Origin of the sequence: Polaromonas sp. (assembly GCF_029945895.1) — a bacterium.
GTDB lineage: Bacteria > Pseudomonadota > Gammaproteobacteria > Burkholderiales > Burkholderiaceae_C > Polaromonas.
Map to the genome: position 1 here is coordinate 1 of NZ_JAQSDL010000037.1, position 50035 is coordinate 50035.

Here is a 50035-nt window from a genome sequence, read left to right on the forward strand (position 1 = left end):
ACCAGGCGGTCCCAGTAGTAGTGGCCGACCTCGTGGCGGAAGTGGCCCAGCAAGGTGCGGTAAGGCTCATGCATGGCCTTGCGTGTGGCCTCGCGCGTGGCGTCGTCGGCTTCGTTGAGGTTGAGGGTGATCAAGCCGGTGTCGTGCCCGGTCATGATGTGCGGGCCGAAATCGGGTGAACGCAGAAAGTCGAACATCAGGCCGTGCTCGGGGTCTTCACTCGTGCGCGAGGCCACCGGCAGGCCCAGCACCAGCAGGGCTGACACCAGGCGCCGCTTGGCCAGCTCGATGTTGCCCCACAGTTCGCCGTTGTCCGGGTGCGCCGGGTCATTCAGGTCGGGAATCGTGCGGTTGAGGCGGCAGGCCTGGCACAGGAGCAGCTGCGTATCGTTCGGGCTGACCGGCACCAGCCAGTTGCAGGCCGCCGGGGTCTGCAGATTGGCGCAGCGCAGGTAAACCGCCGCAGGCGTGTCTGGCTGCCCGGCGCTGTCCGCCGCGGCCTCGCCGCCACTCTCGGGCCGCCAGGCAACCCAGGTGTCGGGTTGCTCGCCCGGCATCAGGGGAAGCAGGCTGGCCTGGGCCGGGTCATAACCCAGCGCCGTGCCGCAGGCCAGGCAGGTGCTGTTCCTGAAAAAAACCGGGCTGCCGCACTGGCAGTGGTAGGCACGGCCGGCCAGACGCGGCAAATGGGCGGGGGCAGAGGAAGGGCTGTCGTTCAACAAGGGGTTTCTCAAAGCGCCTGGCGCGGTGGACAAGGGCGAAAGGCCGGGCGGGCCGGTTGGGGCCGCGGGGGCCATCTCCCCTGGAGTTTCCCACGTTCGCCGGATGGCCGGGCGCCCGCCCGCCTTGTCCTTCTGTCAGTCTTTGCCGACAAAAACCGCATGCACGCGCCGGCCTTTTATCATCAGGGGGCCGGTTCAAATCAATTCAAAGGAAAACCATGCCCACCTACCACGTCGAAATGATGGAAGGCCGCACCATCGAGCAGAAGAAAAAGCTGGTCGCCGAGATCACCCGTGTCAGTGTAGAGATCCTGGGCGGCGTGCCCGATTCGGTGGACGTGATCATCACCGACATCAAGCGCGAGAACTGGTCCACCGGCGGCAAGCTCTGGTCCGAACCGCGCGACTGATGACCTTTCGCTCCGCCGCAACAGAACAAAGCCGGCCTTGAGCAGTCCTTCCACGCTGGACGAGATGCAGGCGCGTTACGGCGCGCGTTACCGCTGGCTGCTGCTGCTCTCGGTGATGACGGGCACGATGGCCTCCATCATGTCCTCGACCATCGTCAACGTGGCGATTCCCGACATGAGCCAGCATTTCACCCTGGGCCAGGAACGGGCGCAGTGGGTCACCTCTGGCTTCATGGTGGCGATGACGGTCTCCATGCTGACCACCCCCTGGCTGCTGGCACGCTACGGCTACCGCCGCACCTATGTGGGCACCATGCTGCTGCTGCTGGCCGGCGGCATCGTCGGCGGCTTTGCCAACAGCTTTGCGCTGGTGCTGGGCGCGCGCGTGGCCGAGGGCCTGGCGGCCGGCGTGGTGCAGCCGATTCCGGCCATCATCATCATGCGGGCGTTTGCGCCGCACGAACAGGGGCGCGCCTCCGGCATCTTCGGCATGGGTGTGGTGCTGGCGCCGGCCATCGGTCCCAGCCTGGGCGGCGTGCTGGTCGACCTGTTCGGCTGGCGCTCGATTTTTTTCATGGTGATCCCGTTTTGCCTGGCCTCGTTGTGGATGGCTTACCGCTATGTGCCGGTCACCTCCCCCGGCGGCGTGGCGCCGAACCGCAAGGGCGCCACCCTGGACTGGCGCGGCCTGCTGCTGGGCGGCGCCGGTACCCTGTGCCTGCTCAACGGCATGGTGGCGCTGCATGGCGGTTCGGTGCTGGAAGCTGCCCTGCTGCTGGGCGGGGCGGCGCTGGCGCTGGTGGTCTTTCTGGCCTGGCAGCGACGCATGTCCGCCACCGGGCGCGAGCCGCTGATGAACCTGGCGCTGTTCGACTACCGGACTTTTGCGATGGGCAGCATCGTGGCCTTCATTTACGGCACGGCGCTGTTCGGCTCCACCTACCTGCTGCCGGTCTACATGCAGCTCGGGCTGGGCCTGTCGGCCTCTTATGTCGGCACCATTTTGCTGCCCGCCGGTTTTGTGCTGGCCGTCACGATTGCGCTGGTGGGCCGGCTGGCCGACCGCCAACCCACCTACCTGCTGGTGAGCATCGGGCTGGCACTGCTGGCGCTGTCGTTTGCACTGATGCTGACCGTGACGCTGACCAGCGCCATCTGGGTGCTGGTGCTCTGGGCCATCCTGGGCCGCATCGGGCTGGGCTTCATCCTTCCTTCGCTCAATCTCGGCTCATTGCGGGCGCTGGACCACAGCCTGATTTCCCAGGGCTCGAGCGCCATCAACTTCGTGCGCATGCTGGGCGGCGCCATCGGGGTGAGCCTGTGCGGCATCGTCCTGGAATGGCGGCTGGCGGTGCATGGCGATTCGCTGACGCAGGCCGCGACCAGCCCTGCGCGGCTGGCCGCCTTCAACGAGGCCTTCATGATGCTGGCGGCACTGTGCGCGCTGGCGCTGGTGGCCGCATGGCGGCTGCGTGAAGTTCCCACCCCTCAAAACACTGCCTGAACCATGTGCCAACTTCTTGGAATGAACTGCAACACGCCGACCGACGTGACCTTCAGCTTCAGCGGTTTTGCGCAACGCGGCGGCAACACCGGCGAACACACCGACGGCTGGGGCATCGCTTTTTTTGAAGGCCATGGTGACCCGGGCAAGGACGGCTGCGACAAGGGCCTGCGCCATTTTGTCGATCACCAGTCCGCCTGCGAATCACCCGTGGCCGAGCTGATACGGCGCTACCCGATCAAGAGCCGCAACGTCATTGCGCACATCCGCAAGGCTACGCAGGGCCGGGTGGCACTGGAAAACTGCCACCCCTTCGTGCGTGAGCTCTGGGGCCGCTACTGGGTCTTCGCGCACAACGGCGACCTCAAGGATTTTTCACCGCGCCTGCACGGCAGCTTCCGGCCGGTGGGTTCGACCGACAGTGAACGCGCCTTTTGCTGGATCATGCAGGAGCTGGCCAAATCGCACGCGGGTGTGCCCAGCGTGGGTGAGCTGACCCTGACCCTGCGCGAACTGGCCGCGCAGATAGCCCCCCATGGCACCTTCAACTTTTTACTCGGCAACGGCCAGGCCTTGTGGGCCCATGCCTCAACCAGCCTGTATTACGTGGAGCGCAAGCACCCGTTTGCGCACGCCACGCTCAGCGACGAAGACCTCAGCGTGAACTTCGCCGAACACACGCAGCCGACCGACCGCGTTGCGGTGGTGGTGACGGCGCCCCTGACCACCAATGAACACTGGGTTGCCTTTGCGCCGGGCGAACTCAAGGTGTTTGTCGGCGGCGCCCTGCACACCTGATTTGCCACAAAAACAGGAGCTGCTGGCGCAGACAGGACAAGGGCTAGAGCCTGTTTTTATGCTCAGATGGCGGCTTCAAGGGCATCGACGAACATCGCCGCCACGTCGAAGCCGGTCTGGTCGAAAATTTCCTGGAAGCAGGTCGGGCTGGTCACGTTGATTTCGGTCACGCAGTCGCCGATCACGTCCACACCGGCCAGCAGCAGGCCGCGGCTGTGCAGGATGGGACCCAGCGCTTCGGCGATCTCGCAGTCACGCGCCGACAGGGGCAGCGCCACCCCTTTGCCGCCGGCCGCCAGGTTGCCGCGCACCTCGCTGCCCTGCGGGATACGCGCCAGGCTGAAAGGCACATAGCGGCCGCCGATGATGAGCACACGTTTGTCGCCCTTGACGATCTCGGGCAGGAACTTCTGCACCATCAGGCTTTGCGCGCCGTGGCGGTTCAGCGTTTCGGTGATGGAGCCCAGGTTCAGGCCGTCCGGTCCAACGCGGAAGATGCCCATGCCGCCCATCCCGTCGAGCGGCTTGAGGATGATGTCCTGGTGTTCGGCATGGAAACGCTTGATGTCCTCGGGGTCGCGCGTCACCAGCGTGGGGCCGATGAACTGCGGGAACTCCATGATGGCGAGTTTCTCGGGATGGTCGCGCAGCGCGCGCGGCTTGTTGAAAACCCGGGCACCGTCGCGCTCGGCCTGCTCGAGCAGGTGGGTGGCGTAGAAGTACTCGCTGTCAAAAGGCGGGTCCTTGCGCATCAGGATGGCGTCGAACTCTTTCAGCGCGACCTGGCGCGTGCCGCGCTCGGTGAACCAGTCCTGCGCGTCACCCGTGAGCGTGATGTCGCGCACATGGGCCATCACGGGGGCACCGCGCTGCCACATCAGGTCCTGCTGCTCGCAGGCGCTGATCTGGTGGCCGCGCCGCTGCGCCTCGCGCATCATCGCAAAGGTGGTGTCCTTGTAGATCTTGAAAGAGGCCAGCGGATCGGCAATGAAGAGAATGTTCATGAACGGGGTCCATCAGTAAAGGGGGGGGTGACTGCTCAGGCAGTGCGCTGCCGGTATTGTTGTACAAATAGCGCCATCGCGCCGGCCGCCACGCCCCAGAAGGCCGAGCCAATGCCGGCAATGGCCACGCCCGACAGCGTGACCAGAAAAGTGATAAGCGCCGCTTCCCGGTGCGACTCGTCGCGCACGGCCTGCGCCAGGCCGCTGCCTATCGTGCCCAGCAAGGCCAGCCCGGCAATCGCGACCACCAGTTCCCTGGGGAAAGCCGTCAGCAGCCCGGTGACCGCCGCGCCAAAGATACCGATCACGACATAAATGGCGCCACAGGCCACCGCCGCGGTGTAACGCTTGCGCGGGTCCTCGTGCGCTTCGGGGCCCATGCAGATGGCGGCGGTGATGGCGCTGAGGTTCAGCGCAAACGCGCCAAACGGCGCGAGCACCAGCGACGCCAGACCCGTGAGCGTGATGACCTTGGACACCGGGATGCCGCCGTCCGGTGCATCCGGCCCGTACCCCGCCGCACGAATGGCCGCCACACCGGGAAGGTTTTGCGAGGCCATGGTCACCACAAACAGCGGCAGCGCCAGACTCACCACCGCAGCCAGCGTGAACTGCGGCGCGACAAACACGGGCCGGGCAAAAGAGAAGTTCATGGCCGTCCAGGCCATCTCGCCACGCGCGGCGACGAACACAATGGCGCCGAACAGCGTCAACACCACCGCGTAGCGCGGCATGAAACGTCTACCCAGCAGATAGACCGACAGCATCAGCAGCACCAGCGGCAAGGCCGTCTGCGCCGCGGCAAAAGCCTGCAGACCGAAGCGCGCCAGCACGCCGGCCAGCAAGGCCGAGGCAATCGCCATCGGGATGCGGTTCATGAGCTTCTCAAACCAGCCGGTCACGCCAAACAGCGTGATCAGCGCCGCACTCACCATGAAAGCCGCCACCGCCTCACCCATCGAAAACCCGCCGGCCAGCCCCGCCGTCGCCAGCACCGCCGCGCCCGGTGTGGACCAGGCCACCATGACCGGCTTTTTCAGCCACAACGAAGGAATCGCGGAACACAGCCCCATACCCCAGCCCAGCGCCCACATCCAGGAGCTGATCTGCTCCGGCGTGGCGTTGAAGGCCTGCGCCGCCTGGAAAACAATGGCCACCGAACTCGTGAAGCCGACCAGGACGGCGACAAAGCCGGCGGTGAAGGCGGAGAGGTTGAGGTCTTTGAAGAATTGCATGTGGAGATTTTGGCAGGCCTGAGATTGGGCGAAGGGTGGAAGCCATGCCTGCTTCGATTGCCCCCGGATTGCCAGCAAGCCGGGTCTCGCCCCGGCGGGCGAGGTACTTTTCTTTGCGTCGCCAAAGAAAAGTACCCAAAAGAAAGGCGACCCGATGGTCTGGGTCCCCTGCGCTACGCTCCGGGGCAACCTGCGGTGCTCGACAAAAGCGGGGTCTCGCTCGAACTCGGCTTCGCCTCAGACAATCGCGAGCCCTGACCCGCTTTTGCCTGCGCTCCTCGGCCCAGCCCGACGGGTTGGGGGGGAAGAATACGGATGCGGGGAGGCGAGGATGCGCAAAGCGCGTCCTCGCCGGAGCCCGACTGCGTACCCGAATCCGAACCCGCTCCCGACCCCCCCACCCTTCTGGCTGCGCCGAGGAGCGCAGGTCCAGCCGGATCAGGGCGAGCGATTGTTTGAGCGTAGCGAGTTCGAGCTCGACCCCGGCTGGACCGAGCACCGGAGGTTGCCCGTAGCGAAGCGCAGGGACGCAGACAGCAGGGGCGCCTTTTTCTTTGCTTACTTTCTTTTTGGCGACGCAAAAAGAAAGTGAGTTGCCGCCGGGCAACCCCCGGCTTGCTGGCAGACCACGATACCCAGAGCAACACCAGGAGTCAGCAAACATGGCCCCCGGATCGGAGTCCGGGGCAGGCTCTTCAAGTCCGGGATGACAGGCGCGGGGGTGAATTTAGCTATAAATTCAATAGCAGCTTGCGATTACAAGGCAAGGGCTGCAGCCCTAAAACACCAGGATCAGATCTCGATCTTGCTGCCCAGCTCCACCACCGAGTTGTTCGGCAGGTTGAGGAAGTCCGCCGCGCCGCTGGCGTTGTGGTGCATCTGCGCAAACAGCTTCTCGCGCCACTGTGCCATGCCGCTGCCAATGGTGGGCACCACCACATCGCGCGAGAGGAAATAGCTGGTGGTCATGACTTCCAGTTCGCAGCCGCGTGTGCGCATCTGCTCGAGCGCCTTGGGCAGGTCCGGGTCGTTCTTGAAACCGTAGTGGATCACCACCTGCCAGCAGTTGTGGCCCAGCGACTCGATGGACAGGCGTTTGTCCAGGCCGATCCAGGGCACCTCGTGGCTGCGCACGGTGACAAACAGGTTCTGCGCGTGCAGCACCTTGTTGTGCTTGAGGTTGTGCAGCAGCGCATTGGGCACAGCGCCCGGCTCGGCGGTCAGGAACACGGCCGTCCCTTCAACGCGCGCCGGCGGGCTGACAAACACCGCTTCCAGAAAACTCGGCAGGTCGATGGCATCGGCCCGGAGCTTCTGATTGAGCAGCGCACGGCCCTGCTTCCACGTCATCATGATGGTGAACATGACCACGCCGATCAGCACCGGGAACCAGCCGCCGGCGACAAACTTCAGCGCGTTGGAAGTGAAGAACATCAGGTCCACGACGAAGAAGATGCCTGTTGCGCCGACACACAGGGCCAGCGGCAGCTTCCATCTGTAGCGGATCACGAAGAAGGTCAGCACGGTCGTGATCAGCATGTCGGTGGTCACCGCGATGCCGTAGGCGGACGCCAGGTTGGTCGAGTTCTTGAACAGCGCCACCGCCACCACGATGGCCGCAAACAGCGACCAGTTCACCGCCGGAATGTAGACCTGGCCGGTTTCATGCACCGAGGTGTGGCGGATCTGCATGCGCGGCAGGTAGCCCAGCTGTATGGCCTGCTTGCTGACCGAAAAGGCAGCGGACAGCAGCGCCTGGGAAGCAATCACCGTGGCGGCGGTCGCCAGGATCACCAGCGGCACCAGCGCCCACTTGGGCGCCATCAGGTAAAACGGATTGGCGACCGATTCGGGGGTGTAGATCAGCATCGCACCCTGGCCGAAATAGTTGATCAGCAGCGCCGGCATGACGAGGGCAAACCAGGCCATGCGGATCGGCTTCTTGCCGAAGTGGCCGAGATCGGCATACAGCGCCTCCGCGCCCGTGACACACAGCACCAGCGCGCCGAGCAGGACAAACGTGATGCCCGGGTGCTGGAAGATGAAACGCAGCGCATGGTGCGGGCTGACGGCGCCCAGCACCTCGGGGTGGGCCCAGATGTGCGGGACGCCCAGTACCGCGATGGTGACAAACCAGACGGCGCAGATCGGACCGAAAAAGCGGCCTATGCCGGCGGTGCCGTTCTTCTGCACATAAAACAGGCCGAAGATCACCACCAGGGCGAGCGGCATGACGTAGGGCTTGAAAGCCGGCGAAAGCAGTTCCAGGCCCTCAACCGCGGAAAGCACCGAAATCGCCGGCGTGATGACACCGTCACCATAAAAAATCGCCGTGCCGAAGATGCCCACGCCCAGCAGCCAGCGCCGCAGCCGGGGCTTGTCATTGACCGCATTGGTGGCCAGCGCCAGCATGGCGATCAGCCCGCCCTCGCCGTTGTTGTCGGCGCGCAGGATCAGCGTGACGTATTTCAGGGAGACGATGACGGTGATGGTCCAGAACACCATCGACAGCAAGCCATAGATGTTGTCCGGCGTCAGGGGCACGTAACCGGATTCGAAGACGACCTTCAGGGCATACAGAACGCTGGTGCCAATGTCGCCGTAAACAATACCGATGGCGCCCAGGGTGAGCGCCGCAAGAGATGATTTTTTTCTGGACACAAAAAAAATTCTCGCGGCGGCCGGGGTCATGCTGGCCGCAACGACGAGAAAGGTTGTCTTGGGGAGTGCTATTTTGCGCCCGGTCCCGCCTTCGGCAAGTCAGCGCAAACCTCTAATCACCAGAATCCGGCATTTTGTTGCACTGCAACAACTTGTAACCGCGATGTGGCCTGCCCCGGCAAATACCGAAGCTGTCTGAAAGCGGGGCAGTCACTATGTTTTTGATAGCTGTTTGTGCCCGCAGGACAAGGGCCGGAGGCCAAAAACGCTGGCAAACCGTGATAACGCCGCGTGGCACGGTACGTCCCCATTCGCGGCCGCGGGCAGGCCGGCTTCGCCGGATGCCTCGCGGCGTCCCCTGGAAGGGGAAAAGGAACTACACGGAGCGCAGCGCAGTGAGGACGATAGGGGTGAGCCTAGTCATACACCTCGGCATCCGGATCGGTGGCTTCCAGCTCGTAACTGGCGGCCAGCATGGCCAGCCGGCCGATGACACCGTACATGTAGAAACGGTTGGGCCCGCTGGCGCCCGGCGGCACACCCGGCTGCGGCAGCCGCCCGCTGTCGGCAAAGGCCAGTGGCACAAAGCTGGCGCCGGGGGCGTTGAGGTTCTCGTCGATGCCGCGGTCGGCGTGCACGCGGTAGAAGCCGCCCACCACGTAGCGGTCCATCATGTAGACGACGGGTTCGGCCACCGCGTCGTTGATGCGCTCGTGGGTCTGCACCCCCTCCTGGATGATCACTTCGGACAGCTGCTGGCCGTCCTTGGTGGTACTCATCTTGTTTTTCGTCTTGCGGTTGAGCTCGTCGAGGTCTTTCACGTCGCGCACCGTCATGATGCCCATGCCGTAGGTGCCGTTGTCGGCCTTGACGATGACAAACGGCTTTTCGTTGATGCCGTATTCCTTGTACTTGCGCTTGATCTTCGTCAGCAGCGCATCGACGTTGGTGGTCAGGCAATCCATGCCCGTGCCTTCGGCGAAGTTGACCTCGCCGCACTTGGCAAACATCGGGTTGATCAGCCAGGGGTCCACACCCAGCAGCTTGCCGAAACGCTTGGACACCTCTTCATAGGCCTGGAAATGGCGCGACTTGCGCCGCACCGACCAGCCCGCATGCAGCGGCGGCAGCAGATACTGCTCGTGCAGGTCTTCCAGCATGCCGGGAATGCCGGCCGAGAGGTCGTTGTTGAGCAAAATGGTGCAGGGATCGAAGTTTTTCAGCCCCAGGCGCCGGTCGGTGCGCACCAGCGGCTCCAGCGTGATCTGCTCGCCGGTGGGCAGGGTCAGCGTGGTCGGCTCGGTGATGTCGGGGCTCAGCGAGCCGAATCGCACGTTCAGCCCGGCCTGGTGGAAGATCCGCTTGAGCTGCAGAACGTTGGACAGGTAGAAGGTGTTGCGCGTGTGGTTTTCTGGAATCACCAGCAGGTTGCGCGCCTCGGGGCAGATCTTTTCAATCGCCGCCATCGCCGCCTGCACGGCCAGCGGCAGCATCTCGGGCGTCAGGTTGTTCCAGCCGCCAGGGTAGAGATTGGTGTCCACCGGTGCCAGCTTGAAGCCGGCGTTGCGCACATCGACCGAGCTGTAAAAGGGCGGCGTGTGCTCCATCCACTCGAGGCGGAACCAGCGCTCGATCGCCGGCGTGGTGTCCAGGATGCGCTGCTCGAGTTCGTTGATGGGGCCGTTCAGGGCGGTAATCAGATGCGGAACCATGCGGCCCTCTTTTTTGTGAATTATGGGAAGCGAATTCTAGGAAATGGAGGCGATCATGCCGCCTTCAAGGCGAGCGCCTGGCCGTCACCCTCCGGGGGCGACCGCCAGACCCTGCCGGCGCTATTTTGCGCCCTCGACCAGCCAGTGAAACAGCACCCTGGCGGTTTCCGGGCTGACCCGCTCATGAGCATCGATGTGCTCCAGCCATTCTCCCTGGCGCCACTTGTCCACCCGCTTCTGCTCTGCAGACGCATCGCCCTTGAGCCCCGCGTACTTCCCGGCCAGCTGCTCGAAACCGGGGGCCTCGCCGCGGGGGTAGGCCCCGTGGCAGCTGTAGCAGCCCATGTCGACAGCCAGCGCGGAACCGGCATGGCCGGCCATCGGCAGGGCCAAGGCGGCAAAAAACAAGCCGGCCGATGCGAAACGGCCGTCAAAAATCCGGAAAAACATGACCAGGAGTCCTCTGAAGAATGGGAGGCAGGGAAAGAGCTTGGGCCGAAATAGGCCGCTTCAAGCTGGGCTGTTGCGTCCGGCCAGGGGGCGAGGTCCTCAGCCGAACTTGATGCGGGAAAGACAGGGATCACTGCGATGAATCGCAAGAAGGTTGATGCCGACCTGGTGTTGCTGATAGCCGCATTCTTCAAGCAGCTGCTTCAGTGCCGCCACATCGGTTTTGATGGTCTCGACCAGCATCATGGGCTTGTGGGCTTCGATGGAGCGGAGCGCGCCGGCCAGTCCCTCGAGTTCCATGCCTTCAATATCGAGCTTGAGAAAATCCAGCCGGGACAACCCCAGCCCATCCACAGTGATCATTTTCACCGCCTGCCCGCCAGCGGGGGAGTAATCGATGGTCTGGCCGATAAATTCATTGCTGGCGCTCTGGCGCAACTCCAGCGAGCCAAAGCTGGCCGGCTTCAGATAGTCGGGCCTGGGAATGGTGATGCTGCCCGCCTCTGCGCCCAGCGCGGCGTGGTGCACGGTGGCGTTGAAACAGTTGTTGAGCGCAACATTGCCCGCCAGGGCATAAAAGACGCGCTCCTGCGCCTCCACGGCAATCACCTCTCCCCAGCCGTGCATGTGCCTGGCCCACTCGATGGTGTGCACGCCGATGTTGGAGCCGCCGTCGATGGCCACCACGCCGTCGCCAAACACCTGCCGCCGCAACGTGAGCATGTCCAGCACCAGTTGCACTTCCTGGGGATCGAACCAGGAGGTTTCGAAAATCTGGTGCCCGACGCCATAACCCCGCTTCTCATCCACCATGCGATAGTCGTTGCGGTTGACGATCATGGTCCCATGTCCGGAGGACACCAGAACAAAAGGCAGGGGACGGAGAACGCGCGTCAAACCCGCACCTCGCCATTGCCCAGCACCACGTACTTCAGCGAGGTCAGGCCCTCGATGCCAACCGGGCCGCGGGCATGGAACTTGTCGGTGGAAATGCCGATTTCAGCGCCCAGGCCGAACTCGAAACCATCAGCGAAGCGGGTGCTCGCATTCACCATGACGCTGGCTGAATCGACCTCGCGCAGAAACTGCTGGGCGTGCATGTGGTCGCGCGTGAGGATGGCATCGGTGTGGTGGCTGGAGTACTGGTTGATGTGGGTGATCGCTTCGTCCACACCGGCCACCACCTTGATGCTGATGACGGGCGCCAGGTATTCCTCGTACCAGTCCTGCTCACTGGCCGGCTGGACGAGGGCACCCGGCACAGCGGACAACAGGGCCAGGGCTTCGGCATCACAACGCATCTCCACCCCCTTGGCGGCGTAGATGGCACCGATTTCCGGCAGAAAGTCAGCCGCGACGCCGCGCGCCACCAGCAGCCCTTCGCTGGCGTTGCAGGGGCTGTATTTGCTGGTTTTGGCGTTGTCGGCCACGGCCACGGCCATGGCCAGGTCGCAGGGGTCGTCCACATAGACATGGCAATTGCCGTCGAGGTGCTTGATGACGGGCACTTTCGCGTCGCGGCTGATGCGCTCGATCAGGCCCTTGCCGCCGCGCGGGATGATCACGTCCACGTACTGCGGCATGGTGATCAGGAGGCCCACCGCCGCACGGTCGGTGGTGGGCACCAGCTGCACGGCCTCGGCCGGCAAGCCGGCGTCCAGCAGCGCCTGGTGCACCAGGGCGGCCAGCGCCTTGTTCGACTCGATCGCCTCGGAGCCGCCGCGCAGGATGCAGGCGTTGCCGCTCTTGATGGCCAGCGACGCCGCTTCAATCGTGACGTTGGGCCGGCTTTCGTAAATCATGCCGAACACGCCGATGGGTACCCGCATCTGGCCGACGCGGATGCCGCTGGGCTGCTGCTTCATGCCGATGATCTCGCCGATCACGTCGGGCATGGCGGCGAGCTGCTCACAACCGGTGGCCACCGTGGCAATGTCCCTGGCCCCGAGCTTGAGGCGGTCCAGCAGGGGGCCGGTCAGGCCGGCCGCCGCTGCCCGGTCGAGGTCCCGCTGGTTGGCCACCTGCAGCGGCGCAATGTTCTGGCGCAGCAAGCCGGCCAGGGCCATCAACGCTCTGTTTTTGATAGCTGCCGGCGCACGTGCAGTCTGGGCCGAGGCCACTTTTGCCTTGGAACCCATGGTTGCCATCAGGCGGGCCAACTCGTCGTCGGGTGCGCCGGGTCGGGCCAGCGTGTTGGAAAGATCAGGCGCGTTCATCCCTCTATTTTGCCCGTATTCATGCGGCGGGGCACCGTCCCTACTTCCGGGCGGGCACGCCCCGGCGCTGCATCATGTCCTGGCTCATGGCCTGCAGGGCGTCGGCCGTCAGCACGGCCTGCGCCGCAGGGTAGGCCAGGTCGTCCTCGTCTGCCAGGTGGCGCACATACAGTGCGGCAAACCGGTTCAGCGCCTCGGTCCCGGCGGGCTCCAGCGGCATCCAGTCCGCGGCCGGGCTGTCGCTGATGGCCTGCAGCACGCTGCGCGCCAGGGGCCAGGCGGCCTCCATCTCGCGGTGGTCCTGCAGCAGGCGCTGCACCAGTGCGCGCAGGGCGGCGTCCGGCCCTGCCAGCAGCGGCGGGAACACGTGTATCTCCTCGTCCTGGTGGTGCAGCGGCGCGGCAAGGTCGAAGTAACGCATCACGTCGCGCGCGGCCTGCCGCGCGGCATCGTCGCAGCCTTGCGCCAGCAGGTGCTGCTGCAGGCGTGCCAGCAAGGCCAGCATGCGCTCAACCCGTTCGTGGCAGGCCCCCAGCATCTCGAACGGCGCTTCAAAACCGGCGCCGGGCGCACGAAAGCCCGGCGGGGCCTGCGTCGGCGCACTGCGGCGCACGATGCCCATGTCAGCCGAACTGAACCGGTTGGCCCTGCGGGTCAAACGGAATGAAAGCGCCAATCTGGCCCTGCTTGATGGACTCGACCATGCGCTGCAGCGGCTCCTCGGCATCTTCGGTGGTGGGCGCGCGGTTCACCGAGCCACCCAGCGCAGCCGCAAACACCAGGCCCCAGTTGTGGCCGAACTGGCTGGATTCCTGCACCAGCGCCGCAAACGAGCTCAGTTCTTCAGGCCGCTTGTCCACACACATCAGCGGCACCAGCGCACCGCCCTGGCCGGCCTCAAACCGTTCGCGCTGCACCGGCGTGCTGTCCTCCGGCAGCTCCACGCCGGTAAACACAAACAGCAGGCGCTGCGGCTCGGGCTGGGCCCGGGCCGCCTGCAGCAAATCGTCAAAACTCAGAATGTCCATGGGTCGATCCAGTCACAGGGAATAAAAGGAATCCGCCGGTTCGCACCCCGGTGCGCACCCGTCGGCAGAAAGACTGCTTGTAAAATCCGGCGGCGCGGGTCGCAGTCGCGCGGGCTTGCGCGACTGGGCCGTGCCGATGCTGACAAAACACAGCGCCTGTTCGTCGGCCGCCAGGCCAAACAGGGCGCGCAGGCCGACGGACTTCAGCGCCTTGCCGCTGGTCAATGCCGAACCATACCCCAATGCGGTGGCCAACAGCAGCATGTTCTGGATCGCGCAGCCGGCGGACACGGTGCGTTCGGCCAGGTCGATCTCCGCATCGCCGCACTGGCTATCGACCACCACCAGCATCAGCAAGGGGGCCCGGTGCGCTTTTTCGCGCGCTTGGGCCATTTGCTCCGGGGTGGCCTGGGCATCACGCGCCATCAGCGCGGCGCCGAACACCTCGGCCAGCCGCGCGCGCGCCGCCTGCGGCACGAGCACCAGGCGCCAGGGTTGCAGTTGCCCGTGGTCGGGCGCCGTGGCCGCCGCGTTCAGGATCATGCCGAGCTGCTTCGCGTCGGGACCGGGTGCCAGCAGGCGTTTGGGCAAAATGGTCTGGCGCGATTGCATCAGCGTCGCCGCCAGACTCGCCGGATCGCTGTCAGGCGTGCTGGAGACTGGCATGGAGGCCGGAACGGCAAGCAGGTTCATCACCACACCACTCATCCGGGCCGTGCGTCAGCACGAAGACGGCCATACCAGTTGCCCAGCCGCACACCCCACACCCCCATGACGCCGGTCCACACCAGGGCGGCCGCCAGCAGCAGCCAGCCCGCAAGTACTGTTTGCGCGGCAGCCATGATGCGCAGCAAGGTCGCGGCCTGCAGCAGCCAGAACAGCGTCCAGATCAGGTTGTCGGCCACCAGCGCGCGACCACTGTGGCCACAGGACACCCGGGTGACCATGGCCAGCATCAGCGAGGCCAGGCAACCCATGGTCAGCGCATGCAGCGATCCGAGGGCAAGCACCGGCGCATCCTGCAGAAGGCCCAGCCACTGCGAGAGCCCCCCGAGCACCAGCGCCAGGCCGAGCCAGAGAAAACCAATATGCAGCATGGCCAACAAACGGTTTTTGAGGCTTTGCAGCAGCCCCCAGACCACAGCGAGCCAGAGCAGCACGCCGCCCGCGGCCAGCTCGAAAGCACCGCGCGCCGCCATCCAGACCGTGCCCGCCGTGCCTTGCAGCGGACCGTCCAGCTCGACCCACACGGCCACGACCTCGGCCGCTGCGACGGCCAGCATCAGCCACAACACCCAGAACGGGCGCCAGGCGTCCATGCGCGGCAGGGCACTCGAGGTAAAAAACGGAATCATGCGGTGCGCCACTGAAACGTAAACCACCACCACAAACCCCCACAAGCCGGTGAGCACACAGGCGCGCGCCACGTCGGGCGCCCCCAGCAGCAGACTGAACGCCACGCCAGCCAGGCTCAGGCAGCCCACGATGCAGGCGACACCCACCGTGCGCGCATGCACCTGGTCCTCAGCCCGGCTGCGCCGGATCAGCCCCCAGAACAGCGCCGTGATCCACGCCAGACCTGCGCAGGCCAGCGCCAGCCCGGCCAGTGCCGTCAGGCCATGCAGGTGCGCACCAGCCAGGCACAACAGCCAGCCGGTTGCCTGCAGCAGCAATGGCACGCGAAGCTGGCGGGGCACCAGCGGCTCCACGCCCAGCCATTTGGGCCCGGCCGTGAACAGGAAGCCCGAGAAGAAAAGCGCAATGAAGCCAAAGGTCATGACCGCGCCATGGGCCAGCGAGGGTGACACCGCATACGGCAGGCTCAGCACGGGACTGACACGGTCCAGCTGCACCAGCGCCCACCAGCTGCCTGCCGCCACCAGCACCACCATGGCCAGGAAAAACCCCAGCCGGTGCGGCGCCAGTAGCAGATGGCGGGCGCGCCAGCGGCGGTCCACCCTGGCCCGCTCGCTGGCCGTGGGTTTGCCCGGCCGCGCCCGCAGGGCGATGACCGGGCGCTCACTCATCCGCAAACGCCCAGGTGGCCGCACTGGGTGCAGTAGTCGCAGCCGTCCTTGCGAATCACCGCGTGGGCGCCGCATTCGCTGCACTTCTTGCCCGCCATCACCGGCGGCGCCAGCGCCATGTCGATCTGGGGCTCCAGCACAGGTGCTGCGCCGGCAACGCCCTGGTGGGCGCGCCGCGCAATGATGTTCTGCACCGCATAGGCAATGGCCGCAACTTCCGAGTCGTGCCACAGCGGCACACGGGTGCCGTCGGCCTTCTCATAGGTGCCGAGCCGCACCGGGCCACGGTCCCAGGCCACCTTGCGCATGTCGCTGAGCGCACGTTCGAGGAAGCCGCCGCGCGCCGCCAGCGACAACATGCGCATGCTGGAGGTGATCCACTGCTGCGACTCACCGCTTTGGCCTACCGGCATGAAAAACTCGATGGCACGTTCAACCGTACCCTCGCCGCTGGCCGATGGCACGGGCAGGAAAGACACCACGATGTACAGCGTCTTGTGCCCCTCCTGGGTCCAGTAATCCACCTTTTCGGCAACGGCGGACAAGGCGCCCTTGGGACGGCTCTCGATCACCGTGCGCATGGGATCCATGGGCACCGCCGCGGCCGGCGCAGTGGCCGGAGCATGCGTTTCCAGCACCGAACCCAGAATCGCATTGGGCCGGTAGGTGGCCAGGCCCTTGAGCTTCGCACGCCAGGCCTGCTGGTACAGGCTCTTGAAGTCCTCGTAGGCGTAGTCGGCCGGCACGTTGACGGTTTTGGAGATCGCCGTGTCCACAAAGGGTTGCACCGCTTCCATCATGCCAATGTGGCTGTCGGCCGACATCTCGAGCGCCGACACAAAGTAAGCAGGCAGTTTGTCCACGTCCCCGCCGAGCTCGCGGTACAGGCGCCAGGCATGGTCTTCCACCGCGTAGTCGGTGGTGCTGCCGTCGGACTCGCGTTTCTTGCGCCGGTACATCCAGGAAAACGGCGGCTCGATGCCGTTGGAAGCGTTGTCGGCAAATGCCAGGCTGACCGTGCCTGTCGGTGCAATCGACAGCAGGTGGCTGTTGCGGATGCCGTTGGCACGGATGGACTGCTGCAGGGCGACCGGCAAGCGGCTGGCAAAGGTGCCCACGGCGAGATAACCGTCGGCGTCGAACTTCGGAAACGCGCCCTTTTCTTTCGCCAGCGCTACCGAGGCAGCATAAGCCGCATCACGCATGGCGACAGCGATACGCGCCGCCATCTCGCGCCCCTCGGGCGCGTCGTAACGCAGACGCAACATGGCCAGCGCGTTGCCCAGGCCGGTGAAACCGACGCCGATGCGGCGCTTGGCGGCCGACTCGGCCTGCTGCTGCGGCAACGGCCAGAAGGTCACGTCCAACACGTTGTCGAGCGCACGCACCTGGGTGGTCACCGATTTCGCAAACGCCTCGAAATCGAAGCCCGGCTCGCCATTGAAGCCGAAAGGATGCCGCACAAAACGCGTGAGGATGATGGGCCCGAGGTCGCAGCAGCCGTAAGGCGGCAACGGTTGTTCGCCGCAGGGATTGGTCGCCGCAATGTCCTCGCAATAACGCAGGTTGTTGTCCTGGTTGATGTGGTCCAGAAACAGGATGCCTGGCTCGGCAAAATCGTAGGCCGAGTGCATCACGGTGTCCCACAACTCGCGCGCGGCCACCGTCTGGTAGACCCACAGGCCGTCGGCGCGCTGGAACGCGCCCTGCGCAATCAAGGGCGCGCCGGGTTTGGCCTTGTGTACCAGTTCCCAGGGCTGGTCTTCGGCCAGGGCGTGCATGAACGCATCCGGCATGCCGACCGACACATTGAAGTTATTCCAGCGTCCGGGCGTGCGCTTGGCGGTGATGAACTCGTGCACGTCCGGATGGTCGATGCGCAGCACACCCATCTGCGCGCCGCGCCGTGAACCCGCACTCTCCACCGTGGAGCAGGACTGGTCAAAGACGTTGATGTAGCTGCACGGACCGGAGGCCATGGACGCTGTCGCCTTGACCTCCGCGCCGCGCGGCCGGATACGTGAAAAATCGTACCCCACGCCGCCGCCGCGGCGCATGGTTTCGGCCGCCTCGCGCAGGGCTTCATAGATGCCGGGATAACCGCCGTCATCCACACCCTGGATGCAGTCGCCCACAGGCTGCACAAAGCAGTTGATGAGGGTCGCCTGGATGGCCGTGCCGGCCGCACTCATGATGCGGCCTGCGCCTATGGCACCAGCGTGCAGGTTCTCGAGGAAAAGTGCCTCGTGTTTTGCGCGCTCCGCTTCGGGCTCGACCGAGGCCAGGGCCCGCGCCACGCGCCGGTACAGGTCTTCCACACCCGACTCACCGGGCTTGAGATATTTCTCCTTCAGCACGTCGTGACTGATGGGCTGGGTGGCCGTCAGGTCCTGAGGCCGGCCAAACTGATCGCGTTTCATGCTTGTGCTCCTGCGATGGGCGCTACCGGCCGGATTCCGCCGAGCAGCCACTGCATCAATTCTTGCACCGAACGGATCTGGTCGCCAAACGGCAGACGGGCGGCACCACGGAAGAAAAGGCCTTTGTGCCTATTGCCGTCAAACGCGTGGCCAAGCTGCTGGTCGATGCAGAACTGGCCCATGCTGGCCACGCCGTCGCGCAGGCCGCAGTGGGCGAGGCAGTCAAACGACATGTTGCATTTGGTCTTGACATGGGCCGCCGCCTGGAGTTTGGGTTCGAGCCGGATGTACTTGTCCAGCCAGGGCGTGCGCACCGCGCGCGCCGGCAGACCGGCCACACTGATGAACTCCACCATGTCTTCCGGCCTGGCTTCGGCCAGTACCTTCTTGAAGGCAGGATCGGCATCACACTCCTGGGTGACGGCAAACGCCGTGCCCAGCTGCACCGCCGAAGCACCGAGGGCCTGCAGGCGCAGGATGTCATCCCGGCAATTGATGCCGCCGGCGGCAATCAGCGGAATCTCACGTTCGATGCCCGCCGTCTTGAAGAATTCCAGCACCTGCGGGATGACCACCTCGAAATCGAAGCGCGGATCATGCAGGTCCGCGACCTTCGCCGCGCCCAGGTGACCGCCCGCAAGACCCGGGTGCTCGATCACGATGGCATCTGGCAGGCGGCCTTTTTTTTGCCACTTGCGCACCAGCAATTGCACGCCCCGGGCATCCGACAGGATGGGGATCAGCGCGACCTGGGGATAGTCTCGCGCCAGCTCCGGCAAATCCAGCGGCAGGCCCGCACCGACCACCAGCGCATCGGCGCCGCTGGCCAGCGCCTGGCGCACATAGTCTTCATAGGCGCCGAGTGCCTTCATGATGTTGACCGCAATCAGTCCGCGGCCCTGCGCCAGCTGGCGAGCCTTGCGTATTTCGCGGTCCAGCGCGTCGAGGTTGGCCGCATTGATCACGGCTTTTGCATCGGGCTCCTTGTCCAGGTGACCGGTTTTGGCCATCAGGTCCGGATGCAGGCGGCGCAAGTCCACGGAAGACACCGTGCCCACCCCGTCCAGGCTGGCCACCGCGCCGGCCAGGCCACCGGCTGACACACACACGCCCATGCCGCCCTGCACCACCGGAACCAGGCTTCTGCCGCCCAGCCGCCAGGGCCGCAGGCCCGAGTCACGGGCCAGTGTCTGCAGTATCGCGGCGGCGCCCGCCGAGTCGACACTTGCCTGGGTGGCCAGGTCAGTCGCTAATGATTTGTCCATCGTATTCCACATAAGGTTGGTACGGTCCCGTGCCGCTGTTGGAGGCTATCGCAGCCGGCACAAAACTTCCTTGCCGTACATCAAAGATGTGGATTTCGCCGTCCTCAATCACGTAATGCCAGCCGTGCAGCGTCAAGGCACCCTTCTCGACCTCACGACGCACCATGGGGTAGTCCATCAGACGCTCGAGCTGCAGCACCACAATGCGTTGTTCGGTGCGGCGCAGGGCTTCGGGGCTGGACTGGACCGGCAGCAGGGCTTCGCTGGCGAGCTTGAGCCAGGCCTGCAGCGCCACGGCTTCCTCGGGCACGCCTTCATAGGCTGCGCGGATGGCACCGCAGTGGCTGTGGCCGCAGACAATGATGCGCTCCACATGCAGGCTGAGCACCGCGAACTCGATCGCTGCGGTGGTGCCGTGCAATCCGTGCGAACCGTCGTACGGCGGAACGAAGGCCCCCACGTTTCGCACGATGAAAAGCTCACCCGGGCCGGCGCCGGTCAGCAAGTAGGGCACCACCCGTGAATCCGAGCAGCCGATGAACAGGGTCTTGGGGTGCTGCCCCTGCGCCACCAGGTCCTGGAAGCGCTGCTGGTGCAGCGGGAAATAGTCGGAATGAAAACGCCGCAAGCGAAGCAGCAACTCGTCCGCGCTTGCAACGTCCTCGGTCATTGGACCAACGGCGAATCAGCCCCTTCCAGGGCAATGCCTTCGATTTCCGCCTCCCCCACCAGCAGGCTCATGTACTGGTGCAGGGCCCGGGCACGCGACTGCATGGTCAGCAGGGCCGCAATACGCTCGCGCACTTCCTCATAGGCGGGCTGTGTGCCTTTGCGGCGCTCCAGCACGTCGATGATGTGAAAGCCGAAACGCGTATGAAACAGTCGTGGATGCACGCCGGTGCCGGTTTGCGCATGCTGGAGGTGAAACAGTTCCGTAGCCAGTTCGGGCGCGCAGTCGTCCGGTGTGATCCAGCCAAGGTCGCCGCCCTGCGCGCTGCTCGGGCAGTTGGACAGTTCCGCAGCCAACTGGGCAAACCGCTCCGGGGACACCCCCTTGTGCGAGAGCTCCAGCAAGGCACGTTCGGCATGCACGGTAAGTGCCTGGACATTGACACCGGGGGTGACGGCAAACAGGATGTGCCGCACATGCAGCGCCTGGCCCACCAGAAACTGCGCCTTGTGGGCCTCGTAGTAACGCCGGCCCTCGTCGTCGCCCGGCTGGGGACTGACCACCTGCCGGTCGACCATGGCTTCGATGATCTCGCGTTCAGCCTGACCCAGTTCCGGGGTGGTCAGGCCAGTGTGGCGCGGCAGCAGGCCTTGCGACACCGCCTGCTGGCGCAGCAGTTCGGTGTAGGCCAGCTCGCGCAGCGTCGCCGTGTCCGGACGCTGCCCGCTCGCATGCAGCGCGATGCCGTTGACGCACGCAGTGGGCGCAACCGGCGCGGCGGCTGCAGGACCGCACTGGCAGGAACCGCTGCCGCAGCCTTGGGCTGCAGGGGGTGAAGAAAGCGTCTGGGTAGTCATGAAGGGAGCCTCTTTTCTTGCATTGCTTGATGGGTGCGCGACTTAACGGCCACCGGGCGACTTGGCCCCGGGAACGCCAAGCCGGCGGCTGCGCACCACCTGGTAGGGCCGGAAGATGTAAGCGACAGATCCGAAGCCGCTCCACACATGCACCAGGCGGCTGAACGGGAACAGCAGGAAGATGGTCATGCCGAACACGATATGGAAACGGTAAGGCCAGGGCAGAACGGCAAGAGCGGCAGAGTCCACCTCGCGCAGGGTGAGAATGCGCTGCGCCCACTCGGCCAGGATCAGCATCACGCTGCCATCGGCGTGTCCCCACGAGTACGGCAAGGTGATCAGGCCCACCACCAGCTGCGTCCACAGGATCAGCAAAATCGCCAGATCGGTCTTGTGGCTGGTGTAGCGGATGCGCGGGTCGAACATGCGTCGGTAGATCAGCATCGACAGGCCAATGAAACAGATGACGCCGGCAATGCCTCCCGCGAAGATCGCCATGCGCTGCTTGGTGGCGGCGTCCATGAAAAAACCATACACGGCGTGGGGTGTCAGCAGGCCGACCAGATGGCCGAAGAACAGGAACAGGATGCCCACGTGGAACAGGTTGCTGCCCCAGCGCAGCAGGCCGGTGCGCAGCAGCTGCGAGGAGTCGCTTTTCCAGGTGTACTGGTCGCGGTCGAAGCGGATCAGGCTGCCGAGCAGGAACACGGTCAGGCAGATGTAGGGGTAGACCCCAAAAAGAAATCCGTGAAGTCCGGGGCTCATGCTTGTACTCCTTGGTTGGGGCGTGCCTTGCGCACGTGCGGCACGATGTGAATCGGTTGCGGCTGGTCCGGCCTGGCCTGGCCTTTGGAGGAACATCCGTCAAAGACAACTGGCTCTTCCCAGACCGCGTCAATAGGTTCTTCCGCAGCAATCTGTACCGGTTGGGCCTTCTCCCCGGCCAGTTCCAGCAAGGCACCAAGTACAGAGGCGTAGGCACTTTCGCGCTGCTGCAGCGCCGCGAAAATCGCATTGAAAATGTGCGCCATTTCGGCCAGAAACTCGCGCGCCTCGCGCGGCGGCTGGGTCGAGGTGAATTCGAGCACCACCGGCAGGAAGTCCGGCATCTCGCCTTCGGCCAGGTACATGCCCGCCTTCTCATAGGTCTGCGCCAGATCGATCATGGCCGGGCCGCGATCGCGCGAATCGCCGTGCACGTGCTCGAACAGGTGCAGCGAGGTAGCGCGGCCCCGGTCGAACAACTCGACATAAGCGGCCTCGGTCTCAAGCGCAGGCGCGAGCGCAAGTGCGTCGATCAGGGCGTTCAGCTCGGCCAGCCTTTGCGGCTCCACGGCACGCTCTTCGTACAGGGCCTCGCGCAGCGCGTCCAGATGGCTGCGCAGCTCGGCGTCGGGGTAACCCAGCAGCCGGGCCAGCACACGCAGGCTCCTTGAAGCCACAGCGGGGGTGTTGTTGAAAAGTGCCATGGTTCAGACCTCCACCTTGATGGGAATAGTGCGTTTCTTGTTGCCGCCGAACAGACTGACGTCGCTGGCGCCGTCGGAGCAGCCGTTGCCGAAGGTGAAGCCGCAGCCTCCGCGCATGTCGAAGGCGTTCTCGGCGTATTCGCGGTGGGTGGTCGGGATCACGAAGCGGTCTTCGTAGTTGGCGATCGCCATGATGTGGTACATCTCCTCGACCTCGGCCACGGTCAGACCGGCCTGCTCCAGCACCGCCAGGTTCTGCACCTGGTCCACATGTTTGCTGCGCTGGTAGGACCGCATCGCCAGCATGCGCTGAAGCGAACGAATCACCGGTGCCGTGTCGCCGGCAGTCAGCAGATTGGCCAGATACTGCAAGGGAATGCGCATCTGGGCGATGTCGGGCAACTCGCCATTGACGCCGATCTGGCCGGCGTTCGCCGCCGAGGTGATGGGCGACAGCGGCGGCACATACCAGACCATGGGCAGCGTGCGGTATTCGGGGTGCAGCGGCAATGCCACCTTCCACTCCACCGCCATCTTGTAGACCGGACTGCGGCGCGCGCCTTCCAGCCAGGCTTCGGGAATGCCGTCCTTGCGCGCCTGTTCAATCACTTTCGGATCGTTCGGGTCCAGGAAGATGTCGAGCTGGGCCTGGTACAGGTCTTTGTCGTCTTCCACACTGGCCGCTTCCTGGATGCGGTCAGCGTCATACAGCACCACACCGAGGTAGCGGATGCGCCCGACGCAGGTTTCGCTGCAGACTGTGGGCTGGCCGGCTTCAATGCGCGGATAACAGAAGGTGCATTTTTCGGCCTTGCCGCTCTTCCAGTTGTAATAAATCTTTTTGTAGGGGCAGCCTGAGACACACATGCGCCAACCGCGGCACTTGTCCTGGTCAATCAGCACGATGCCGTCTTCCTCGCGCTTGTAGATCGAGCCCGACGGGCAGGACGCCACGCAGGCCGGGTTCAGGCAATGCTCGCACAGGCGTGGCAAATACATCATGAAGGTGTTTTCGAACTGGCCCACCATGTCTTTCTGGACCTGGTCGAAGTTCGCCAGATTGGCGTCCTTGCTGCGCTTGGAGAATTCGCCGCCAAGGATTTCTTCCCAGTTCGGGCCCCATTCAATCTTCTCCATGCGCTTGCCGGTGATCAGGCTGCGCGGCCGCGCCGTCGGCGTGGCCTTCATCTCCGGCGCCGACTGCAAATGGTCGTAGTCGAAGGTGAAAGGTTCGTAATAGTCGTCAATCTGCGGCATGTTCGGGTTGGAGAAGATGCGCATCAGCAGCTTCCACTTGCCGCCCTGGCGTGGCTCGATCGAACCGTCGGCCTTGCGCACCCAGCCGCCGTTCCATTTATCCTGGTTTTCCCATTCCTTGGGATAACCGATGCCGGGCTTGGTTTCGACGTTGTTGAACCAGGCGTATTCCATGCCGGGCCGGCTGGTCCAGACGTTTTTGCAGGTGACCGAACAGGTGTGACAGCCGATGCACTTGTCCAGGTTCAGCACCATGCCGATTTGTGCGCGTACCTTCATGCTGCTTCTCCCATTTGTTGCACGGCAAACGCCTTGTCGTCATCGCGCGGCGTATCCAGCCAGTCCACTTTGTCCATCTTGCGCACCACCACGAACTCGTCACGGTTGGTGCCTATGGTTCCGTAGTAGTTGAAGCCGTAGGAAAGCTGCGCGTAGCCGCCGATCATGTGGGTCGGCTTCAGCACGATGCGTGTCACCGAGTTGTGGATGCCGCCACGCTGGCCGGTGATCTCCGAGCCCGGGGTGTTGACGATTTTTTCCTGAGCGTGGTACATCATCACCATGCCGGGCTTGACGCGCTGGCTGACGACAGCCCGCGCGGCAATCGCGCCGTTGACGTTGTAGGCCTCGATCCAGTCGTTGTCCTCCACGCCGATCAACTTCGCGTCGTCTTCACTGAGCCAGATGATGGGTCCGCCCCGGCTCAGCGTCAGCATCAACAGGTTGTCGGTGTAGGTCGAGTGAATGCCCCACTTCTGGTGCGGCGTGATGAAGTTCAGCAGTATCTCGGTGTTGCCGTTGGTACGGATCCCGTGCACCCCAGCCGTAGCCTTCAGGTTCACCGGCGGCCGGTAACTGGCCAGGCCTTCGCCGAAAGCCAGCATCCACGGGTGGTCCTGGTAGAACTGCTGGCGGCCGGTGAGGGTGCGCCATGGGATCAATTCATGCACATTGGTGTAGCCCGCGTTGTAGGACACGGTTTCCGATTCAATGCCACTCCAGGTCGGCGAGCTGATGATCTTGCGTGGTTGCGCCTGGATGTCGCGAAAGCGTATCTTCTCGTCCTCGCGGTGCAGCGCCAGGTGCGTGTGCTCGCGGCCGGTCTGCTTGCCCAGTGCCGCCCAGGCCTTGACCGCCACATGGCCGTTGGTTTCAGGGGCCAGCTGCAGCACCATCTCGCAGGCGTCGATGTCACTGTTGATGCGCGGCATGCCCTGGGTCACACCGGGCTCGGTCACCAGACCGTTGAGCTGACCGAGCTGCTTCACCTCGGTTTCGGTGTTCCACGAAATACCCTTGCCGCCATTGCCGATCTTGTTGAGCAGCGGGCCGACGGCCGTGAAACGTTTGTAGACATTGGGATAGTCGCGTTCGACCACCTGCATCTGCGGCGCCGTCTTGCCGGGCACCAGTTCGCACTCGCCACGCTTCCAGTCCTTGACTTCAAAAGGCTGGGCCAGCTCACCCGGGGTGTCGTGCATCACCGGCGTCAGCACCATTTCCTTCTCGACGCCGAGATGGCCTTCGCACAGCTCGCTGAATTTTTTCGCGAAGCCCTTGTAGATTTCCCAGTCGCTTTTCGATTGCCAGACCGGGTCCACCGCGGTCGACAGCGGATGGATGAAGGGGTGCATGTCGCTGGTGTTGAGGTCGTTCTTCTCGTACCAGGTCGCCGTCGGCAACACAATGTCGGAGTACAGGCAGGTCGTGCTCATGCGGAAGTCGAGCGTGACCAGCAGATCCAGTTTGCCCTCGGGCGCCTTGTCATGCCAGACAACTTCCTCCGGTTTGCCTTCCTCTGCGCCGAGGTCTTTGCCCTGAACACCGTTGTCCGTGCCGAGCAGATGTTTGAGGAAATACTCATGGCCCTTGCCTGACGAACCGATGATGTTGGAGCGCCAGACAAACATGTTGCGCGGCCAGTTGTCCGGATGGTCCGGGTCCTCGCAGCTCATCTTGAGCGAGCCGTCCTTGAGCGACTGGACGACATAGTCCTTGGCATCCAGACCCGCGGCCTGCGCGTCCTTGACGACCTGCATGGGATGGGTCTGCAATTGCGGCGCGCTTGGCAACCAACCCATGCGCTCGGCGCGCACGTTGTAGTCGATCATGCTGCCGCCGTAGAGCTTTTTATCGGCCAGCGGCGACAGCACTTCGTCCACGCCGAGTTTCTCGTAGCGCCACTGGTCGGTGTGTGCATAAAAGAAACTGGTGGAGTTCATCTGCCGGGGTGGACGGATCCAGTCGAGCGCAAAGGCCAGCGGCGTCCAGCCGGTCTGCGGCCGCAGTTTTTCCTGGCCCACGTAGTGCGCCCAGCCACCGCCGCTTTTGCCGATGCAGCCGCACATCATCAGCATGTTGATGACGCTGCGGTAGTTCATGTCGCTGTGGTACCAGTGGTTCATGCCTGCACCGATGATGACCATGGACCGGCCTTCGGTCTTGTCGGCATTGTCGGCAAACTGGCGTGCGACGGCGATCACCTGGTCGCGCGGCACACCGGTGATCTGCTCCTGCCAGGCCGGCGTGTAAGGTGTGTTGTCGTCAAAATCGGCGGCAGCCAGTTCACCGGGCAGGCCGCGGGAAATGCCGTACTGCGCGACCTGCAGGTCGAACACCGTCGCCACCAGGGCCGAACGCTCCTCGCCAGCCTTGCCGAGTGAAATGCGTTGCACGGGCACTGTACGCACCAGCACATCGCTCTGCTCATTGTTCTGGAAATGGTCATGGTGGATGCCGCCGAAGTACGGAAAACCGACCTTGGCGCTGTCAGCACTGGGTGCATCACCTTCCATCACCGACAGCTTGAGCGTGACCTCGTCACCCTGGCGCGCCTCCTTGGACTCCAGGTTCCACTGGCCGGCATCGGCACGGCCGTCCGGACCCCAGCGAAAGCCGATGGCGCCGTGCGGCAGGACGACCTTGCCCTGCGCGTCGAAAGCCACGGTTTTCCACTCGGGGTTGTTCGCCTGGCCCAGCTTGCCGTTGAAGTCGGACGCCCGTACATAACGGTCCGGCACCATGACGGTTTCACCGTTTTCCATCTGGTGCTCTTTCAGCATCACCAGCATGGGCAGATCGGTGTAGCGGCGCGCGTAGTGGTCGAAGTAGGCCGAACGCGGTTTGCCATTGCCACCGAAGTAGAAGTCTTTCAGAATCACGTGGCCCATGGCCATGGCAACTGCAGCATCGGTGCCCTGCTTGGGGTGCAGCCACAGGTCGGAGAGCTTGGCGACCTCGGAATAGTCGGGCGTGATCGCGACCGTCTTGGTGCCCTTGTAACGGACCTCGGTGAAGAAGTGCGCATCGGGGGTGCGCGTCTGCGGCACGTTGGAACCCCACGCAATGATGAAGCCGGAGTTGTACCAGTCAGCCGATTCGGGCACGTCGGTCTGCTCACCCCAGACCTGGGGGCTGGACGGAGGCAGGTCGCAGTACCAGTCGTAGAAACTCATGCACACGCCGCCGATCAGTGACAGGTAGCGCGAGCCGGAGGCATAACTGACCATGGACATCGCCGGGATCGGCGAAAAACCGATGATGCGGTCGGCGCCGTGTTTCTTGATCGTGTGGACGTTGGAGGCCGCAATGATCTCGTTGACCTCGTCCCAGCTGGAACGCACGAACCCACCCAGGCCGCGCACGCTCTGGTAGTCGCGCCGCTTGGCGTCGTCCTGCACCACGGCCGCCCAGGCCTCGACCGGCGCCAGCGTCAGGCGCGCTTCGCGCCAGTGCTTGAGCAGGCGGGCGCGCACCATGGGGTACTTGACGCGGTTGGCGCTGTACAGATACCAGCTGTAGCTGGCACCGCGCGAGCAGCCGCGCGGCTCGTGGTTGGGCATGTCCCAGCGCGTGCGCGGGTAGTCGGTCTGCTGGGTTTCCCAGGTGACGATGCCGCCTTTGACGTAGATCTTCCACGAACACGATCCCGTGCAGTTCACGCCATGGGTGCTGCGCACAATCTTGTCGTGCGCCCAGCGGTTGCGGTAGGCGTCTTCCCAGGTCCGGTCTTCGGCGGTGGTGACGCCATGCGCCCCGGAGAAAGACTCCCGGGGGTTGGAAAAGTGGCTCAGTCGATCGAGAAAGTGACTCATTTGATTCTCCGTTAAAGCGGTAAAAGCGGGTCCGACGACGGCTCAGGGGTTTTTGATCTCGGCGCCGCGGCGCAGGTAAAACCACCAGTTCAGCACCAGGCACAGGGCGTAGAAGATGGCAAAGCCGTACATGGCGTTTTCGGGTGTACCGGCCTTGATCTGCGCGCCGATTACCACCGGGGCGATGAAGGCGCCGTAAGCGGCAATGGCCGAGGTCCAGCCCAGCACCGGGCCGGCCTGCTGGCGGTCAAAGATGACGCCAATCGTGCGGAAGGTGGAGCCGTTGCCGATGCCGCTGGCGGCAAACAGCACGACGAACAGCACCATGAAGATCAGGAAGTACTGCTCCGGTGCGGCCGACTTGTAGGCCAGCAGCATCACATAACCCACGGCCACGGAAACCACCACCATGATGGCGGAGATGATCTGCGTCACGATGGAGCCGCCGACCTTGTCTGAAACCCAACCGCCCACGGGGCGGATCAGTGCGCCGACAAACGGGCCTATCCAGGCAAAAGTGAGGGCCGATGGTGCGTTCGGGTTTTTCAGTGTGTGCTGCATGACGCCGGCGGCGTCGGGCACATGGCTGATGCCGAAAATCACGGTGATTGCCAAAGGCAGGGCCATCGAGAAACCGATGAAGGAACCGAAGGTCACGATGTAGAGCAGCGTCAGCGACCAGGTGTGTTTGTTACTGAAAATTGCAAACTGTTTGGCAATGGCTTCCTTCATCGGGCCGAAGGCCGTCACCTTCAGCACCATCAGGGTGCTGACCACAATCAGTGGCATGGCGATCCACATGTTGAGCAGGCCCAGCCCCGTGGGTTTAGGCAGGTAGAGGTACAACCCGACACCGGCCGGCACAAACGACAGGGTGTACAGCCAGATGATCTTGAGGAAGGCCGGGATCGTGCCGCCGATGGCGGGCGAGACGGTGGTCAGGTTGTTCATGCCGAAAAAGCAGATGACCGACAGCGGCACCAGCGACAGCAGCCAGGCGAAGCCGGCGTTCTGGATCCAGGTGGGGGTACCGGCCGTGATTTTTCCGAGAATCCAGCCGCTGTCCTTGACCAGCGTCATCGATTCGCCACCGAAACTGCCGAAGATGCCGACGGTCATCACCAGGGGAATGACAACCTGCATGGCGGTGACGCCGAAGTTGCCCAGGCCCGCATTGAGGCCGAGCGCCGTGCCCTGCAGCCGCTTGGGAAAAAAGGGGCTGATGTTGGACATCGAACTGGCGAAGTTGCCGCCGCCCACACCCGACCACAGCGCCATCAGCTGGAAGGACCACAGTGGCCATTCAGGATGCTGCAGCACGATGCCGGTGCCGATGGCCGGCGCCAGCAGCATGGACGTCGTCAGGAAGATGGTGTTGCGTCCGCCAGCCAGCCGGATCAGGAAGGAGGCCGGGATGCGCATGGTGGCGCCGGCCAGGCCTGCAATGGCCGTCAGCGTGAACAGCTCGGCCTGGGTGAAAGGAAAACCCAGGTTGAGCATCTGCACGGTGATGATGCCCCACATGCCCCAGACGGCAAAACCGCACAGCAGGCTGGGCACGGAGATCCAGAGATTACGGTAGGCAATGCGCTTGCCGGTGCTTTCCCAGAACTGCTCGTCTTCGGGACGCCAGTCGGTGATGTCGGCGCTGGAACTTGTTTGGGTATTCATGGTGCTTCCTCAAAAAAGGGATTTGTTCAGGCCTGTGCGCCGGCCGCGTTCTTGCCCATGACTTCAGTGCGGCGCACCTCTGTCCAGTACATCCAGATCAGCGAGACCCAGACGATGCCGTACATGAACATGAAGGCGCTGGAGCGGATGCCCGTCAGGTCCATCAGACCGCCAAAGATGATGGGCAGCACAAAGCCGCCCAGACCACCGGCCAGCCCGACAATGCCGCTGATCGCGCCGATGTTGGCGCCGTAGTCGTCGCTGATGTACTTGAAGACACTGGCCTTGCCGAAGGCCCAGGCAATGCCCAGAATGAACATCAGCGCGGTGAAGGTGTAGACGTTCAGGCCGAGGTGGAAAGTCGTCGGGCCATTGACCGTGAGAATGGTGAAGTCGGTCTGTGGGTAGGAGAGCAGGAACAGGCAGACCCAGCTCACCCACATCACCCACCAGGTCACGCTGTGCGCGCCGTACTTGTCGGACAGAATGCCGCCGAAGGCGCGCAGCACGCCACCGGGCAGCGAGAAACACGCCGCCAGCAGCGCTGCCACGCGGATGTCGAGGCCGAACTCGCCCACGTAGTACTGGACCATCCAGAGCGACAGGGCCACATAACCACCGAACACGATGCTGTAGTACTGGCAATACTTGAGGACTTTCGGATCCTTCAGGGCCTTGAGCTGGTCGCTGAACTTGACATGGCTGGGCACCAGGTGCGAAGGGTCGCTGTAGCTGAACAGCCAGAACAGCACCAGCGCAGCCAGCATGATGACCGCGTACACCTGAGGAACCATGGCCCAGCCAAAGGCCACCAGCAGCACCGGTGCCACAAACTTGTTGACGGCGGCACCCGAGTTGCCGGCGCCGTACACACCCATCGCCATGCCCTGGCGGCTTTTCGGGAACCAGCGCGCCACGTAGGGCGTACCCACCGAGAAGGAGCCACCGGCCAGGCCGACAAACAGGCCGATCACCAGAAAGTGCCAGTAGACCGTCGCGTAACTCATGAGCCAGATCGCGGGCACGGTGATGGCCATGAGGATCGTCATGACGATGCGGCCACCGTAGCGATCGGTCCAGATGCCCAGCGGGACGCGGATCAGGGAGCCCGTCAGCACCGGCGTGGCCGCGAGCAGGCCGAACTCGGTGGCGTTGAGATTGAGCATCTTCTTGATCGGGATGCCGATCACGCCGAACATCATCCAGACCATGAAGCAGACGGTGAACGCCAGCGTGCTGACAATCAGCACCGACCATGCTTTTCTTGAATTGCCCAGTTCAGAGGCCATGTTGTTTCTCCAGACACATGGCATGACTGTCGGCCTTTCCCCCCGTCTTGAATATCCTCCTTTCGAACGTGGTGACAGGGCCGGAAAAGCGCTGGCGGCCAGCGCCGCCATCGTTCTGAAGAACTAGGGCCGGGTCAAGCTGCCCCGGACTTGATCTTTGTCAACCCATCTCCCGGCCAGCCGCGTATACGGCCGCCTGCACCCTGGAGGTGAGCTGCAGCTTGCGCAGAATGTGCTGGACGTGAATCTTCACTGTCGTCTCCGCGATGTCGAGCTTGCGGGCAATCACCTTGTTGCTGTCGCCGCGCGCGATCAGCGCCAGCACCTCACGCTCGCGCGCCGACAGCAGCGCGATGGCCGAATCAGCCTGCAGGCCCGGCAACGGAGCGTCCCCATGACGGTCGCCGTTGCGGTCGCCATTGCCCGCCGCGACATCGCCATTGGCGGTCGGCGGAGACTTGGAACGGAAAGCGGCCACCAGCTTGGTCATCATTTCCGGGCTGACCACCGACTCCCCCTCCAGCACCTTGATGATGGACTCCGACAGGCTGTCCAGCTCCACGGTTTTCAGCAGGTAACCGTCGGCGCCGGCCTGCAGCGCTGCAGACAGGTCGTCCTCGTTCTCACTCACCGTCAACATCAGGATGCGGGTGCCAGGTGCCGCCTCCTTGAGCGTCGCGATGCCGTCCACGCCCAGAACACCCGGCAGGTGGTTGTCCAGCAGGATCAGATCCGGCTTGCTGCGCTTCACGCAGCGCAGCGCCTCGCCGATGTCGCCGGCCTCGCCCGCCACCGTGAAACGTCCGTCCTGCGAGAGCAGCGCGACGAGACCGCGGCGAAACAGGGTATGGTCATCGACCACCAGCAGGGCAATGGGCATCGTCATGTCTGGTCCTCAGTCACCGTGCGCACCGGCGGTCGCGGCCGCAAACCCCGAAGACCTGGCAGCGACGGTGCCGCTGACCTCCGGATGCGGCGGCAGCGTCAGTGTCACGGTGGTTCCCTCGCCGGCCGTGGAAACAATCTCGACCTCGGCGCCTATGCGTCCTGCGCGCTCGCGCATGATGTTCAGGCCGACATGGGACTGTCCGGGGTGCTTGCCGGTGTCGAAGCCGGCGCCGTTGTCGTGCACCACAAAACGCCAGCGCACACCCTTGTTCACCTCCAGGCCGACCTGCATGGCGCCCGCGTGTTTTCGTACATTGGACAGCGCTTCCTGGAGCACATGCAGCACCTGCACCTGCACGTCCGAAGGCAGGGGCAGACCCTGGCCGTGGACCTGCAGCTGGGCCGCCAAACCCGTCTGGCTCTGGAACTTCTGCAGGGTTTCCTGCAGGGCCTGCTCGATGTCGTCGGTATTGGTTCGGGTGCGGAAATGCACCAGCAGCTCCCGGACATCGCTGATGCTTTCGCGCAGCCCGACGTCCAGTTCATCGAGCGCACCCTGCACCTGCACCGGCTGCCCTTTCTGCACGGCTGCCCGCAGCAACTGCACCTGGATCTTGAGGAAGGCCAGGGATTGGGCAATCGAGTCATGCAGGTTGCGCGCCAGCAGCGCCCGCTCCTCCGCCACGGCCGCCTCCCGGTCCAGGGCGTCGGCGCGCAGACCTTCCAGCGAACTGGCCAGATGGCTGGCTAACGCGTCCAGCAATTCAATTTCATCCGCACTGAGCATGACCGTGGTGCGAAAGAACAGATTGAACTCGCCGAGCAGGCGCTGCTGCAGGCGTATCGGCACGGTGACGACACTTTCGTAGCCCGCCTTGGCGCAGTGGCGCACCGGCGCTTCGTCGTGGCTGAGGATGGGAATCACGCGGGTGCGCGCGTCCGGCCGCAGGTTGCCGCAGGCGCACGCGCCCGCGAGCAGGCTGCGCTCTTCTTCCACCAGCTCCTGCGGGAAACAGTCGGAAGCCAGCATCAGGTACCGCTGGTTGGCATCATCGGACCAGCGCACTGCGGCGGCGTCGGCCTTCATCACGGCGCGCACGCGCTGGGCAAAACCGCGTGCCAGCTCGTCAATGCTGCCGGCCTGGGCCAGAAAGGCGCTGACCTTGTACAGCGCCTCCAGCCGCGCGCGTTGCGCCTCGATGCGCCGCGTCTTGGCCTCGACCTTGGCCTCCAGCCCTTCATACAGCGACTGCAGGGTCGCCGTCATGTGGTTGAAGCCGGCCGCCACCTGGCCGAACTCGTCCACGGTGTCGACCTCGATGCGTGTCCTGAAATCCCCGGACTCCAGCTTGCGCAAGCCCAGCCTGAGCTGTGCCAGCGGGTTGATCACGTACATGTAACCGGTGAAAAGCATGATGACCGCCCCGCCGATAGCCAGCAACATCATCAGCAACTGGAACAGGTTCAGGACGGCGGTCAGCCGGGACAGGTGCTGCTCGATCGCCAGCACCAGCCGGTCGCTGGCGTCCACAAACGCAGCCCCGGCCTTCATCAGGTCCTGTGCCGGCGCCGCCGGCTCAGCCAGCCACAGCGGACGCTGGGCACGCCACAGGGACTCGACATCGGCAAAACGCGCACCCACCTGGTCGTCCCAGGGCACGAACAGCGGCCGGGAAGGGTCGCCTTCGCGCAGCAGGGCCAGGCTCTCGTCGAAGCGGGTCACCAGCGCCTGCAACTCGGTGCGTTCCACGCCGGCCTGCACGGCGCTGGCCAGGCGCCAGGTCTGCATGCGCATGCGCCCGGCTTCGTTGACGGCTGCGGCGCCGCCTTCGAGCTGCCAGGTGACCCACAGGGTCAGCCCGATGGAGACCAGGGCCACCACCAGCAGGCTGACCCCGATGCGCATGAGTTTTTTGGAGAGCGAGGCGGTGTGCTGCATGGCTCAGGGCCGCGTCCCGGTCTGGCGTGCGCCGCGGGCGGTGGCTGTGGGCGCCGCGCAGGCGCTGCACACCATGGCGGCCAGGCGCTGCAGCGCCTGCCAGCCGTCGGCCGGCCAGTCGGGCTGCTTCAGGCCCTTGACGATGCCGTCAACCTTGTGCGCAGCGTGCAGCAAATTGGCCAGTGTGGTCTCACCCATCTGGGGCAACACCCGCTCGAACAGTTTTTCCTTGACACCCCAGACACGGTTTTCGCGCAAGGCCATCGGCATGGGCCGACCCGCGCCCAGCGCGTCCTTGACGCGTTTCATGCTGCGGATGTCCTCGCTCAGGGCCCAGTGCACCAGCACCTCGGATTCACCTTCGGACTGCAGGCCGTCAAGCATGCGCTGCACGCGCAGGGCATGGCCGCCGAGCACCGCTTCGGACAGCTTGAACACGTCGTAACGCGCGACGTTGAGCACGGCGTTTTCGACCTGGTCGAAACTCAGTTCTGCCGACGTTCCCGGGCCGGTGGGATACAGCAGACCCAGCTTCTGGATCTCCTGGTGCGCGGCCAGCAGGTTGCCTTCGACCCGGTCGGCAAAAAACTGCAGGGTTCGCTGGCCCTCCTCGCCTTGCGCCACCCGCTGTCCCTGCCGCTGCAGGCGCTGGGCGATCCACTGCGGCAGGTTGCGCCGGTCAATCGGGTCGAACTTGACCGTGGTGCCAAAACTTTCCAGCGCACCGAACCAGGCGCCCTTGGTCGTCATGCTGTCCAGGCGCGGCAGCAGCACCAGGGTCAGCGTGCTGTCGTCGCCCTGCGCGCGTTCGGCAATCTGCTGCAGCGCAACCGAGCCGTCCTTGCCGGGCTTGCCGCTGGGGATGCGGATCTCCACAATCTGCTTGTCGGCAAACAGGCTCAGGGAGCCGCCGCTGGCCAGCACCTCGCTCCAGTCGAAATGGGCGCCGGCCACGGTGTGCACCGTGCGTTCGGTGTAACCCCGCTCGCGCGCGGCTGCGCGTAGCGCGTCGGCGAATTCCTGCACCAGCAGCGGCTCGTCGCCGTGCAGGGTGTACAGGCTCCTGAGCCCGCGCTGGAGATGGTCGGAAAGTTGGGCGGGCGCCAGGTTCATGGTGCACCAGTTTAGCGGCTGGGGGTTTTGCATCAAGCCCTCCTGACCCGGCCGCACTGGCAGACGCGGACTGCTGACGGCATACTGCTTGCCATGACACAACGCATTCGCCTGATTGGCGCGCCCACCGACATCGGCGCCGGCACCCGCGGCGCGTCGATGGGCCCCGAGGCGCTGCGCGTGGCCGGCCTGCAGGCCACGCTGGAAGGCCGCGGCCTGCAGGTGAAGGACGAAGGCAACCTGGGCGGCCCGCCCAACCCGTGGCAGCCGCCCGTTCAGGGTTACCGTCACCTGGCCGAAGTGGCCGCCTGGAACCGATCGGTGCATCAGGCCGTGTTCTCGGCCCTGAGCGAAGGCGACTTGCCCCTCCTGCTGGGCGGCGACCACTGCCTGGCGATCGGCTCCATCAGCGCGGTGGCACGCCGCTGCCGTCAGACCGGCCACACCCTGCGCGTGTTGTGGCTGGACGCGCACGCCGACTTCAACACCAACCACCTGACCCCCACCGGCAACACCCACGGCATGCCGGTGGCCGTGTTGTGCGGCCACGGCCCGGCGGAGCTGACCGGCATCGGCGGTGTGGTTCCGGCGATCCAGGCCTCGGCCGTTCGGCAGATCGGCATTCGCAGCGTTGACGAGGGGGAAAAGCACCTCATCCGGCAGTCGGGCATGGAAGTGTTCGACATGCGTTACATCGACGAGTGGGGCATGCGGCAGACCATGGCAGCGGCGCTGGCCGGCGTGGATGCGCAGACCCACCTGCATGTGAGTTTCGACGTTGATTTTCTCGACGCAATGATTGCGCCCGGCGTCGGCACGGCCGTCAAGGGCGGCCCGACCTACCGCGAAGCCCAGCTGTGCATGGAAATGATCGCCGACACCGGCCGCCTGGCCTCGCTGGACGTGATGGAACTCAACCCGGCCCTGGACGTGCGCAACGGCACGGCCGAAGTGGTGCTGGAACTGGTCGAAAGCCTGTTCGGCAAAAGCACGTTGATGCGTTGATCTCAAGCAACCGAGCCGCACCAGCGCCGTTCGTGCTACTGAATTAATAGCTGCTGGCGCCTGTCCCGATTGGGCTCAGACCCGATTTCATCATGTATTCCGGCCTGCGGCGCAGGCGGCCGCGTCAGATCTCCTTGACGGCGGCCAGCCGGCGCAGGATCTGCTGCACGATGTCGCTCTGCATGTCGCGGTAAAGCAGCGCCTCCTCGGTTTCCTTGGCCAGCACCGCGGACTCGTTGAAACTGATGTCACGCTGCAGCACGATCTCGGCCGGCGGGATCAGCAACTTGCCCTTGAGCGTGCGCAGCTGGAACCTGAAACGTGTGCGCAGCTGGAACTCGCGCACCTGGCCCGCAGCGTTGATGCCCACCACGACTTTTTCGCGCTGGTCGAGCAACACATCGAGAATCACGTCCGCCTCGCCGATCAGACGGGGGTCGCGGATCACCTTCACCGTGCCGCCCGCTTCCAGGTTGCGGTTGAGCTCGGTGCCCAGCGTCGACGTTTCGGCCGCACCGCTGTAAATGGTCTTGAACGCGTAGTTGGGGGCCTTGCGCAAGGCAAAACCGCAAGCACTCAGGACAGAGGCCGACAGGGCGGACAGCAGGAAGACGCGACGTTGCATGGTGGTTTCCTTCAGACGACGATGTTGACCAGGCGACCCGGAACAACGATGACTTTTTTGGCCGCGGCGCCGTCGGCCTGCCTGACAAACGCGTCCGAGGCCAGCGCCGCCGCCTCGATCGCGGCCTTGTCGGCGCCGGCGGGCACGGTGACCGAGCCGCGCAGCTTGCCATTGATCTGCAACACCAGCTCGATCTCGTCCTGCACCAGGGCAGACGCGTCCACCTCCGGCCAAGGCGCGTCGAGCAGGTCGCCATGGTCTTTGGCAAAGCCGAGCTCGTCCCACAGGGCGTGCGTCACATGCGGCGTGGCGGGGTAAAGGCAGCGCAGCAGGATGCTCATGCCTTCGCGCAGGGCAAACGCTGAAGCGGCCGAGGTCTGGCCTTTGAAGTCTTCGAGGGCGTTGAGCACCTTCATGGCGCCCGACACCACGGTGTTGTACTGCATGCGCTGGTAGTCGTAGTCGATCTGCTTGAGCACCGTGTGGATCTCGCGGCGCAGCGCCTGCGTTTCCTTGTCAAATTGGGCCCCAGCCTTTTGGGGACGGACACCGGCAGATCCCAATTGCATAGCATCGAGCTTGACGCCGAAGTTCCAGACGCGGCGCAGGAAACGGTAGGAACCTTCCACGCCCGCGTCGTTCCACTCCAGCGTGGCTTCGGGCGGGGAGGTGAACATGGTGTACAGCCGCGCGGTGTCGGCGCCATATTTCTCGATCAGGTCCTGCGGGTCGACACCGTTGTTCTTGCTCTTGCTCATGGTGCCCACGCCTTCGTAGGTGACCATGGAGCCGTCCTTGCGCAGCTTCGCACCAATGACCTTGCCATGTTCGTCATGCACATCGTCCACATCAGCCGGCCAGAAGTATTCGACGCCGCCCTTGGCGCCCTTGCGCGAGTAGATGTGGTTGAGCACCATGCCCTGCGTCAGCAGCTTGGTGAAGGGTTCATCGACCTTGACCAGCCCCATGTCGCGCATGACTTTGGTCCAGAAACGCGCGTACAGCAAATGCAGGATGGCGTGTTCAATGCCACCGATGTACTGGTCCATCGGCATCCAGTAATTGGCGCCCTCCGCGACCATCTTCTCGCTGTTCTTCGGGTCGCAATAACGCATGTAATACCAGGACGAATCGACAAAGGTGTCCATGGTGTCGGTCTCGCGCCGCGCCGGCTTGCCGCAGACGGGACACACCACCCCGGCGTGAAAACCTTCGTGCTTGTGCAGCGGGTTGCCCGAGCCGTCGGGCACGCAGTCCTGCGGCAGCACCACCGGCAGGTCTTTTTCCGGAACCGGCACCGCGCCGTGTTCCTCGCAGTGGATGATGGGGATCGGCGTGCCCCAGTAACGCTGGCGGCTCACACCCCAGTCGCGAAGGCGCCAGGTGGTTTTTTTCTCGCCCAGGCCCAGCGCGGTGAGGTCGGCGGCCACCGCATCGACCGCGGCCTTGAAGGCCAGGCCATCGTATTTGCCGGAGTGGATGGCCACGCCCTGCTGCTTGTCGCCGTACCAGTCGGCCCAGGCGGCGTCACTGTAGGTCTTGCCGCTCACGTCCGTGACCTGCTTGATCGGCAAAGCGTATTTCTTCGCGAATTCGAAGTCGCGTTCATCGTGCGCCGGCACGCCCATGACCGCGCCGTCGCCGTAACTCATCAGCACGTAGTTGCCGACCCAGACCTCCACCGGGTCGCCCGTCAGCGGGTGCGTGACGGACAGCCCGGTGCGCTGACCCTTTTTCTCCTGCGTAGCCAGTTCGGCTTCGGTGGTGCCGCCGGACTTGCAGTCCTCGATGAAGGCGGCGAGCTTCGGATTCGACGCCGCCGCATGGAGCGCCAGCGGATGTTCGGGCGCCACGGCGCAGAAGGTCACGCCCATGATGGTGTCGGCGCGCGTGGTGAAGACGTACATCTTCCCGTCGCCGATCAGCGCGCCAGCGCCATCCCTGATCTCATGCGGAAATGCAAAACGCACGCCTTCGCTTTTGCCTATCCAGTTTTCCTGCATCAGCTTGACGCGCTCGGGCCAGCCCGGCAGCTTGTTGCTGACGCTGTCGAGCAGTTCTTCGGCGTAATCGGTGATCTTCAGGTAGTAGCCGGGGATCTCGCGTTTTTCCACCACGGCGCCGGTGCGCCAGCCCTTGCCGTCAATGACCTGCTCGTTGGCCAGCACGGTCTGGTCCACCGGGTCCCAGTTCACGACCTGGGTCTTGCGGTAGGCGATGCCCTTGTCCAGCATCTTCAGGAACAGCCACTGGTTCCACTTGTAGTAACTCGGGTCACAGGTGGCGACCTCGCGGCTCCAGTCGATGGCCAGCCCCATCGCCTGCATCTGCTTTTTCATGTAGGCGATGTTGTCGTAGGTCCACTGCGCCGGCGGCACGCCGTTTTTCATCGCGGCGTTTTCCGCCGGCAGGCCGAAGGCGTCCCAGCCCATGGGCATGAGCACGTTGTAGCCCTTCATGCGCAGATAACGCGCGAGCATGTCGTTGATGGTGTAGTTGCGCACATGGCCCATGTGCAACTTGCCGCTGGGGTAAGGCAGCATGGAGCAGGCGTAATACTTCTTTCTGGACGTGTCTTCGGTGACGCGGTAAGCGTCGGCCGCGGTCCAGTGGGTTTGCGCACTGCGCTCAACGTCGAGGTGGTTGTATTTGTCTTGCATGGCGCACGGAAGAGGGAAAAAAAATGAAGCAGCCCCTGGCTGCCGGTTGCAGGGATTTTAGGCGCTGGGCCGGGCCCGCCGCGCCGGAGCGCCTTCAGGGCCGGGTCGCGGGGGCAGGCGTTGTGGTGGCGGGGGCGTTCGCGACGAAGCCGATGCGGTTCAGGCCGGCTTTCTGCGCGATGCCCATGACCTCGACAATGCGGCCATAAGGCACGGTTTCGTCCGCCCGCAGTTGCACTTCGGTGTCGGGGTTCAGCGCCGCGTTTTGCCGCAGGCGCTGATCCAGCTGGTCCCCGGAGACCGGCTGGTCATCGAGGAAAGCCTGGCCGGCCTTGTCGACCACCAGCGTGACAAACTGCGGCGCCTCGTTCGGCCGGGCGGCATCACTTTTGGGCAGGTCCAGCTTGATCGAGCTGGCCAGCAGGGGCGCGGTGATGATGAAGATCACCACCAGCACCAGCATCACGTCCACCAGCGGGGTGACATTGATCTCGCTCATGGGCTGCGCGCCCGCACTGCGCTCTAGCCGGCCGAAACTCATGATAAATGGCCCCCACGCTTGTCGCTTCGCGAGCCTTCGGCGGTGCGCTGCCCCTCGCACGAAGAAGAGGGGCCGCTGCGCCTGAGGCCCGGCGAAGCCGGTTCCGCGGCCCCTGCTGGTGCATCAAGAGTCCCCGCGCTTGTCGCTTTGCAGGCCATGGTGCGAATGGTCAGTCTTTGCGACTGAGCAACAGCTCGCGCACATCGTAGGCAAACCCTTCCAGGTCAGCCTCGATGCGGCCGATGTTGCGGCCAAAGATGTTGTAGGCCAGCACGGCGGGAATGGCCACGGCCAGGCCGGCGGCCGTCATGATCAGCGCCTCGCCGACGGGGCCGGACACCTTGTCGATGGTGATCTGGCCGGCCGCCGAAATGCCCACCAGCGCGTGGTAGATGCCCCAGACCGTGCCCAGCAGGCCGACAAAGGGCGCGGTCGAACCAACGGTGGCCAGCAAAACCTGGCCGTACTGCAACTTGTGCAGCACCACATGCAACGCATCGCGCAGAAGCCGCGTCAGTTGCTGGGACCGATCGCCGGCCGAGGCCAGCGTACCGCCGGCCTGGAGTCGGGTGGCGGCGATCAGCGGCAGCACCAGCGCCTCGCGGTCGAAGGCAGCCACCTTGGGCTGGGCCTCCTCGACCGAGGCGGACTGCCAGAACACGGCCGTGCTGCGGGCCACATCGCCGACCGCGCGTTTGAGCAGCCAGGCTTTCCAGACAATCACGACCCAGCTGGCCACCGACATCAGCAGCAGCAGCGCCGCCACCAGACCAGTCACCGCGTCGCCCTGGGTGATCAGCGCGAGGATGTTCATTCAGGCACTCACTTGAGGTTCAGCACATCGAACATGTCGTACAGGCCGGCCGGTTTGCCGGCCAGAAAACGCGCGGCCCGCAGGCTGCCCTGGGCGTAGGTGACGCGGCTGGAGGATTTGTGGGTGATTTCAATACGTTCGCCGGTGCCGGCAAACAGCACCGTGTGGTCACCGACAATGTCGCCGCCGCGAATCGTCGCAAAACCGATGGACGAGGGGTCGCGCTCGCCGGTCACGCCTTCCCGGGCATAGACCGCGCAATCCTTGAGGTCACGACCCAGCGCGCCAGCGATCACCTCGCCCATTTTCAGCGCGGTGCCGGACGGCGCATCGACCTTGTGGCGGTGATGGGCCTCGATGATTTCGATGTCGTAACCGGTGCTCAGGGCTTTGGCAGCCATTTCAAGCAGTTTCAGCGTGACGTTGACGCCGACACTCATGTTGGGCGCCATGACGATGGCGATGTCTTTGGCGGCAGCGGCGATGTCGGCTTTTTGCGCATCGGAAAAACCCGTGGTGCCAATCACCAGCTTGACGCCCAGCTCGCGGCACCTGGCCAGGTGCGCCATCGTGCCTTCGGGACGGGTGAAGTCGATCAACACCTGGGCGCCGGCCAGGCCGGCGGCCAGGTCGGCGGTGATCACAACACCACTGGCCTGTCCGAGAAAGCCTGCGGCGTCGCCTCCCAGCCCCGGGCTGGTGGCCACATCCAGCGCGCCGGTCAGCTGGCAGTCGCCACTGCTGCGCACGGCCTCGACCAGCATCTGGCCCATGCGGCCGCCGGCACCGGCCACCGCGACACAAAGAGGGGCCTGCTGCAGCGTGCTCACCGGGCCGGGCTTTCCAGCGGCGGGTAGCTGGCGGCCGAAGGCGCGGTCGCGGGGGGCGTCACCGGGGGGGTGGCGGCTGTGGCAGCCGGTTTCTTTTCGACGGCCTGGAGCTGCTCTTCGGTCAGCTCGAGCACCGGCACCTTGCCGAGCTTGCGACGCGAGTCGAGCTTGGCGACGAAGTCCGATTCGCTGGGCATGTCATCGCCCTCAAACCGCTCAAGGGCATCACCCTTGAAAAAAACCGTGAGCCTGAGCGCCTGCGGCTCCACGCCCTGGCGCTTGAGGGTAAAGACATAGTCCCATCGATCTGCATGGAAAAGACTGGCCAGCAGCGGCGTGCCCAGCACCTGGCGCACCTGTTCCCGGGACATGCCAGGCTTGAGCAGTTCGACCTGCTCCCTGGAGACGAAGTTGCCCTGGACAACCTCGATCTTGTAAGGCGTGATCCAGTTGACGGGGTTGATCCTGCTTTCGCTCAAACCCCCGGTCAGGCCTTTGCCGCTGCCGCAGGCAGCCAGTCCGGCGCAGGCCAGGACGGCGAAAGCGGTGTGGAGGCCGCGACGGTAATTTGCACGCATGGCTGACATAGTAGGGGGGTGTAGCGATATGATTGGCCATTGTAGCGGCTGGGTGCTGCTGCGTACGCGCCTCCGGCCCCTGAATGCCGGGCCTGCACAGGCCCCGACTGCGGCCCCTTTTCCTCAGGAAGTCTCCTCCATGAGCAACATCGACGAACTCAAGAACACCGGACTGAAAGCCACCCTGCCGCGCCTGAAGATCCTGGAGATTTTCCAGGCCGGCAAGCAGCGGCACATGACGGCAGAGGATGTTTTCCGGGTGCTGCTGGAAGACCGGTCCGACATCGGGCTGGCCACGGTCTACCGCGTGTTGACCCAGTTCGAGCAGGCCGGCCTGCTCAACCGCAGCAATTTCGAATCCGGCAAAGCCGTCTACGAAATCAACGAAGGCCAGCACCATGACCATCTGGTGTGCCTCGACTGCGGCAAGGTCGAGGAGTTTTACGACGCCGAAATCGAGAAACGCCAGCACGCAGTCGCCAAGTCCAAGGGGTTTGCGATCGCCGACCATTCGCTGTCGATGTATGCCAACTGCACCAAGGACAAGTGCCCGAACCGTCCTGTGTCGCCGCGGCATCCGCACCACGGCTGATTTTTGATGGAATGGGCAGAAGCCTCTCGACTGGCGGGCGCAAACAGCTATTAATTCAATAGCAAAATATGAGGCGAAGGTTTCGCACCGGGCTCGCTCACGAAGTGGGCAAGCGCAGGTGCTCTCAATTCAAGCAGGGGCCGCGGAACCGGCTTTGCCGGCCCGCAGGCACAGCGCCCCCTCGGGGCTGATGCCTGCGGCTCTAAACCTGCTTTAGCAGGTTTGGACAGGCACCAGAAACGAAGCCTCTGGCGAGCGGCGGCCTGCAAGGTGCGGGAGCAACACGAAGTAAGCGACCGTGGGGGCTATTCAGCCGCCCCGCTCCATGGCTTGGCGATGCCGTTCGACAAACTCCTGGTAGGTGTCGATGCCGCGCAGCTGCAGGATGACATTGCGCACCGCCGCCTCGACCAGCACCGCGATGTTGCGGCCGGCCACCACCTGGATGATCACCTTGCGCACCGGAATGCCCAGCACGTCCTGGGTCAGCGGCTCATAGGGGATGCGTTCGTACTCGCGCTCCAGCGTTTCGCGCCGCACCAGGTGCACGATGAGTTTGAGCCGCATTTTGCGCCGCACCGCCGTCTCGCCAAAAATCGCCTTGATGTCGAGCAGGCCGATGCCACGCACTTCGAGCAGGTTCTGCAGCAGCTCCGGGCAGCGCCCTTCGATGGTGGTCTGGTTGATGCGGTACAGGTCCACCGCGTCGTCGGCCACCAGGCCGTGCCCGCGCGAGATCAGCTCCAGGCCGAGCTCGCTTTTGCCCAGGCCCGATTCGCCGGTGATCATCAGGCCGACGCCGAGGATGTCCATGAACACGCCGTGCATGGAGGTGCGGTCGGCAAAATGTTTGGACAGGTAGGCGCGCAGCACGTCAATCACAAACGCCGCCGACTCCTGGGTGGCAAACATCGGAATCTGGGCGCGTTCACACATCGACAGCAGCGTGTCAGGCGCCACCTGGCCGTCGGCAATGATCAGCACCGGCGGCTCCAGCGTGACAATGCGCGAAATGCGGCGGGCGCAGTCTTCCGGGCTGCCGTTGCTCAGGTAAGCGACTTCGCGCTCTCCGAGCAGCTGCACACGGTAGGGATGGATGTAGTTGAGGTAACCGACCAGGTCGGCGCCGGAACGGGCCGCACGCACGGCGACCTCGTCGAAACGCCTCTCCGAGGCGCCCAGCCCGGCCACCCATTCCCACTTCAACGCGGCGCGGTGGTCCTCAAACAGGACGTCGGCGCTGACGACGGTGGGCTTCATGCCACTGGACGGGAAGGGGTCTGCGTCACGGTCACGGTCACGCGCGCGGGGTCAGGGGCTGACGGCGTGGCTGGACTGCCAGGAGGCAATCAGCTGGTGCAGCGCAGCCGCGTCGGTGCTGGCCTTGATCTGCTCGCGCAAGGCGCTGTCGCTGAGCAGTTCGGCGATTTCGGACAGGATCTCGAGGTGTTTCTGGGTGGCCGCCTCCGGCACCAGCAGGAAAATCAGCAGCCCAACAGCCTGCTCGTCAGGCGCGTCAAAGCCGATCGGGGCGTGCAGCTGGAACACCGCCGCCATCGGGGCCTTCAGTCCCTTGATGCGTCCATGCGGAATGGCCACGCCGTGGCCAAGCCCGGTCGAGCCCAGCCGCTCACGCGCGAAGAGGCTGTCGGTGATCAGCGCCCGGTTCAGTCCGTGCAGGTTTTCAAACAGCAGGCCGGCCTCTTCAAAAGCACGCTTTTTGCTGGTGGCCTCGACACTGACCAGAACCTGGGTAGGGGGCAATATTTGCGAAAGACGGTTCATAACAAGGTTGGGGTCGCCGAATTATGCACTTTCGTGTGCATGGCGGCCATCCGGGCCATAAAAAAGGCCGCCTGATTGCAGAGGCGGCCTTCGGGGAGGGCGCTGGAGGCAGAGGGGGGTGGCACGTTCGCCGGCCGCCGCCTGCCTTGTTGCTTACATCTCCCGCTTGGCAGTCACGTGGTGGTGATCCTGGGTTTTGGTCTTGTAGCGGCCGACCTGACGGTCCAGCTTGTCAGCGAGGTCATCAACCGCTGCATACAGGTCCGCATGCGAGCTTTCGGCGAACAGGTCGCGTCCCTTGACATGCACATTGCACTCGGCTCTCTGGCGCAACTCCTTTTCCTTCATGTTATCCACCGTCAAAAGAACCTTGACATCCACCACCTGGTCAAAATGCCGCGTGATCCGATCCAGCTTGCTGGTCACGTAGCCGCGCAAGGCGGGGGTAACTTCAAGGTGGTGACCGCTGATCGTCAAATTCATAAAGAGACTCCTTTTCCATGGCTGGAGGGGGGTTAAAAACACCGCCCTGGCAGGCGTGCCGGGCGGCGGACGGACAACTCTCTTGTTTTCACTATGCGCCCGAACCGGGGCAAACGCAACCGTGCATCGCAACAAAAAATGAAACGGTCGGAAAAGGTCCTTGACCCCGCGCGGGGAACCTGCCGCCAGGCCGGAAGAGGTAGTGAAATCCGGGCCAAAATGCCATAATCGCAGCTTGGTCAATACGGAGAAATCCTTGGAAAGCAGCCCCAGTCGCTAGCTTTCAGCACCGCAGACTGACGCCAGCGTCATCCCGGGGTTGAAAGCGATGCCACCATCCACAACCCCGCCAACGCCGGGCAGACGCCTGCCCGGTGCCGGCGCCCCCAAACCGATTGGGAGCCAGTCATGCTCAATATTTTCACGCTCGCCAACGGGCGTCTGTTCCAGGAAGAGATCGAGTCGCTCGAAGAACTCTCCCGGTTCCAGCCCATCTGGGTCGACCTGGAATCACCGACGCTCGAAGAAAAACGCTGGATCAAGCAGTATTACGGCCTGTCGATTCCGGAAGACGTGATGGACGAGGACATCGAGGAGTCCGCGCGTTTTTACGAGGAAGACAACGGCGAACTGCACATCCGCTCCGACTTCCTGATCGCCGACGATGAAGAACCCCGCACCGTGCGGGTCGCTTTCATCCTGAACCTGGTCAATGACAACCTCAAGAGCAAGGGTGTGCTGTTTTCGATCCACGACGAGGACGTGCCGGTGTTCCGCCTGCTGCGCATGCGCGCGCGCCGGGCGCCGGGCCTGATCGAAGACGCCAAGGAAGTGCTGCTCAAGCTGTTCGATGCCGACGCTGAATACTCGGCCGATACCCTGGAAGGCATTTACATCGACCTCGAAAAGGTCAGCACCAAGGTGCTGTCGGGCGATGTGACGGACGTGATGGCCGGCGAGGTGCTGGGCGCCATTGCCCGCCACGAGGACCTGAGCGGACGCATCCGCCGCAACGTGATGGACACGCGCCGCGCCGTGAGTTTCATGATGCGCAGCAAGATGCTGAACAGCGAGCAGTTCGAGGAGGCGCGCCAGATTCTGCGCGACATCGACTCGCTGGACTCGCACACGGCTTTCCTCTTCGACAAGATCAACTTCCTGATGGACGCCACGGTCGGTTTCATCAACATCAACCAGAACAAGATCATCAAGATCTTCTCGGTGGCCAGCGTGGCCTTGCTGCCGCCCACGCTGATCGCCAGCGTGTACGGCATGAACTTCAAGCTGATGCCGGAACTCGACTGGGCGCTGGGCTATCCGTATGCGCTGGCCCTGATGGCGGCCAGTGCGGTGGTACCGATGTGGTACTTCCGGCGGCGTGGCTGGTTGAAATAGCCCCCACGGTCGTTCGCTTCGCGTAACTCCCTGCCCCCCGAGGGCGCCGCTGCGCCTGCGGGCCGGCAAAGCCGGGCCCGCGGCCCTGGCTGGCATGAAGAGTCCCCACGGCTGCCCGCGGTAGTCGGCTCGCCCTGCGTTTTTAGTCAAATCGATCTCCAGCCCTTATTGGACGGACGTCAGCAGCTACTTTATTGATAGCGACAACAAAAACCGCTCAACAATGGCTTGCGCGTAGTGGCTGGCTACCTCGTCCACAAAGCGGGCAAAGTCGACATGCGCACTGTCGTCGGCGCGGTCTGAAATCGTGCGCATGGCGGCAAAGGGCACGCCGTAGTCCAGGCAGACCTGGGCCACGGCGGCGCCCTCCATCTCGACGGCGAGCACCGCATGTCCGGCCCCGGCCAGCGTGGCCTGCAGCGCGCGCGATTCCTGCGCGCCCGAAACAAAACGGTCGCCGCTGGCCAGCAGCCCCTGGTGCACGCGGGCCTGCGGGAATCGCTGCATCGGCTGGCGCGCGTCGGCCGAAGCCAGCGCCGCGCAGGCCGCCGCATGAAGCTGCGCGGTGAGGGCCACATCGCCGTCGAAACGGGCTTTGCCGTAAAACGGCACCTCATACCGGGGAAACAGCGGCGAGACATCGAGGTCGTGCTGCAGAAAATCGGTTGCCACCACCACATCGCCGACCTGCACACCCTCGCCCACCCCTCCCGCGACGCCGGTAAACACCATGCGCCCCACGGAAAATCGCTCGATCAGTGCTGTCGCCGTGGTGGCCGCGGCCACCTTGCCGATTTTTGACAAGGCCAACACCACCGGCTGGCCATGCAGTTCCCCCTGCCAGAACTCCCGGCCGGCGTGACTGGTCTTGTGCGCGCCGCGCAACAGGTCGATCAGGCCATGCTGCTCTTCAGCCAGCGCGCTCAGAATGGCGGTAGGTTTCATCACCCGAGTGTGCCCGAACCCCGACATGAAACAAAAAAGGCGACCTGAGTCGCCTTTTTTCCGCCGCCGTTTCCGGCCTGTGTCTCGCTTCCTGTCGCTCCGGCATGACCAGCCCTGCCAGCAGGGCAGTTGTCAGCCTGCGCTGAAAGAAGCAGGACTCTGTCTTACTTCTTGTCGCGCAACTCCCTGCGCAGGATCTTGCCGACCGGGGTTTTCGGCAGCTCGGTGCGGAACTCGACCACCTTGGGCTGCTTGTAACCGGTCAGGTTGGTCTTGCAGAACTCGCGCACCTGGGCCTCCGTCAGGTCCGGGTTCTTCTTGACGATGACCAGCTTGACGGCTTCGCCGGACTTGTCGTCCACCACCCCGACGCAGGCGCATTCCATCACGCCTTCCATGCCGGAGACCACGTCCTCGACTTCGTTGGGGTAGACATTGAAACCGCTGACGAGAATCATGTCCTTCTTGCGATCCACGATCTTGAAGAAACCGTGCTCGTCGACAATGCCAATGTCGCCGGACTTGAAGTAACCGTCGGGCGTCATGACCTTGGCGGTTTCGTCGGGCCGCTGCCAGTAACCGGCCATGACCTGCGGGCCCTTGATGGCGATCTCGCCGGGCTGGCCGGTCGGCACCTCGTTACCGTCGTCATCAAGCAGCTTGAACCAGGTGCCGGGAATCGGCACCCCAATGGTGCCGGTGAAGGCCTTGCTGTTGGTCGGATTGCAGCTGGCCGACGGCGAGGTTTCCGACAGGCCGTAACCTTCGCAGATCGGGCAGCCGGTTTTCTCCAGCCACAGCTTGGCCACCGCGCTTTGCACCGCCATGCCGCCGCCCAGCGAGATCTTCAGGTGTGACCAGTCCACGGTGTTGAAGTCCGGGTGATTGGCCAGGCCGTTGAAAAGCGTGTTGACCGCCGGGAAGCTGTGCACCTTGTGTTTGGACAGCTCCTTGAGCACGGCCGGCAGGTCCCGCGGGTTCGGGATCAGGATGTTCTTGCCACCGGTACGCATGCCCAGCATCATGTTCACCGTGAACGCGAAGATGTGGTACAGCGGCAGCGCGCAAACGTAAGTCGGCTGCACACCCGACGCCATGCCGGCCATGGCCGGGCCATTCCACGCTTCGGACTGAAGCACGTTGGCGATCACATTGCGGTGCAGCAGCACTGCGCCCTTGGAAACACCGGTGGTGCCGCCGGTGTACTGCAGCACCGCCACATCGTCAGGCTTGATGTCGGGGCGCTTGAGGCTGCCGCGCGTTCCCTGGGCCACCGCGTCATTGAAACGCACGGCGCCCGGCAGGTTGAAGGCCGGCACCATTTTCTTGACGTTGCGGACCACGTAATTGACGAGCGCGCCCTTGAGCACGCCGAGCTGATCGCCCATCGCCGTGAGCACCACATGCTTGACCGGAGTGTTCGCAATGCATTGTTCCAGCGTGTTGGCGAAGTTTTCGATGATGACAATCGCCTTGGCGCCCGAATCCTTGAGCTGGTGCTCGAGCTCGCGCGGGGTGTACAGCGGATTGACATTGACCACCACAAAGCCGGCACGCAGGATGGCGGCCACTGTCACCGGGTATTGCGGCACATTGGGCATCATGATGGCGACACGCTCGCCCTTGACCAGCCCCAGTCCCTGCAGGTAAGCCGCGAACGCCTGCGACAGGCTGTCCGTCTGGCCGAAGGTGACCTCCTTGCCCATGAAGCTGTAGGCGACGGCGTTGGCGTTTTTCGCAAAGCTCTCTTCCATCAGAGCCACCAGCGAGGCGTACTGGGACGCATCGATGTCGGCAGGAACGCCTGGAGGATAGGCGCTCAGCCAGGGGCGGTCTAGGGTGGATGCATTCATGCTTGTCTTCTCCAGATGACGATTGAACAACTGCCACGGATTGTCGTGGCGCGACCCTCTGCGGGGCTATTGCGTTTTCCCTTAGGAAGCGGCCAACTCAGAAGGAAAACCCCTCCAACTCACGTCTTGTGCGCGGAAAAAGCGGCGAACGGCCGGCGGACTACTCAATCGCCTTGCCCATGTCCTCAATCACCTTTTTCGCATCGCCGAAGACCATCATGGTTTTGTCCATGTAGAACAGTTCGTTGTCCAGCCCGGCGTAACCGGCAGCCATCGAACGTTTGTTGACAATGACGGTCTTGGCCTTGTAGGCCTCGAGAATCGGCATGCCGTAGATGGCGCTGCCTTTGACATGGGCGGCTGGGTTGACGACATCGTTGGCACCCAGAATGATGGCCACGTCAGCCTGGCCGAACTCGGCGTTGATGTCTTCCATTTCGAAGACCTGGTCGTAAGGCACCTCGGCCTCCGCCAGCAGCACGTTCATGTGGCCCGGCATGCGGCCCGCTACCGGATGGATCGCGTATTTGACGTTGACACCGCGCTCGGTGAGTTTCTGCGCGAGTTCTTTCACCGAATGCTGGGCACGCGCCACCGCCAGGCCATAACCCGGCACGATGATCACGGTCTCGGCATTACTCAGGATGAAGGCCGCGTCGTCGGCCGAGCCGGACTTGACCGGACGTTGCTCCTTGGCACCGGCGGCCGCCGTGCCCGCCTCGCCGCCGAAGCCGCCCAGGATCACGTTGAAGAAGGAGCGGTTCATCGCCTTGCACATGATGTAGGACAGGATGGCGCCCGACGAGCCCACCAGCGAGCCCGCCACGATCAGCATGGCGTTGTTCAGCGAGAAGCCGATGCCGGCCGCCGCCCAGCCCGAGTAGCTGTTGAGCATGGACACCACCACCGGCATATCGGCACCGCCGATCGGGATGATGATCAGCACGCCCAGCACAAAGGACAGCGCCAGCATCGCGAAAAACGCGGTCCAGTTGCCGGTAAACATGAACACCAAGCCCAGCGCCAGCGTGGCAATACCCAGCACCAGGTTGAGCATGTGCTGGCCGGCAAAGGTGACGGGCGCGCCCTGGAACAGGCGGAACTTGTATTTGCCGCTGAGTTTGCCGAAGGCAATCACCGAGCCACTGAAGGTGATGGCGCCGATGGCCGCACCGAGGAACAGCTCCAGCCGGTTGCCGGCCGGAATCGCCGCCGTGGGCAGGCCCGCGG

At 64.1% G+C, this 50035-nt stretch carries 42 protein-coding genes and 1 pseudogene; 6 read left to right on the forward strand and 37 right to left on the reverse strand.

Going from position 1 to position 50035, the window contains the following annotated elements; genetic code table 11:
• On the reverse strand, positions 1–719 hold a 719-nt coding region (locus tag PSV33_RS04360), incomplete at its 3' end, for a putative zinc-binding metallopeptidase (protein ID WP_300559147.1).
• A gap of 221 nt (positions 720–940) precedes the next feature.
• Here PSV33_RS04360 and PSV33_RS04365 point away from each other — a divergent pair.
• The 3 genes and pseudogenes from PSV33_RS04365 (at position 941) to PSV33_RS04375 (ending at position 3434) form a co-directional block, all read left to right on the forward strand.
• Positions 941–1132 carry a 4-oxalocrotonate tautomerase gene (locus PSV33_RS04365; RefSeq protein ID WP_300559150.1) on the forward strand — a complete coding sequence of 64 codons (192 nt, stop codon included), beginning with the start codon at positions 941–943 and terminating at the stop codon, positions 1130–1132.
• Positions 1107–2636 (forward strand): annotated as a pseudogene (locus tag PSV33_RS04370) (MFS transporter); the annotation flags it as partial. The gene PSV33_RS04365 and the pseudogene PSV33_RS04370, both read left to right, overlap by 26 nt.
• 3 nt (positions 2637–2639) lie before the next feature.
• Positions 2640–3434, forward strand: a complete 795-nt coding sequence (locus tag PSV33_RS04375; protein ID WP_300559152.1) for a class II glutamine amidotransferase — start codon at positions 2640–2642, stop codon at positions 3432–3434.
• A gap of 62 nt (positions 3435–3496) precedes the next feature.
• On the opposite strand, the gene gshB is transcribed toward PSV33_RS04375, so the two are convergent.
• The 24 genes from gshB to holA all read right to left on the reverse strand — a co-directional run bounded on the left by gshB (position 3497) and on the right by holA (position 34699).
• A complete protein-coding gene (gshB, locus tag PSV33_RS04380; protein WP_300559154.1) occupies positions 3497–4438 on the reverse strand; it encodes a glutathione synthase in 942 nt (313 codons plus the stop codon).
• Between the two features lie 35 nt (positions 4439–4473).
• Positions 4474–5673 carry a benzoate/H(+) symporter BenE family transporter gene (locus tag PSV33_RS04385; protein ID WP_300559156.1) on the reverse strand — a complete coding sequence of 400 codons (1200 nt, stop codon included), beginning with the start codon at positions 5671–5673 and terminating at the stop codon, positions 4474–4476.
• A gap of 792 nt (positions 5674–6465) precedes the next feature.
• Entirely contained in the window at positions 6466–8334 is a 1869-nt protein-coding gene (locus tag PSV33_RS04390) for a potassium transporter Kup (protein WP_300559158.1), read from the reverse strand.
• Positions 8335–8750: 416 nt separating this feature from the next.
• On the reverse strand, positions 8751–10046 hold the full coding sequence (gene gshA / locus PSV33_RS04395) for a glutamate--cysteine ligase (protein WP_300559161.1): 1296 nt from the start codon (positions 10044–10046) through the stop codon (positions 8751–8753).
• 120 nt (positions 10047–10166) lie between these two features.
• A complete protein-coding gene (locus PSV33_RS04400; RefSeq protein WP_300559164.1) occupies positions 10167–10496 on the reverse strand; it encodes a c-type cytochrome in 330 nt (109 codons plus the stop codon).
• 99 nt (positions 10497–10595) lie between these two features.
• Positions 10596–11336: an FkbM family methyltransferase gene (locus PSV33_RS04405; protein ID WP_300559166.1), complete on the reverse strand. Its 741-nt coding sequence runs from the start codon at positions 11334–11336 to the stop codon at positions 10596–10598.
• 53 nt (positions 11337–11389) lie between these two features.
• A complete protein-coding gene (locus tag PSV33_RS04410) occupies positions 11390–12643 on the reverse strand; it encodes a glutamate-5-semialdehyde dehydrogenase (RefSeq protein WP_300559233.1) in 1254 nt (417 codons plus the stop codon).
• Positions 12644–12752: 109 nt separating this feature from the next.
• On the reverse strand, positions 12753–13250 hold the full coding sequence (locus PSV33_RS04415; protein ID WP_300559236.1) for a hemerythrin domain-containing protein: 498 nt from the start codon (positions 13248–13250) through the stop codon (positions 12753–12755).
• Between the two features lie 85 nt (positions 13251–13335).
• Positions 13336–13740, reverse strand: a complete 405-nt coding sequence (locus tag PSV33_RS04420; protein WP_096696502.1) for a ribonucleotide reductase subunit alpha — start codon at positions 13738–13740, stop codon at positions 13336–13338.
• A gap of 12 nt (positions 13741–13752) precedes the next feature.
• Positions 13753–14433: a nitroreductase gene (locus PSV33_RS04425; RefSeq protein WP_300559169.1), complete on the reverse strand. Its 681-nt coding sequence runs from the start codon at positions 14431–14433 to the stop codon at positions 13753–13755.
• An 11-nt stretch (positions 14434–14444) separates the two neighbouring features.
• Positions 14445–15767: an NnrS family protein gene (locus tag PSV33_RS04430; RefSeq protein ID WP_300559171.1), complete on the reverse strand. Its 1323-nt coding sequence runs from the start codon at positions 15765–15767 to the stop codon at positions 14445–14447.
• Entirely contained in the window at positions 15764–18187 is a 2424-nt protein-coding gene (locus PSV33_RS04435; protein ID WP_300559173.1) for an adenosylcobalamin-dependent ribonucleoside-diphosphate reductase, read from the reverse strand. The genes PSV33_RS04430 and PSV33_RS04435 overlap by 4 nt, the downstream gene beginning before the upstream one ends.
• Positions 18184–19452 carry a nitronate monooxygenase family protein gene (locus PSV33_RS04440; RefSeq protein WP_300559175.1) on the reverse strand — a complete coding sequence of 423 codons (1269 nt, stop codon included), beginning with the start codon at positions 19450–19452 and terminating at the stop codon, positions 18184–18186. Before PSV33_RS04440 ends, PSV33_RS04435 begins: the two co-directional genes overlap by 4 nt.
• On the reverse strand, positions 19430–20122 hold the full coding sequence (locus tag PSV33_RS04445; RefSeq protein WP_300559178.1) for a carbonic anhydrase: 693 nt from the start codon (positions 20120–20122) through the stop codon (positions 19430–19432). Before PSV33_RS04445 ends, PSV33_RS04440 begins: the two co-directional genes overlap by 23 nt.
• Entirely contained in the window at positions 20119–20979 is an 861-nt protein-coding gene (locus PSV33_RS04450; protein ID WP_300559180.1) for a peptidylprolyl isomerase, read from the reverse strand. The genes PSV33_RS04445 and PSV33_RS04450 overlap by 4 nt, the downstream gene beginning before the upstream one ends.
• A 42-nt stretch (positions 20980–21021) precedes the next feature.
• Complete coding sequence (gene narI / locus PSV33_RS04455) at positions 21022–21744, reverse strand: respiratory nitrate reductase subunit gamma (RefSeq protein ID WP_300559183.1); 723 nt, start codon at positions 21742–21744, stop codon at positions 21022–21024.
• Complete coding sequence (gene narJ, locus PSV33_RS04460; protein WP_300559185.1) at positions 21741–22448, reverse strand: nitrate reductase molybdenum cofactor assembly chaperone; 708 nt, start codon at positions 22446–22448, stop codon at positions 21741–21743. Before narJ ends, narI begins: the two co-directional genes overlap by 4 nt.
• A gap of 3 nt (positions 22449–22451) precedes the next feature.
• Entirely contained in the window at positions 22452–23984 is a 1533-nt protein-coding gene (narH, locus tag PSV33_RS04465) for a nitrate reductase subunit beta (RefSeq protein WP_300559187.1), read from the reverse strand.
• The gene (locus tag PSV33_RS04470; RefSeq protein ID WP_300559190.1) at positions 23981–27799 is read right to left on the reverse strand and encodes a nitrate reductase subunit alpha; all 3819 of its coding nucleotides are present in this window, start codon (positions 27797–27799) and stop codon (positions 23981–23983) included. The genes narH and PSV33_RS04470 overlap by 4 nt, the downstream gene beginning before the upstream one ends.
• Before the next feature lie 42 nt (positions 27800–27841).
• A complete protein-coding gene (locus tag PSV33_RS04475; RefSeq protein WP_300559192.1) occupies positions 27842–29470 on the reverse strand; it encodes an antiporter in 1629 nt (542 codons plus the stop codon).
• 26 nt (positions 29471–29496) lie between these two features.
• A complete protein-coding gene (locus PSV33_RS04480; RefSeq protein ID WP_300559194.1) occupies positions 29497–30759 on the reverse strand; it encodes a nitrate/nitrite transporter in 1263 nt (420 codons plus the stop codon).
• A 160-nt stretch (positions 30760–30919) separates the two neighbouring features.
• Positions 30920–31645: a response regulator gene (locus PSV33_RS04485; protein ID WP_300559196.1), complete on the reverse strand. Its 726-nt coding sequence runs from the start codon at positions 31643–31645 to the stop codon at positions 30920–30922.
• A gap of 9 nt (positions 31646–31654) precedes the next feature.
• Positions 31655–33586: a type IV pili methyl-accepting chemotaxis transducer N-terminal domain-containing protein gene (locus tag PSV33_RS04490; RefSeq protein ID WP_300559198.1), complete on the reverse strand. Its 1932-nt coding sequence runs from the start codon at positions 33584–33586 to the stop codon at positions 31655–31657.
• 3 nt (positions 33587–33589) lie between these two features.
• On the reverse strand, positions 33590–34699 hold the full coding sequence (gene holA / locus PSV33_RS04495; protein WP_300559239.1) for a DNA polymerase III subunit delta: 1110 nt from the start codon (positions 34697–34699) through the stop codon (positions 33590–33592).
• 93 nt (positions 34700–34792) lie between these two features.
• On the opposite strand from holA, the gene rocF reads away from it, so the two are divergent.
• Complete coding sequence (gene rocF, locus PSV33_RS04500) at positions 34793–35704, forward strand: arginase (RefSeq protein ID WP_300559201.1); 912 nt, start codon at positions 34793–34795, stop codon at positions 35702–35704.
• Positions 35705–35828: 124 nt separating this feature from the next.
• Here the strand turns inward: rocF and lptE are convergent, their stop codons facing one another.
• The 6 genes from lptE to PSV33_RS04530 all read right to left on the reverse strand — a co-directional run bounded on the left by lptE (position 35829) and on the right by PSV33_RS04530 (position 41752).
• Positions 35829–36329: an LPS assembly lipoprotein LptE gene (lptE, locus tag PSV33_RS04505; protein WP_300559203.1), complete on the reverse strand. Its 501-nt coding sequence runs from the start codon at positions 36327–36329 to the stop codon at positions 35829–35831.
• Positions 36330–36340: 11 nt separating this feature from the next.
• Positions 36341–38989, reverse strand: coding sequence for a leucine--tRNA ligase (leuS, locus tag PSV33_RS04510; protein WP_300559205.1), 2649 nt, complete (start codon positions 38987–38989; stop codon positions 36341–36343).
• Positions 38990–39083: 94 nt separating this feature from the next.
• Positions 39084–39530, reverse strand: a complete 447-nt coding sequence (locus PSV33_RS04515) for a biopolymer transporter ExbD (protein WP_300559207.1) — start codon at positions 39528–39530, stop codon at positions 39084–39086.
• A 169-nt stretch (positions 39531–39699) separates the two neighbouring features.
• Entirely contained in the window at positions 39700–40344 is a 645-nt protein-coding gene (locus PSV33_RS04520; protein WP_300559210.1) for a MotA/TolQ/ExbB proton channel family protein, read from the reverse strand.
• Positions 40345–40352: 8 nt separating this feature from the next.
• Entirely contained in the window at positions 40353–41174 is an 822-nt protein-coding gene (gene dapB / locus PSV33_RS04525) for a 4-hydroxy-tetrahydrodipicolinate reductase (RefSeq protein ID WP_300559213.1), read from the reverse strand.
• Positions 41171–41752, reverse strand: a complete 582-nt coding sequence (locus PSV33_RS04530) for an outer membrane protein assembly factor BamE (RefSeq protein WP_300559216.1) — start codon at positions 41750–41752, stop codon at positions 41171–41173. Before PSV33_RS04530 ends, dapB begins: the two co-directional genes overlap by 4 nt.
• A gap of 139 nt (positions 41753–41891) precedes the next feature.
• Here PSV33_RS04530 and fur point away from each other — a divergent pair, with 139 nt between their 5' ends.
• Positions 41892–42344: a ferric iron uptake transcriptional regulator gene (fur, locus tag PSV33_RS04535; protein ID WP_300559219.1), complete on the forward strand. Its 453-nt coding sequence runs from the start codon at positions 41892–41894 to the stop codon at positions 42342–42344.
• Between the two features lie 309 nt (positions 42345–42653).
• Here the strand turns inward: fur and hprK are convergent, their stop codons facing one another.
• The 3 genes from hprK to raiA form a co-directional block, all read right to left on the reverse strand.
• The gene (gene hprK, locus PSV33_RS04540) at positions 42654–43604 is read right to left on the reverse strand and encodes an HPr(Ser) kinase/phosphatase (RefSeq protein ID WP_300515887.1); all 951 of its coding nucleotides are present in this window, start codon (positions 43602–43604) and stop codon (positions 42654–42656) included.
• Positions 43605–43655: 51 nt separating this feature from the next.
• Positions 43656–44129 (reverse strand): PTS sugar transporter subunit IIA, encoded by a 474-nt coding sequence (locus PSV33_RS04545; RefSeq protein WP_300559222.1) that lies wholly within the window; start codon positions 44127–44129, stop codon positions 43656–43658.
• Between the two features lie 153 nt (positions 44130–44282).
• Positions 44283–44612 (reverse strand): ribosome-associated translation inhibitor RaiA, encoded by a 330-nt coding sequence (raiA, locus tag PSV33_RS04550; protein WP_300515881.1) that lies wholly within the window; start codon positions 44610–44612, stop codon positions 44283–44285.
• Between the two features lie 408 nt (positions 44613–45020).
• On the opposite strand from raiA, the gene corA reads away from it, so the two are divergent.
• Complete coding sequence (gene corA, locus PSV33_RS04555; RefSeq protein ID WP_300559225.1) at positions 45021–46007, forward strand: magnesium/cobalt transporter CorA; 987 nt, start codon at positions 45021–45023, stop codon at positions 46005–46007.
• Between the two features lie 186 nt (positions 46008–46193).
• On the opposite strand, the gene PSV33_RS04560 is transcribed toward corA, so the two are convergent.
• The 3 genes from PSV33_RS04560 to PSV33_RS04570 all read right to left on the reverse strand — a co-directional run.
• Positions 46194–46952 (reverse strand): 5'-methylthioadenosine/adenosylhomocysteine nucleosidase, encoded by a 759-nt coding sequence (locus PSV33_RS04560; protein ID WP_300559227.1) that lies wholly within the window; start codon positions 46950–46952, stop codon positions 46194–46196.
• A 164-nt stretch (positions 46953–47116) separates the two neighbouring features.
• Positions 47117–48805 carry a long-chain-fatty-acid--CoA ligase gene (locus PSV33_RS04565; protein WP_300559229.1) on the reverse strand — a complete coding sequence of 563 codons (1689 nt, stop codon included), beginning with the start codon at positions 48803–48805 and terminating at the stop codon, positions 47117–47119.
• A gap of 160 nt (positions 48806–48965) precedes the next feature.
• Positions 48966–50035: NAD(P)(+) transhydrogenase (Re/Si-specific) subunit beta (locus tag PSV33_RS04570; protein WP_300559231.1), on the reverse strand; the 1070-nt coding region annotated here is incomplete at its 5' end.

Bases quoted from the DNA above. Each gene is read 5' to 3' on its own strand.
- PSV33_RS04375 (WP_300559152.1), top strand. From the start codon at position 2,640: ATGTGCCAACTTCTTGGAATGAACTGCAACACGCCGACCGACGTGACC.
- PSV33_RS04485 (WP_300559196.1), bottom strand. From the start codon at position 31,645: ATGACGATGCCCATTGCCCTGCTGGTGGTCGATGACCATACCCTGTTT.
- lptE (WP_300559203.1), bottom strand. From the start codon at position 36,329: ATGCAACGTCGCGTCTTCCTGCTGTCCGCCCTGTCGGCCTCTGTCCTG.
- PSV33_RS04475 (WP_300559192.1), bottom strand. From the start codon at position 29,470: ATGAATACCCAAACAAGTTCCAGCGCCGACATCACCGACTGGCGTCCC.
- PSV33_RS04420 (WP_096696502.1), bottom strand. From the start codon at position 13,740: ATGGACATTCTGAGTTTTGACGATTTGCTGCAGGCGGCCCGGGCCCAG.
- PSV33_RS04400 (WP_300559164.1), bottom strand. From the start codon at position 10,496: ATGTTTTTCCGGATTTTTGACGGCCGTTTCGCATCGGCCGGCTTGTTT.
- gshA (WP_300559161.1), bottom strand. From the start codon at position 10,046: ATGGTTCCGCATCTGATTACCGCCCTGAACGGCCCCATCAACGAACTC.
- PSV33_RS04425 (WP_300559169.1), bottom strand. From the start codon at position 14,433: ATGAACCTGCTTGCCGTTCCGGCCTCCATGCCAGTCTCCAGCACGCCT.
- PSV33_RS04415 (WP_300559236.1), bottom strand. From the start codon at position 13,250: ATGCTGGGGGCCTGCCACGAACGGGTTGAGCGCATGCTGGCCTTGCTG.
- PSV33_RS04560 (WP_300559227.1), bottom strand. From the start codon at position 46,952: ATGAAACCTACCGCCATTCTGAGCGCGCTGGCTGAAGAGCAGCATGGC.
- PSV33_RS04545 (WP_300559222.1), bottom strand. From the start codon at position 44,129: ATGAACCGTCTTTCGCAAATATTGCCCCCTACCCAGGTTCTGGTCAGT.
- PSV33_RS04445 (WP_300559178.1), bottom strand. From the start codon at position 20,122: ATGACCGAGGACGTTGCAAGCGCGGACGAGTTGCTGCTTCGCTTGCGG.
- gshB (WP_300559154.1), bottom strand. From the start codon at position 4,438: ATGAACATTCTCTTCATTGCCGATCCGCTGGCCTCTTTCAAGATCTAC.
- PSV33_RS04565 (WP_300559229.1), bottom strand. From the start codon at position 48,805: ATGAATGCATCCACCCTAGACCGCCCCTGGCTGAGCGCCTATCCTCCA.
- PSV33_RS04430 (WP_300559171.1), bottom strand. From the start codon at position 15,767: ATGAGTGAGCGCCCGGTCATCGCCCTGCGGGCGCGGCCGGGCAAACCC.
- holA (WP_300559239.1), bottom strand. From the start codon at position 34,699: ATGAACCTGGCGCCCGCCCAACTTTCCGACCATCTCCAGCGCGGGCTC.
- PSV33_RS04470 (WP_300559190.1), bottom strand. From the start codon at position 27,799: ATGAGTCACTTTCTCGATCGACTGAGCCACTTTTCCAACCCCCGGGAG.
- raiA (WP_300515881.1), bottom strand. From the start codon at position 44,612: ATGAATTTGACGATCAGCGGTCACCACCTTGAAGTTACCCCCGCCTTG.
- PSV33_RS04520 (WP_300559210.1), bottom strand. From the start codon at position 40,344: ATGAACATCCTCGCGCTGATCACCCAGGGCGACGCGGTGACTGGTCTG.
- PSV33_RS04435 (WP_300559173.1), bottom strand. From the start codon at position 18,187: ATGAAACGCGATCAGTTTGGCCGGCCTCAGGACCTGACGGCCACCCAG.
- PSV33_RS04515 (WP_300559207.1), bottom strand. From the start codon at position 39,530: ATGAGTTTCGGCCGGCTAGAGCGCAGTGCGGGCGCGCAGCCCATGAGC.
- narJ (WP_300559185.1), bottom strand. From the start codon at position 22,448: ATGGCACTTTTCAACAACACCCCCGCTGTGGCTTCAAGGAGCCTGCGT.
- hprK (WP_300515887.1), bottom strand. From the start codon at position 43,604: ATGAAGCCCACCGTCGTCAGCGCCGACGTCCTGTTTGAGGACCACCGC.
- PSV33_RS04385 (WP_300559156.1), bottom strand. From the start codon at position 5,673: ATGCAATTCTTCAAAGACCTCAACCTCTCCGCCTTCACCGCCGGCTTT.
- PSV33_RS04480 (WP_300559194.1), bottom strand. From the start codon at position 30,759: ATGGCCTCTGAACTGGGCAATTCAAGAAAAGCATGGTCGGTGCTGATT.
- rocF (WP_300559201.1), top strand. From the start codon at position 34,793: ATGACACAACGCATTCGCCTGATTGGCGCGCCCACCGACATCGGCGCC.
- narH (WP_300559187.1), bottom strand. From the start codon at position 23,984: ATGAAGGTACGCGCACAAATCGGCATGGTGCTGAACCTGGACAAGTGC.
- PSV33_RS04490 (WP_300559198.1), bottom strand. From the start codon at position 33,586: ATGCAGCACACCGCCTCGCTCTCCAAAAAACTCATGCGCATCGGGGTC.
- PSV33_RS04405 (WP_300559166.1), bottom strand. From the start codon at position 11,336: ATGATCGTCAACCGCAACGACTATCGCATGGTGGATGAGAAGCGGGGT.
- leuS (WP_300559205.1), bottom strand. From the start codon at position 38,989: ATGCAAGACAAATACAACCACCTCGACGTTGAGCGCAGTGCGCAAACC.
- PSV33_RS04365 (WP_300559150.1), top strand. From the start codon at position 941: ATGCCCACCTACCACGTCGAAATGATGGAAGGCCGCACCATCGAGCAG.
- PSV33_RS04410 (WP_300559233.1), bottom strand. From the start codon at position 12,643: ATGGCAACCATGGGTTCCAAGGCAAAAGTGGCCTCGGCCCAGACTGCA.
- narI (WP_300559183.1), bottom strand. From the start codon at position 21,744: ATGAGCCCCGGACTTCACGGATTTCTTTTTGGGGTCTACCCCTACATC.
- corA (WP_300559225.1), top strand. From the start codon at position 45,021: ATGCTCAATATTTTCACGCTCGCCAACGGGCGTCTGTTCCAGGAAGAG.
- PSV33_RS04530 (WP_300559216.1), bottom strand. From the start codon at position 41,752: ATGCGTGCAAATTACCGTCGCGGCCTCCACACCGCTTTCGCCGTCCTG.
- fur (WP_300559219.1), top strand. From the start codon at position 41,892: ATGAGCAACATCGACGAACTCAAGAACACCGGACTGAAAGCCACCCTG.
- PSV33_RS04450 (WP_300559180.1), bottom strand. From the start codon at position 20,979: ATGACTACCCAGACGCTTTCTTCACCCCCTGCAGCCCAAGGCTGCGGC.
- PSV33_RS04440 (WP_300559175.1), bottom strand. From the start codon at position 19,452: ATGGACAAATCATTAGCGACTGACCTGGCCACCCAGGCAAGTGTCGAC.